We start from the raw sequence: 47,883 nt of genomic DNA, 5'->3' as shown, positions 1-47,883 counted from the left end.
CCCACCCCACCCCCGAACAAAAGATTCGAACGTCTATACGAATCATTCCACGGGCACACATGGTGAGCAAGTCATACCTGTGAGTAATTGTGGAGGCTCTCGCCAGGCGTGAATTGCCAATTCGGGTAGGGCGTAGCACTTTAAGCGAATAGCCGTGATTGTGGCCGGTAGAGGGCTGCGTGGCTCCGGCTTATGAGCGCTCCAGCACCCTGGTCAACCGCTGTTCCAGCTGTGACCGAACGTCCGGCCACTCCGTCGCGATGATCGAGTAAACCGCGCTGTCGCGGAGCCGGCCCTCCTCTCCCGGCGCCCACGACTGCGACCAGTTCCGCAGCACCCCTTCGAACCGTGCGCCCGCTTTTTCGATCGCGGCGCGAGACCGCTGGTTGCGTGCGTCCGTCTTCAGATCGACACGTGCCACGTCCCAGTTCTCGAAGGCGTTGCCGAACAACAGCAGCTTGGCTTCGGCGTTCAGTCCGGTGCCCTGAGCCGACGTGGCCAGCCATGTGAACCCGACCTCGACGGCGCACAGGCGGTCCTCCGCCGGCCACATCCGCGGATCCCAGTAGGACGTGGCCCCGACCGCGCGCCCCGTCGACTTGGCCACCTGCGCGTACGGGGCGAGCCGTCCCGTCGCGGCACGGGCGAGTTGCGCGTCTATGTACTGGGCGACCTCATCGGCCCTGGGCACCCAGGTGAACCCGTACGACTGTCGATCCTCCTCCGCCGCCACGGCCAGGTCCGGCGCATGACGATGGTCCAGGGGCTCCAGGCGCACGAGCGCACCTTCCAGGACCGGCGCCTCCAGCTTGAAACTCATCCGCCCCGCCTTCCACACGAAATGGGCACGGCGCCATGAAACCCGCAGGGCGGCCGCCCGCGCGATCCATTTTGGAGAGCGACGTCGGCGGATATCGGTGATCCCGGCGACGCTACGGTGTCCGCGTGCCTCTTCCTGCTCCGCTGGACCGGTCATGAAATTACACGTGGGCTGCGCGATGTGGACGCACGCGCCGTGGCAGGGGCGTCTGCTGCCCCATCCGCTTCCCCCAGGGGAGCGCCTGCGGGCCTATGCCACCTGGTGCAACGCGGTGGAGGGGAACACGACGTTCTACGCGATCCCCGCGAGAAGCGCCGTGGAGTCGTGGGCGCGGCAGACCGCCCCGGACTTCCGTCTCGTGGTGAAGCTGCCCAGGTCGATCACGCATGAGCGGCGGCTGAACGGCGCGGACGAGGAACTGCGTACGTTCCTGGACGCCATCGAGCCGCTCGGGCCGCGGGCCCACGCGCTCTGGATCCAACTGCCGGGCTCGTTCGGTCCGGCCGATCTCGGCGGGCTGGCGGGATTCCTCCGCCGGCTCCCCCGCACGTACAGGTACGCCGTCGAAGTGCGCCACCGCGCGTTCTTCGACGACAGGCGATCCGAAGGACTTCTCGAAAGGGTCCTCGCCGGGGTCGGGGCGGAGTGGATTCCGTTCGACACCGTCACCCTCTTCCGGAGTCCGCCGACCAGCGACGCCGAACGTGACGCGTGGGGGAAGAAACCGCGTGTGCCACGCCGGACGGCCGCGCTCACCGACCGCCCGATCGTCCGCTATCTCGGCAGGGACGCCACCGAGCACACGGTCGAAGGATGGCGGCCCTGGGTCGGCACGGTCACAGAATGGCTGCGGGAGGGCCGCTCGCCGACGGTGTTCATCCACACGCCCGACAACGCCGACGCGCTGACGCTCGCCCGTCGTTTCCATGACGAGGTGCGGGCGCGTCTGCCCGAGGTCGACCCTCTGCCCGAGCCCATTCCGGCCGAGCCGCCGACCCTCTTCTGATCGTCGGCACGGATGCGCCCGGGGCCCGAATTCGCCGCGGGTCAGGCTCCCGCGGCGGACATGCCGCCGTCGACGGTGAAGACGGCTCCGCTGGTGTAGGCGGAGCGGTCGGAGGCGAGGAAGGCGATGAGGTCGGCGATCTCGCGCGGGTCCGCCGCCCGGCCGAGCGGGTAGCCGGCCATGAGGTCGGCGTACGCGTTCTTCTCGCCCGAGCGCTTTTCGAGGAGGGTGAGGATCCGCTCTGTCGCCACCGGTCCGGGGTTCACGCCGACCACGCGGATGCCGTCGTGCAGGCTGCGCCCGCCCAGGGCCCTGGTGAACGCCATGAGGGCCGCGTTGCCGGAACTGCCGGCGATGTAGTTGGAGTCGACCCGCTCTCCGGCGTTGCCGATGTTATTGATGATCACCCCGCGTCCGCGGGCCTTCATCCGCGCGTAGACGAGGCGCGTGAGATCGACGTAGCCGAAGACCTTGAGGTCCCAGCCGTGCCGCCACGCCTTCCCGTCGATGATGTCGAGGGACCCGCCGGGGATGTCGCCCGCGTTGTTGACCAGGATGTCGAGATCCGGCACGTCACCGGCCAGGCGCTCGAGATCCTCCGGCCGCCGCAGGTCGACCGGATGCACGGACACGTCGACGGAATGGGCGGCACGCAGACGGCGCGAGAGGTCGTCGAGCGCGGACTCGTTGCGGGCCGCGAGGTGCAGGTCGCAGCCCTCCTCGGCCAGCGCTTCCGCGGTCGCGGCGCCGATGCCCTTCGAGGAGCCGGTGATGAGCGCGCGTCTGCCGCGCAGATTCAGATCCATCGCATCCCCCGTGTGTGCGACGTTCGAGCAGTTGACGAAACCATAGGTTCCGTCAAAGCTTTGCCGGAACTCATGGTTTCGTCAAATGGTAGGGTCGGCACGTGTCGCCCGAACTCGCTCGTGAGCCTGTCGCGCCCCGTCCTCACACGGGACGCCGGCGCAATCCCGCGGTGCGCCAGGCCGTGCTGGACCGCGCCGCGGAACTGCTCGCCGGTCCGGACGGCATGGCGGTCTCGATCGACGCCATCGCCCAGGCCGCGGGCGTCAGCAAGCACACGATCTATCGATGGTGGCCGTCCAAGGGCGCGGTGCTGCTGGAGGCGACGGTCGAGCGCGCTCAGAAAGAGGTGACCGTCCCCGACACCGGCGCACTCACCACGGACCTCGAGGCCTTCCTCGCGGACACCTTCCGTGCGGTGGACGAGGTGGCTCCCCTGCTGCGCGGCCTCATGGCCGAAGCCATGCGGGACACCGTGGCCGCCGACGGAATGCGCGAATTCATCTCCGCCCGGAGAAACGAACTCCGCGGCCTCCTTGTCCGAGGTCTGGACCGCGGGGAACTGCCGGCCGAAACCGACCTGGAAATGACGATCGACCAGATCTACGGGCTGATGTGGTACCGGATTCTGATCGCCCGCTCCCCGGTGACCGCCGACGTGGCGACCCGGCTGGCCCGGGCGGTCACCAGGCCTGGGGCGCCCGGGTGAGGCGTGGACACCTCAGTTCTCTATCGGCCGTTTGAACCAGAGCACGACCGGAGAGTGGTCGGGATACGCGGCGCTCACCATTTCCCAGCCGCCCCTGCCCAGCTCCGCGATGAAACGGCTGCGGGCGCCGTAGCGGACCGAAGGTGCCGGGCCGGCACCCGAACGGCACCGGCCCGACGTGATCGGTTCCCGACTCGGGTCAGCGCACGTCGACGTAGTCCTTGATGCTGTGGGCGTTGACGTACGTCGAGCTGAAAGTCTCCCAGGTCGCGCTCCAGCTGCCGTCCTTCACCGCAACGAACTTCTTGCTGAACTGGCCCTTGGAATTGATGACGGTGTTTCCCATGTACTTGGCGGTCTTGCTCCCCTTGGCCTGGAAGTAGAAGTCGACCCGGCGCTTGGTCATATGGACGAACCTGCTGCCGGAAAGCTTCTGCAGCGTGCCCTTCACGGTGATGGCGCGGCCCTTGCGAACCGGCTCCGGTGAGGCGTTGAAGCCGGTGATCCGGGTCTCGACGCGGGAATGGTGGACGACTCTGCTGTAGGCCGCCAGGAAGTCGGTCTGGGCGGGGAAATACAGCCGCCAGTAGCCCTTGGGATGAGGGACCGGCACTTTCGGCAGAAAGCCGCCCATTTTACTGGGCGTGATCGAGCCGACGGTCTTCCAGCCGGTCTTGCCGTTGCTCGACTGCTGGAGATAGACCTTGCGGCTCGGCGGCTGCTTGATGCCGCTGGTGGAAAAGCTGCCCTCGATCTCCAATTGGGAGAATCTGTTGAGCCTGCTGTAGCACAGGCAGAGAAACACCTTGTTGACGACGTCGACTTTGACCGTCGCCTTGGCCGGGGCGAGGAAGGGACTCGGCTCGTAGTCCATGGTCGCGTACGAGGTGGTCTCTACGGTCCAGGGTCCGTCGTCGCTGATGAGGTTGGGGAGGGTGACGCTGAAACGGCCGTCTGAGCGCGACTTGCTCTTCGTGTGGAAGTCGTACTCCACGGAGACGCCGGGGGCGGGCTTCCAGGTCGCACCGTCGAGGAATTCGACCACCCCGCGAATCGTGAGCTTCGTCCCGTAGTTGAACCGCTGGGTCGGCTTGTCCAACCTGATCCGGGTCTTGTTGACCGTGGAGGGCACGGTGACCGAATTGAAGGTGACGAAATTCCCGCTCGCCACGTCGGGGTCGTACGCCTTGACGCTGATGGTCATGGGCTTACCCGGATTGAGCGGCATCGCGGTGAGCCGGTAACTCCCGTCGGCCTCGGTGGTCGTGTATCCCGCCATGGAGCCGTCGATCCACAGCCAAACGCCCGCTGACTGGTGCGGCCCCTCGATTCCGGTGGTGGGGTCGGTCCGGAGGAGCCTGCCGGTCGCGGTCACCCGCGGGTGCAGGAAGTCGAGCTTGGACGGAGTGACCTTCTGATCGACGGCTCGGATCGTCCGGCTGTAGACGACGCCGGTCGCCCGTGCCGAGGCCGGCGCGGGGACGGCCGTCGTCGACGCGTCGGAGGCGAGGGCCGCTGAAGGCGCGACCAGTATGGAGGCGGACAGCGCCGCCGTCAGCACCGCGGAGAGGGGGGTGGTGCTTCTCACTGACTTTTGATCTCCATGAAGGGGTGAAAGGGCGATGCGGACGCGAGGGTTCCACCGGGTCAGGGGCACGCTCATCGGGTCCGTGCGGTTGGACGCGCCAGAACGATCTAGAGATTACCCGTCGAGACCGTCATTTCGGCAACCAGGTATTAGAGCCATTAAGAATGTGAGAATTCCGGACGAAAAAGAACAATCGCCTCCTGTTCCTCCGGGGCTACCCGCCGGGGACAGTGAGGCCGGTCTCGTAGGCCGCGATCACCGCCTGCACCCGATCGCGCAGCCCGAGCTTGGTGAGGACGTTGCTGACGTGCGTCTTGACCGTGTGCTCGCTGAGCACCATCTCGACGGCGATCTCCGCGTTGGACAGGCCGCGCGCGATCATCCGGAGTGTCTCCTGCTCGCGCGCCGTCAGTACGGCGAGCCGTTCCGTGGACGGTGCGAAGGGGCGGGCGACGGTCCTGGAGGTGAACTCGGCGATCAGCTTTCTGGTGACCGACGGGGCGAGGAGTGAGTCTCCCGCCGCCACCACCCGCACCGCGTGGACGAGATCGTCACGACGTACGTCCTTGAGCAGGAACCCGCTCGCGCCCGCACGCAAGGCGTCGTAGACGTAGTCGTCCAGGTCGAAGGTCGTCAACATGACCACTCGGCAGTCGGTCTCCGCGGACACGATGCCGGCGGCCTCGATTCCGTCCATCGTGGGCATGCGGATGTCGAGGAGCAGCACGTCAGGCCGGTGTTCGCGGACCGCGGCGACGGCCTCGGCCCCGTCGCCCGCCTCGGCGACCACCTCGATGTCGGCCTGGGCGTCGAGGATCATGCTGAACCCGGCGCGCACCAGCTCCTGGTCGTCGGCGACCACCACCCTCACGGTCATGCCGGCACCGATTCCGCGAGCGGGAGCCGTACGAGCACCTGGAAGCCCGGCCCGTCGGAGCGGGGACCCACGGTCGCCGAGCCGCCCAGGGCGCTCGCGCGCTCCTGGATGCCGATCAGGCCGTTCCCGCCGGAGGGGAAGGACGTGTCCGAACCCCGGCCGTCGTCGGTAATGCTGATCATGAGTGTGTCGTCCTGCCAGATGAGCCGGATGTCGGCGCGGGTGGCGCCGGCGTGCTTGACGATGTTCGTGAGGGCTTCCTGCGCCACCCGGTAGGCGGCCACCTCGATGTCGGGGAGCAACGGCCTCGGCTCACCGGACGAGGAGAAGACCACGTCGAGCCCGGTGCCTGCGACCTGGTCGGACAGCCCGGCGAGGTCGTCGAGGGTCGGCTGCGGTGCTCGCGGGCCCGTGTCCTCCTTGAGCGCGCTCAGCATGCGGCGGAGCTGGACCATGGCGTCCCTGCCCGCTGCGGCGATCGCGTCGAACGCAGCCTCCGCGCGGGCGGGATCGTTCCTGACCACGACGGGGCCCGCCTCGGCCTGCACCACCATGAGGCTGACCGCGTGGGCGAGGATGTCGTGCATGTCCCGGGCGATCCGGGCCCGCTCGCGCTCGGCCGACCGCTCGGCCTCGGCCCGGCGTTCGTGTTCCAGTTGGACGGCTCGCTCCTCCAGCGCCGCGGCGTACGCGCGGGAGGCGGCGGAGGCGCGGCCGACGGCGTACGCGGCGACGAACAGCACGATGCCGCGCAGCGCGGTGTCCGAGGAGCCGACCAGAAGCAGGCCGCCGCCAGTGGTGACGACCAGGACGACCACGCGGCGCACTGGTGGCGAGTAGGCCGCGACGGTGTAGAGCGCGATGAGACCGCCGTACCAGATCGGTTGTGCGGCGACCTGGTCCGCCAGGTCGTAGAGGGAGGTCGCGATGACGCTGGCGAGCAGCGCGGTCACCGGCGCCCGGCGTCTCCAGACGATCGGTACGGCGGAGGCGACCACCACCACGTAGCCCCACCGGTCCCATGGTCCGCCGGAGGGATTCGACCGGGACAGGAGCGGCCACATCTGCACGACCAGCACCAGTACGGCGAGCGCCGCGTCCACCCCCAGCGGGGGGAGGGAACGCAACCGGCTGTGCGCCGGGGCGAGAAACGGCAAAGCGGACACGAGGCTCAATTTTCCCCCTCTTCCGGACCATTCAGTACGCGGAGCCGGCGAAAACGCCGACGGGGCGGCCCGGGGACGGGCCGCCCAAAAGGTGTTCGTCACGCGGCGACGGGAGCGGGCCCGGCGGTGCGGGAGACCAGGCCGGCGAGCGGGATGAACGCGACGAGCAGGAAGAGGGCGCCGAGCGGCATGAGGTCCTTGTCGAGGTTCGGCACGACGCAGTCGAGCAGGACCAGGACCGACGTCCAGGCCTTGACGCGACGCTGGACGGCGAGCTGGGTGGCGAGCGCGAACTGGCCGATGAAGAAGAAGACCGGGACGACGGTGTAGACCGCGAACAGGACGCCGGGAACGGCTTGGATGCGTTCGAAATGGACGCCCATGGCGGCGTGGTCGGCCGAGAGGAAGCCGACGATCATGTCGATGACGAACTGTGCGCTGAGCGACAGGATGCCGACGATCCCGATCGTGGCGCTCACTGTGGACAAGGTGTTGCTTCCAGCCATCCGACGCATGTGCACGAAGGTCACGACGAACATGGTCAGGGCGCCCAGGAAGGCGAGGTGACCGGTGGTCCAGGCGAGGCCGGGGCCCCGGCTGCCGTCCAGCCCGTCGAGAATCCGGATCACTCCGTAGGCCATGGTGAGCAGGGGTGCTGCGACGAACGCGATTCTGGGGTTCATTCTGGGGACTCCCTCAGCGGTTTCCTTAACGCCTCAATGGTGGATTTCTCCAGCTCAAAGGGCATCGCCGAAGAGAGCCATTTCGCCGCTCCCTCTCAGGAGGGGGGTCCGTCTCCCGCGCATCGGTGGGGTCCCCCGTACGCGGGAGTCGCCGTACGGAAGCCGTACGGAAGCCGTACGGAAGAGGACACGGAAAACGAGAGGAACCACGGAAAACACGGAGACACGGAAAACACGGAGACACGGAAAACACGGAGGGCGGGCGTCGTCGACGCCCGCCCTCCTTTTCACCGCTCCGTCGTGTCAGCCGGCGGTGCCGTCGGTCTTGGGGCCGCCGGTCGCCTGACCGCCGTTGGGTCCGCCGGGACCGCCGCCGGGACCGCCGGGCTTGCCGTCCGGATTCTCGGGACCGCCCTCGTGCTCCGGCTCCTCGTTCCTGGGCGCGCAACTGTTGCCGCAGCCGCCGAAGCGTGCGGTGTTCACCGGGGTGAAGTCCGTGGCCTTGATGCCCTTCAGGGCATCGATCATGGTGTACTTCCAGATCCGGCCGGAGATGTCCGCACCGAACACCGAGCCGTACGTGGTGCCGCCGATGGTCACGTTGTTCAGCTTGTGGGTGGCCGCTCCGCGGGGGTCGCCCAGGCTCACCGCGCCGGCGAGGTCGGGGGTGAATCCGGCGAACCACGCGGTCGAGGAGTCGTCACTGGTGCCGGTCTTGCCGGCGGCGTCGCGGCCGATGCCGCCGACGGCGCTCATGGTGCCCGAAGGGCCGAAGACTCCCGTGAGGATGTTCGCGGCGGCGTCGGCGACCTCGGGGTCCAGTTCCCGCTTGCACTTCGGCTTGTACGTCGTGGTCTTGCCGTTGCGGTCGGTGATCGCGGTGACGGCCTGGGGCGGGCAGTACATGCCGCGCGCGCCGATGGTCGCGTAGGCGGTGGCGAGGGTCACCGGGTCCATCTCGTTGATGCCGAGCGTGAAGGTCTCGTACTCCTGCAGCGGCTGGCCGTCGGCGCGCTTGATGCCCAGCGACTTGGCGGTCTTGACCACGTTGCACAGGCCGACCCGCTGCTCAAGCGACACGAAGAACGTGTTGACCGACTCCCAGGTGCCGGTCTGCAGGGTCTTGAACCCGCCCGACCCCTCGTCGTTGGTGACGGTGTGGGTCGGGTCGCCGATGCTCTCGCCCTTGCAGTTCTTGAAGGCGGCGTAGCCGGGCGCGGTGTAGCCCGCGGGGCTCTGGATCCCGTCATTGAGCTTCCAGCCCTGCTTGAGCGCGGTGAGCAGCGTGAACACCTTGAAGGTCGATCCGGCCTGGAAGCCCGTGCCGCCGCCGTGGGCGACGTTGGCCACCACGTTGTAGGAGATCTGCTTCTTGCGCTTGTTGGTGCCGTACTTCCGGCTGGCGGCCATGGCCTTGATCTGGCCGGTCCCCGGCTCGACGAGTGCTTCGGACGCGACCGGGTTGTCGGTGGCGTAGACGCGGTCCTTGATCGCCTTGTCCGCCGCGGCCTGCATCTTCGGGTCGAGCGTGGTCTTGATGGTCAGGCCGCCGCGCTTGAGGAACTGGTCGCGGGTGTCGGCCGTCTTGCCGAAGGCGGCGAACGCGGGGTTGGTGAGGATGTCGGCGCGCACGTACATGCAGAAGTAGGGGTACTTGCTGGACTCGCATCCGCCGGGGAGCGGGGTGTCCTTGTACCCGAGCGGCTTCTTCTTGGCCGCCGCGGCCTGCTGCGGGGTGATCTTCTTGAGCTCGGCCATCCGGTCGAGCACGGTGTTGCGCCGCGCCAGCAGCCGGTCCTGGCTCTTCTTCCCGGCCGAGGGGTCGGTGCTGTTGGGCTGCTGTACGGCTCCCGCCAGCGTCGCCGCCTGGGTCAGGTTCAGCTTGGACGCCGACACTCCGAAGAACCGCTTGGCCGCGGCCTCGATCCCGTTGGCCCCCGCGCCGAAGTAGGCGATGTTGAGGTACTTCTCCAGGATCTGGTCCTTGGTGTACTTCCGCTCCATGCCCATCGCGTACCGGAGTTCGCTGAGCTTGCGACCGTAGCTCGGCTGGAGGGCCTCCTCCTGCTCCTCCTTGGTCGTGGCCTTGTTGAGCATCACCTGCTTGACGTACTGCTGGGTGATGCTGGAGCCCCCCTGGCTCACGCCACCCGCGATCACGTTCTTCGACAGGGCGCGGACCGTTCCCTCGATGTCGATCGGCCCGTGCTGGTAGTAGCGGTAGTCCTCGATCGAGATGATCGCCGTCTTCATGACGTCGGCCACATGGTCGAGCGAGACGCTCACCCGGTACTGGTCGTAGAACTGGGCGATCTGGTGACCGTTCGCGTCCACCACGGTCGACTTCTCGGGCAGCGGAGGTTCCACGAGATCGGCCGGATTGATGTCCAGGTCGTTCGACGCGGTCACGATCCCGACGCCGATGCCGCCCACCGCCGGCAACGAGATCCCCGCCACCAGGGCGCCCCCGGCGACCCCGAGTGCCAGGAGCAACGCGACGCCTCGACCTACCTCTGTCCGAAATATCCCCCGTGTTGGCATACACGCCAGGTTATTAGCCCCAAGTGAGTCGTGTGGCTGTCATGGAACGGAAAAGCAGGATCAGATTCGGCCATATCGAGATCGACTTCCGGACCGCGACTGGTCACTCGTCCGATACCGGACGGACATTCGTCTCCGTAGCTTTCCAGTCCCGAGCACCTCGCTGACATGGACGGACGGGATGGCTGTGCAACTCATGGAGGGCCTCGACACCGCGGTGGAGTTGGTGTCGGTCACCAAGCTCTATCCCCACGGAGTCACCGCGCTCGACGACGTGACGATCGGTTTCCGCCATGGCACCTTCACCGCCGTGATGGGGCCGTCCGGGTCGGGCAAGTCGACGCTGCTGCAGTGCGCCGCGGGACTGGACAAGGCGTCCTCGGGCCGGGTCACGGTCGGCGGCACGGACCTGACGTCGCTGAGCGAGCGGAAGCTGACGCTGCTGCGGCGCAACCGGATCGGGTTCGTGTTCCAGGCGTTCAACCTCCTGCCCTCGTTGACGGCGGCGCAGAACGTGGGACTGCCGATGCGTCTCGCCGGGCGCCGTCCCGATCACGACGTGGTCCGGCACAGTCTGGCCGCTGTGGGGCTGGAGGACCGGGCGGACCACCGTCCGGCCGAACTGTCCGGCGGACAACAGCAGCGGGTGGCCATCGCCCGTGCGCTGGTGACCCGGCCCGCCGTGCTGTTCGGCGACGAGCCGACGGGCGCCCTGGACACCAACACCAGCCGCGACGTGTTGCGACTGCTGCGCTCCCTCGTCGACAGGCACGCGCAGACGGTCGTGATGGTCACCCACGATCCCGCGGCCGCGGCGTACGCCGACCGTGTGGTGTTCCTGGCCGACGGCCGGATCTGCGGGGAACTCGCCGACCCGACCGCTGAGGTCGTGGCCTCCCGGATGCTGGCCCTGGAGGAGTCGTGCTGACCATCGCGCTGACCACTCTGCGCACCCGCCTCACGTCGTTCGTCGGCACGTTCGTCGCCCTCGCGCTCGGCGCGGGGCTGATCGCCGCGATGGGCCAGGTCCTGGACACGACCGTCGGGTCGCCCGACCGGGGCCCGCAGCGGTACGCGGCGGCGCCCGTCGTGGTGGTGGCCGACGACCGGCTCGTCGTCGACACCTGGCGTGGGCCGCAGAGCGCGCCGCTGGCCGAGCCGCGCGGCGTGCCCGCGGACCTCGCCGCCACCCTGCCCGGAGCGGTCGTGGACCGGGTCTTCCCCGCCCGGCTCTCCGGTGGCCCCGCCTCCGTCGGACGGCCCTGGTCCGCCGCGCGTACGGTGCCGCAGCGGCTCCTCGCCGGCCGGGCCCCCGCAGCCGACCAGGAGATCGCGGTGAGCGCCGGGGCCGGAGTCGGGGACCGGGTCCAGGTGGTCACCGCCGATGGCGCCGAGCCGTACACGGTGGTGGGGGTCACGGACGCGGGACCGCAGGCGACGGTGTTCTTCACCGACGCCCGGGCCGCGCGGCTCTCGCCGCGGATCGACGCGCTCGCCCTGTGGCGGCCGGCCCAGGAGGTGCGCGCCGCCGTCGCGGACAGGGCGGTGGTGCTCACCGGGAATGATCGTGCCCGAGTGGACCCCACCCGCGAAGGCGACGAGCGGGCCCGCAACAACGCCGCCACGATCGTCGGCATCGCGGCCGGGTTCGCCGTGTTCATCGCCGTCTTCGTGGTCTCCTCGACGTTCGCGTTCGCGGTGGCGCAGCGGCGGCGGGAGTTCGCCCTGCTGCGCACGGTCGGCGCTACCCGCCGTCAGGTGCGCCGCATGGTGTACGGCGAGGCGGGTTTCGTGGCGGTGGCCGCGTCGGCGCTGGGGGCGGTGGCGGGGCCCTTCGCCTCCGGCCCGATCCTGGACTGGCTGACCGCTTCGGGGATGGCGCCCGCGTGGCTGACACCGAGCCACGCGGTCTGGCCGTCGGTCGTCGCGTTCACGACCGGCGTGGCGGTCGCGATGCTGGGAGTGGCGGTGGCCGCCCGCAGGGCGGGGAGCGTCCACCCGGCCGAGGCGATGCGTGAGACGGTCGTCGAGGCACGGGCGATGACCTGGGGCCGGTGGATCGTGGGAGGCGGACTGTTCGGCGCCGCACTGGTCGGCATGGGTGTGACGGCGGTCGCCGACCCCTCCGGGGCGTCCAACGACAAGTCGTTCATGCCGATCGTGATGCTTCTCGTCGCCGGTGTCGGGCTGCTCGCCCCGGCCGTGGTCCGACCGGTCACCCGCCTGCTGGCCGGGCCGCTCGCGCGCCTGCGCGGCGCGGGCGGCACCCTGGTGCCCGCCGCCGCTGCCGCCTCCACCCGGCAGACCGCCGCGACGGCGGCCCCCGTGCTGATCGCCGTGGGCCTGGCGGCCGCGCTGCTCGGCGCCGCCGCGATGACGGACGACGCGAAGACGGCCATGGAGTCCGCACCTGTCCGGGCCGACTACGTGGTGCTCCCCACCGGCGCGGCGGGCCTGGACAGGCAGCTTGTGCGGCGCCTTCGCGCGATCCCCGGTGTGGACGTCGCCCCCGTGGCTCCCACCAGCGTCTACACCCTCGAGGGTGCCACCGCGCTCATCCGGCGGCCCACCGAGGCCGTCGACCCGGCCACGCTCGCGACCACGCTGGACCCGCCGGTGGCCGGGGGATCGCTCACGGGCCTGAACGACGGCACCATCGTGGTCTCCGAGACGTGGGAGCGGAGGCTCGGTGAGACGGTGAAGTTGTGGCAGGCGGACGGCAGCGAGGTCTCCCTCACGGTGGTGGGACTGCTCGGAGCCGGCGCGCAGGCGGACTCCTACATCACACCGGCGCACGCCTTCTCCGCGCCCGTGACCACGGCCTATGTGAAGCTGCGGCCCGGCGCGTCCCGGACGACCGTTCAGGCGATGCTGGAGCAGGCCACCGCGGGGCACAACGCACGGGCGCTCACCAAGGCGCGATGGGCGGATGAGGGCGGCGACCGCCGCGGCTCAGCCAGCCGACTCGGGCTGCTGGCGGTCCTCGGCATCATCCTCGCCTACACCGCGATCGCGCTGGTCAACACGTTGCTGATGGCGGCGTCCGACCATGCGGCGGAACGGGGGGCGCTGCGCCTACTCGGCGCCACGCGCGCCCAGGTGGTGCGCTACGTCATCGGAGAGGCGTTGCTGGTCGTGACCATCGGGGTGATCCTGGCCGGTGGCGTGGCCGCGGTCAGTCTGGGCGGTCTGTGGGTGTCACTGGTCCAGATCGCCGGGCCCCTCGCCATCAGCCTGCCCTGGCCGGCGGTCGGCGCGGTGACGGGAGGATGCGTCGTCCTCGCCGTGCTCGCGTCGGTCACACCCGTTCTGACACGCGCCCGGGGAGACCTGATCTAGGCCGACATGACCTGGGAGACGCCTCAGTACTCGCCTCAGTACTCGCCCAGGTCCAGCCGCGCGAGCTCGATCCTGGAGGCGACGCCGAGCTTGGGGAAGGCCCGGTACAGGTGGTAGCTCACGGTTTTCGGGCTGACGAAGAGCCGGGCGCCGATCTCCTTGTTGGTCAGGCCCGTGACGGCCAGCCGTACGATCTGCAGTTCCTGCGGGGACAGGTCGGCGAGCCGGTCGGGCGCGGCGGACGGCGCCGTGGCCTCGCCCGCGGCGCGCAACTCGGCGCCCGCCCGCTCGGCCCACGGGCGCGCGCCGAGCCGGTGGAAGATCTCCAGAGCGGACCGCAGGTGGGCGCGGGCCTCCCGCTTACGGCGCTCACGGCGCAGCCATTCGCCGTACAGCAGCTCGGTTCTCGCGCGTTCCATGGGCCGTTCGCCCGGCCCATGGAGGCGCAGGGCGGCCGTGAAATGTTCCTCGCCGCCCTCCACCAGGGCTCGGCAACGCAGCAGCACCGCGTCGGACCAGTCCCGCCGGGCGGCGGCAGCCCACTCCGCGAACCTCGCCAGGGGCTCCTTCGCACGGTCGGGACTGCCGGCTCGGACGGCCGCCTCGACCTGGTCGGCCGCGAAGTGTACCGCCTGGATCTGGTGGCGCACCGGCCCGGCCAGCACGTCGTCGAGACGGTCCACGGCCTCCACGTTGCGTCCCCGGCTCAGATCGAGCATGGCCGCCGCCCACTGCGCCCAGGCCAGGCCGTTGGCGATCCCCGTCGCGGCGTAGTGCTCGGCGCACAGCCCGGCCAGCTCCGCGCAGCGGACGTCGTCCCCTTCCACCGCGGCCACCCAGGCGAGGATGCCCTCCAGGTATCCGGTCCGGTGAGGCTGACCGATGTCCGTGGCGATGCGCAGCCCTTCGGACGCGTCGGCGAGCGCGCTCCTGAACCGGCCCTGGTAGAGCTCGGCGGAGGCGAGCGTGACGTAGGCGACCGGCAGGAAGCCGGCCACGCCCCCGGTCCTGCACTCCTCGACGACACCGGCGGAGATCTCCCGCTGCGCGGCGAAGTCGCCGACGAGTCCGGCCACGAACGCGCCGTTGATCCGCAACCCGTACGAGCCCTGCCTGATCCGACGGGCGTCCTCCACCAGCGGGCGCATGCCCGACAGCGCTCCGGCCGGGCCCAGGTTGAGCGAGTCCGACGCCGCGGCGACCGCGTTGACGGCGGTGTCCAGGCCGTCCTCCGGCCGCAGCCGCAGCGCGCGCAGCCGTACGGCGGCCTCTCCCAGGCGCTCGGGGTCACTGAGCTGCCACGCGTTGCGGCCCGCGTCGACCAGCATGAGGCCGGCGGTCACCGGATCCAGGTCGGCGACCTGCTGTGCCCCCCACACCAGGAGGTCGTGCGCGGTGTGGACCGAGCCGCGTTCGAAGGCGACCCTGGCCCGTAACTCGGCGAGCCTGGCGACTGATCGTGGATCGTCCGCGTATCGGCCGGCACGCTCGGCGAGCCCCTGTGCCCGTTCGGGTGATCCTGCGTCGGCCGCCGCGACGGCGGCCGCCGTCAGCCGTTCGGCCAGGAGGGACCGGTCGGCGGTCAACTCGGCGGCCCGTTCCAGCGCGGTCGCGGCAGCGGCGTGACCGTTCCGCTCCCTGGCGCGTTCCGCACTCTTCTCCAGCGCGGTGGCGGCCCGCTCGTCCGGGCCGAGGGCCACCGCGGCCAGGTGCCAGGCCTGCTGATCTTCCTGGCCGTCCAGCGCCTCGGCGAGCGCGCCGTGTACGGCGAAACGCTGGTCGAAGGTGCCCGAGTGGAAGGCGGCGGCACGCATCAGAGGATGGACGAAGCTCACCGTGGCCCCGGTGAGCGAGAGGAAACCGGCATGTTCCGCGACGCCCAGCGCCTCGGCCCCGATGCCGAGCGCGGCCCCCGCACGCAGCAGCACGCCGAGGTCGCCGGCGGTCTCGGCCGCGGCGAGCAGGATCATCAGCCGGGCACCGTGCGGAAGACCGGCGAGGCGTGCCCCGTACGCCTCCTGGATCCTGCCGGGCAGCGGGAGCGGGCTGTGGGCGTCGGCCGTACGAGGCAACTCGATCAGGGCCAGGGGGTTGCCGCCGCTCTCATCGAGGATCCGTGCCCTGAACCCCTCGGGCAGGTCGGGCGCGCGTTCCGACAGGAGGGCGGCGGCCGCCTCGGCGTCCAGCGGATCGAGACGCGACGACGGCAGCCCTGGCGACCGGAAGCCGTCCCGTGCGGCGAAGACCAGCGCGATCCCCTCGGCGTCAAGGCGCCTGGCCGCGAACAGCAGGGCGTCCGCCGACGGCCGGTCCAGCCAGTGGGCATCGTCCACCAGACACACGATCGGGCCTTGTTCCGCCGTCTCCGCCAGGAGGGAGAGCGTCGCGAGGCCGATGAGGAAGCGGTCCTCGCCGGCCGCCCCGGAGAGCCCGAGCGCCCCCTTCAAGGCGTTGGCCTGTGGTTCGGGGAGCGCGGAGACGGAGGCGAGCACGGGCCGGAGCAACTGGTGCAGTGCGGCGAACGGCAGCTCCGCCTCGGTCTCCACACCGGTGCTGCGCAGGATGCGCAACCCGGAGGCCCGCGCGGCGGCGTATCCGAGGAGGGCGGTCTTGCCGATACCCGGATCGCCGTAGACGACGAGGACCCCGCTGCGTCCCGCGCGTGCGCCGTCGAGCAGGTCGTCGATGACGCGCTGATCGTCGTTCCGGCCTTGAAGCATGACCAGCCAATGTAGCGACCGTGCCGGGGCGGGCCGGTCGGCCGGGTCAGTCCGAGTTCGAGTTCACATCCTCGTCCGCCGCGAGGATGCTCAGCAGGGACAGGGACTCCTCGGCCGCGCTGCCGGGGTCGGCGTGGCAGACGAAGAGCAGCACGCCCGGGCTGCTCTGGACGGACAACGTGTCGTGCCGGAGGTCGACGTCGCCGATCTCGTGGTGGCGCATGTGCTTGTACTCGTCCACGTGCACGTCCCGGTTCGACCACATCCGGCGGAACTCCCTGCTCTCCGAGGAGAGCTCGTCCACCAGGTCGTGGAGGGCGGGTGCGTCGTCGTCCTCTTCGGCCGCCGCGCGCAGGTGGGCCACCTTCGAGCGGGCCTCCCGCTCCCAGTTGGGGAAGAACTCGCGGGCGCCGGGAGCGAGGAACGCGTGCCGCATCAGGTTGTCGGTGTGATCCATGCCCTTGAACAGCACACGGGCCATGCTGTTGGCGGCCAGGACGTCCAACTGGTGGTTCACCGCGAAGACCGGCGCGTGGTACCAGTTCTCCACGGTCTTCTGCAGTTTCTGGGAGATCTGGACCTGTCCCGCCGGGTGGGCGACGCGGTACAGGTGGTCGGTGGAATCGGAGTCGAGGTCGTAGACGCGTGCCAGGGCGTTCAGCACGTCGTCGGGTGGGCGGGATTCCAGCCCCTGCTCCAGACGGGTGTAGTAGACCGGGTCGAGGCCGGCCATGAGGGCCACCTCTTCGCATCGCAACATGCGCCGGTGGCCGCGCAGCCGCATCAGTGCGTCCAGCGGCGCCGTGTTGCGGAGGGCACGAAGCAAGTCAGCTAGTACTTCCACTCCGTCACGTTATGGCCTGATTGTCCTATTTACTATGGGTGCGTGACACCTAGGATTCCGAGACGTGATCGGACCGGAGATGGGCGCGGCGCCGGGGACCGGGCTCCCGGGGCGCGCCCGGGCGTCCCCGGTCAGTCGACGAGCGCCTGATAGACCAACTGCCGCAACTGCGGCCGAATCGGGTGGGCGTTCGAGGGTGTGAGCTGGGTGAGGAAGACGACCGTCACCTGCTCCGCCGGGTCCACCCAGAAGGTCGTGCTCGCCGCGCCGCCCCAGTTGTACTCGCCCTCCGAGGCCAGGGCCTTGTGCTTCGCGGCGTCCTGCACCACGGCGAAGCCGAGTCCGAAGCCGACGCCGGCATAGGAGACCTCGGCGAAGACCGGCCGGCCGAACTGCTCGAGATCGGCGCCGCCGGGCAGGTGGTTGCGGGTCATGTACGCGACCGTGCGCGGGCTGAGCAGCCGTACGCCGTCCAGTTCGCCGCCGCGCGACAGCATCTGGGTGAACCGGTGGTAGTCGGCGGCGCTGGAGATCAGCCCGCCCCCGCCCGACAGCGCCCTGGGCTGTCGCAAGGCGGAGTCGCCCATGTCGAGGAGGGTCGCCCGTCCGTTCGGGTCGGCCGTGTAGAGCGAGGCCATCCGGTCGGCCTTGTCGGCGGAGATGGAGAATCCGGTGTCGGTCATCGCCAGCGGGTCGAAGATCCGTTCGGCCAGGAACCGGTCGAGCGACTGTCCCGACACCACCTCGACCACCCGGCCGAGCACGTCGGTGGCGACGGAGTAGTTCCACTGCGAGCCGGGCTCGAAGAGCAGGGGCAGCGCCGCCCATCGGTCCACGACCTCGGCGAGGTCGAGGTCCCCCGGGAGGCCCCGGTTGAAGCCGGCGTTGCGGTAGATCTCGTCGACGACGCTGACGTGCTGGAAGCCGTAGACCAGTCCGGCGGTGTGGGTGAGGAGGTGCCACAGCCGTACCGGCTCGGTGGCGGGGCGGGTGACCGGCCTGACCGCCATGCCCTTCTCGTAGACCCGCATGTCGGCGAACGAGGGGATGAAGCGGCTGATCGGGTCGGTCAGCTCGAGGGCGCCCTCCTCGTAGAGCATCATGGCCGCGACCGAAGTGATCGGCTTCGACATCGAATAGATCCGGAAGAGGGTGTCGGTCTCGACCGGCGCCCCGGAGGCCATGTCGCGGGTTCCGTACGTGGACAGGTGTGCGATCTCGCCGCGCCGGGCGACCAGCACGAGCCAGCCGGGAAGCCGTCCGTCGTCGACGTAGGACGCGAAGTGCGCGTCGATGCGCCGGAGGCGGCCGCTGTCGAAGCCGACCTCCTCGGGATCGCAGGTGACCTTCAGCTCGCCCATGCCGCTCCCTCGCAGTCGGAGCCGGAAAATAGAACATGATTCTAGTCATCGGGACCGAATTCCGCGAGAGAGCGATTCGCGGCCGATGTCGCGAGGGATCGCGCGGGGTCATGCCGGAGACTGGACGGTCCCGGTCCGGGAGGCCTGCTCGATCGCGTCGACGAGGCGGTGCCGTACAAGGGCGTGGTCGAAGCCGGGGACGGTGTCGGTGCCCTCGCGCAGATCCCTGGCCAGGAACGCGTAGGTCTGCGCCACGTTCTGCGGGAGCGCGGCCAGGGCGCGGGGGACGGGATCGAAGTAGTGAGCCGGCACGGTGATCTCGGCGATCCCGACGTCGGTGCCCCGGCCGCCTTCCAGCTTCACGTCCGCCACCTGCAGGTTCCCGTTGGCTCCCGGCGCGGTCAGGATGAGGTCGCCGTCGGTGCCGTTGATCTCCCAGCGCAGGTTGTCGCCCCGCGAGAAGCCGCCGCGGTAGAAGAAGGAAAGGGCCGCGCCGCTGTCCAGCGTCCCCATGACGGACAGCTGGTCGGCTGTGGTCACCGGGATCGTGGTCCCCTCGTCCACCACCCGGACCTCCGTGCGGCCGTTGACGAGGTTGGCCGAGACGCCGGCGAAGTCCCCCAGCGCGAAGTTCACCGCCTCGAGGGCGTGCATGCCCGCCGCGGTGAGGAGTGTCGCTCCGGCGGCGGCGTCGAAGATGTAGGCGTGGGCGCGGTCGGTCTCCGGCCCCCAGGACAGACCCGACCCGACCATCGTCGTGCCGAGCACCCGGCCGACGTAACCGTTGGCGACCAGATCGCGGACATAACGGATTACGGGGGAGAAGCGGGCCTGCAGCCCGATCACCGTGCGCACGCCCGCGGCCCGGGCCCGCTCGGTCAGCTCGGCCGCCTCACGGAGGTCCACGCCCAGCGGCCATTCGCTGTAGACCATCTTCCCGGCCTCCAGCGCCGCCGAGACCAGCGCGTGGTGGTGGGTGACTTTCACCGCGACCACGACCAGGTCGACATCCGGATGTGCGATCAGGTCCCTGTGGTCGTCGTACGCCACCGGGACGTCGAACTCCTTGGCGGCGAGTTCGGCCGACTCCCGGCGCGAGGTGCTGATCGCGCGCAGTTCGTAGTCGGAAAGGGCCTTGAGCGCGGGGACGTGGCTGATGGAGGCCCATCCGCCGACGCTTGCTCCGATGATGCCGACGCCGATCTTCTTCATGTGCTTTCCCCCATGATTGAACCGGCCGCGGGGTGCGGCCGAATGTTGCGATATGTGCTGAAAGTGCAGAAACTCCGCAGGTACGGCAGGCGGGCGGCCGCGGAGGCCGTCAGCTAAAAATCTTGAACGATCGTTACAGATTCGGGGCGTGAAAAACTCAGTCGAGGCAGCCCAGGGCCACCTCCGTGATGTTCGTCAGGGTTCCCCGATCGGTGATGATCGCGCCCATGACCCGCAGCCCGTGGACCGTCGTCAGCAGGAACCGGGCCAGGTCCCTCGCGTCGCGGACGCTCGTCAGCTCGCCGCTCGCCTGGCCCTTTGTGATCAGCTCGGTCAGCGCGTCGTCCAGTGACGCGGTCGTCGCCCGTACGCGCCCGGCGACCTCGGGATCGTGCGGCAGCCGCTCCGTCGTGGCGCTGACGATGAGGCACGACTGGCGGGTGCCGTCACGCACGATCTCGTCCACCACGCCGAGCAGCACGGCGCGAATCAGCTCGCGTGCGGGGGCACCGCTGTCGAGCAGTTCGATCAGGGGCATTGCGTACTGCTCGCGGTAGCGGTCCATGACCGCCAGGTACAGGCCCTCCTTGCTGCCGAACGCCGCGTACAGCGACCCGCGTCCGATTCCCGTGGCGTCGACCAGGTCCTGCACCGAGGTGCCCTCGTACCCCTTGTGTCGGAACGCGGACATGGCCGCCTCCAGTGCGGCCTCGGTGTCGAACTCCCTGACGCGTGCCATGCAGGGAACGCTACGGCTATCTGGAACGTACGGTCAAGTTTCCGTGGCGACGCTCACACCGGGACGATGCGGCGGTGACGACTTAGGCTCGCGGACGGACGGCAAAACGGAAGCAGTCGACCCGGGAGGCCCTGTCATGGCCAAGCTGATCTACGCGGCGATCACGTCACTCGACGGCTACGTGGCGGACGAGAACGGCAAGTTCGACTGGGCGGAGCCGGACGAGGAGGTCCACGCCTTCGTCAACGACCTCGAGCGGCCGACCGGCACCTACCTCTACGGACGTCGCATGTACGAGGTGATGGCCGGCTGGGAGACCATGCACACCCTCCCCGGCCAGTCGCCCGTGACCCTGGACTTCGCCGCGATATGGCAGGCGGCCGACAAGGTCGTGTACTCCCGGACGCTGGAGGCGGCGCCGACCGCCAGGACGCGGATCGAGCGGGCCTTCGACGCCGAGGCGGTCCGCCGGATGAAGGAGTCGGCGGAGCGGGACATCTCCGTGGGCGGTCCCGAGCTCGCCGCCCACGCGATCAGGGCCGGGCTGGTCGACGAGTGCCACCTGTTCCTGACGCCTGTCGTCGTGGGAGGCGGGAACCCGGCTCTCCCCGGCGGCGTCCGCGTGAAGCTCGACCTGCTGGGCGAACGCCGCTTCGGCAACGGCGTCGTCCACCTTCACTACCGCACCCGGGCTTAGGTCGTGTCTGACGAATCAAGCCCTGCTACGCGCGGCCCGGACGGCGCCTCGCCGGCCCAGGCGGCCAGCAGGCGCAGGGCCTGCTCGGAGGAGGAGCCCGGCTCCGCGGTGTGGATCCCGAGGACCTGGTCGGGGTCGCCGTCGGACCGGAAGGTCTCGTAGTCCAGGGTGAGGTCGCCGACCAGGGGGTGGTGGTAGTCCTTGGCGCCGTAGGTGCGACGGTGGACGTCGTGGTCGGCCCACCAGCGCCGGAAGTCCCTGTCACGGAGGGAGAGCTCGCCGACGAGTTCGGCGAGCCGGGCGTCGTCGGGGTGCCGTCCGGCGTACAGGTGCAGGCCGGCGACGGTGCCGCGGGCGGCGGACTCCCAGTCGACGTACAGCCCGCGGGCGGCCTCGTCGAGGAACATGAACCGGACCATGTTCCGCTCCCGGTACGGGAGGGCGTCGAAGTCGGTGTACAGGGCCCGGGCCATTTTGTTGGCCGCCAGGACGTCATTGCGGCAGCCCAGGATCAGCGCGGGGGTCTCGCTCAGCAGGTCGAGCACGCGGTACAGCCCCGGCCGTACCCGCTGCGGCGGCATCGGGCGGCTCCTGCCGCGGGTGGGCCTGGCCACGTCGGAGAGGTGACTGCGTTCTGTGTCGTTCAGGCGCAGCGCCCGGGCGAGGGCGTCCAGCACGGTTTGTGACACGTTGACGCTGCGGCCGCGTTCCAGGCGCACGTAGTAGTCCACGCTCACCCCGGCGAGCTGGGCGACCTCCTCCCTGCGCAGACCCGGCACCCGGCGAATGCCCGGCTGCACCGGTAGCCCCGCTTCCTCGGGTGTGATCCGGGCCCGGCGTGAGCGCAGGAACTCCCGGAGTTCCGCATTGGCCCCGGCGCCGGAGGAGGGGTCGCTCATGTCATTCAGCGTATGACCGGGGTGAGGTGACGGGGAGGTCCGTGAGGGGGCCTGCCGGACCCCCGGTAGGCCGGACCCCGGGTGGAGACGTGCCTGTCTTCCTGCACGGGCGGGGGTTGTGCCGGTGGTGTGCTGAAGAAACGCCACCTGCCACTGTTTCGCGAGGTCAGGTGCGCGGATCCGGGCGCGTCCGCCGTCGGCTCTCCACGCCGCGGCATGACAGAGAGGCAGTCCCATGACCGAACCGACACGTATCACCACGCCGTTCACGGGCCGATCCACGGCGGCCGAGGTGGTGGAGGGCCTGGACCTCACCGGCCGCCGTGCCATCGTGACCGGTGCCTCATCAGGCATCGGCATCGAGACCGCCAGGGCGCTCGCGGGCGCGGGTGCGGAGGTGACCCTGGCGGTGCGCGGGGTCGGCACCGGCGAGGAGGTCGCCGCGGACATCAGGGCGACCACCGGGAACGATCACATCCTGGTCGCTCCGCTGGACCTCGCCGACCAGGCGTCCGTCGCGGCCTTCGTCGCCGCGTGGGACGGCCCCCTGCACATCCTCGTCAACAACGCCGGCGTGATGATGACGACCGAGGCGCGTACGCCGGAGGGCTGGGAGTTGCAGTTCGCGACCAACCATCTCGGGCACTTCGCGCTCTCCACCGGGCTGCACCCTGCGCTCGTGGCGGCCGGGCGGGCCCGGGTCGTCTCGCTCAGCTCGGTCGGTCATCTGCGGGCCGGGGTGGACTTCGACGACATCCACTTCATGCGGCGCGCCTACGACTCGATGATCGCGTACGGCCAGTCCAAGACGGCCAACGCCCTGTTCGCGGTCGAGGCGAACAAGCGGTGGGCCGCGGACGGCATCACGGTCAACGCCGCGCACCCGGGGGCTATCCTGACGAATCTGACCCGGCACATGAGCCGGGAGGCGCTCGAACGCTCGAAGGCCGCCGGCTATGTGTTCAAGACGCCCCAGCAGGGGGCCGCCACGTCCGCACTGCTCGCGACCTGGCCGCCGCTCGAAGGTGTGGGCGGCCGGTACTTCGAGGACTGCAACGAGGCGGAGCCTCCCGTGCCCGGTGAGTTCCGGGGCGTAGCCGCGCACGCTCTCGACCCCGAGGCGGCGGCGCGACTGTGGCAGGTGTCCCTCGACATGCTCGCCGCGTCATCACGCGGCTGACTCGGAATTACGGCAGCAGTCGATAACTCGCCATTCTCGCCGAGTCCGACAGAATTTCCTTCTATATTCCACACGATTAAGACAAGCGGCCCGGGCCGCTTGGGGGCGAGCGTCCGGCTCCGCTCTCAAAGCGGCCCGGGATATTAAGTTGATCTTCCCTGTATTCGCCGCGCATCCGAAGTCACGGAACGTGCCCGGCAGGGAGTCGCCGACCGCTGCCCGAGTGCGCCCGGCAGTGGGAGACATGCGTTCGACCAGCACTTCCCTCACATCGGAGCCGTCCGTGTCGTGACCTTTCCGGCGGCACCCCGTAGCGGCCGGGTGTGAGGTGGCAATCCTCCATGATCAGTTTCGTCGGTATTCGTATCCGTTCTCCGCTTCTGTTGCTTGAAGTCCCTGTGTGCCATGGGCATAGTGGACCAACCACAGGCGTATCAGTCGTGGTATGCAACCTCGGGGACGGTCACAGATCACGGCCGCGACGGCGCACCACCATGCGCGGAATTGGACATGATGGATGAGCTCGCCCTCCCCGATCCGCTCGAAGCTCCTCAGGATCCTGCTGCTTCCGCTCGTCTCGATGATCGCCCTGTGGGGTTTCATCGCCTACTCGAGCGTCGCGGAGATCGTGGACGTCTCCCGGACGCAGGACCGCTGGGAGAGCATCGGGTCGCCGGTGCTGCAGCTGATCGTCGAGTTGCAGCGGGAACGTCAGCTCTCCGCCGCGGCGCCCCACGGCACGGCCGACGATGAGGCGCTGGCGGAGCAGCGCCGGGTCACCGACGAAAAGGTGGAACGGCTGCGCGAGGTGATCGAGTCGATCGCCCCCAAGGGCGAGGGGGCCGAGACCCCGGCGACGGTCCGGGACCTGGTCACCGCCGTCGACGGGGTGCAGTACCTTCGCGATTCCGCCGACGACGGCAGGCTCTCCCCTCCCTTGAAGATCATCGAGGGGTACAACAGCCTGATCAGCACGGCCAACCAGAACTTCAGTGATCATGACGCGCTGAGCGACGTGTCGTCCTACCGGGCGGTGCGCGGCATGTCCGCCTACAGCGCCACCGCCGAGTACCTCGGCCGGGAGCACGCCGTGCTCACCAGCACGATCGTGCACGGCGACATGACCCCGACCGATCGGGCCTCGTTCGTCGCCGCGATGACCAGCCGCAGGCTCGTCTTCGCCAACGCCGACCGCGACATGGGTCCCGACCTGCGGGTGCACTTCCAGACTCTCGTGAACGGCAACGCCTACAAGCGGCTTGTGGACGTGGAGGACCGGCTCTTCGTGTGGGACACCGACGGCGCGCCGCCGGTGGACCCCGCCGAGTGGAAGAGCGACGCGGAGACGGTGCTCAACGCGATCAACCAGGACACCCTGCGAGAGCTCGACCGCGCCGCGGCCGAGAGCGAGGCACAGAAGATCGGCGCGTACTGGCGCATCGGGCTGGTGCTGATCCTCGGGCTGCTCGCCGTCCTCGCGTCGCTCGCGCTGTCCTACCGATTCGGCCGGTCCATGATCTCGGAGCTGAGGCGGCTGCAGGGATCGGCCGTCGAGCTCGCCGAGGAACGCCTGCCGCGCCTGGTCGAACGGTTGCGCAGGGGAGACGACGTGGATCCCGCGTCGGAGGCGCCCGACCTCGCGCCCGCGGACACCGCCGAGGTCGACCGGGTCGTGCACGCGTTCTCCGCCGTACGGCGGACCGCCGTGGAGGCTGCCGTCGGCCAGGCGACCCTCCGCAAGGGCGTCGGCCAGGTCTTCCTCAACCTCGCCCGGCGCAACCAGGCCCTCCTGCACCGCCAGCTCAATCTCCTCGACACCATGGAGCGCCGGGTCGAGGAGCCCGAGGTCCTGGAGGACCTCTTCAAGCTCGACCATCTGACCACGCGCATGAGACGGCACGCGGAGAACCTGATCATCTTGTCCGACTCGGCCCCCGCCCGCATCTGGCGCGACCCGGTGCCGCTCTTCGACGTGGTGCGGGCCGCCGTGCTCGAGGTCGAGGACTACACCCGCGTCGTCGTCGCCCCCATGCCGCACGCGCCGCTGCTCGTCGGCGCCGCGGTGACCGACGTGATCCACCTGGTCGCCGAGCTGGCGGAGAACGCCGCCGTCTTCTCGCCGCCCGACACCACCGTCCACATCAGGAGCAGCGTGGCGGCCAACGGCTTCGCCCTGGAGGTCGAGGACCGGGGGCTCGGACTGAGCCGGGCCACCCTCGACGACCTCAACGCGAGGCTCGCCGACCCGCCGGAGTTCGACCTGGCCGACAGCGACCGGCTCGGCCTGTTCGTCGTCGCGAGGCTCGCGGCCAGGCACAACATCAAGATCGTGTTGCGGCCCTCGCCGTACGACGGGACCACCGCGATCGTGCTGCTGCCCATGAGCCTGCTCGTCACGGCGGAGACACCGGACGCCGAGGCCGCCTCTCCCCAGATGGCGTTGGCGGGGAAGACCCGGCTGGGCAGGTCGTTCCGCGCGCTGGGCGCCGTGTCGGCGGCCCGGTCGGGGGAGGACACGGTCGTGCGGGAACAGCCGGAGGACTCCACGCCGGCGCCCGCGTCGGGGTGGTTCTCGGCCCAGCCCGCGTCCGTACCGCCCCAGGCGTCGTCCCCAGCCTCCGCGGCCTCCGGTTCGGCTCCGGCTCCGGCGACGGGCCCGGCGACGGCGCCTCTCGTTACGCCTGCTCCCCCGTCTCCCGCCCCGGCGCGGTGGACCGTCCCCGAGCCGGGCGGCGACGACGACCTCGACGGGCTGCCCATGCGGATACCGCAGGCCAGCCTGGCTCCTCAGCTCCGCGACGCGCGACGGCAGGAGGAGGAGGTCTCCGTGCGATCTCCTGAGGAACTCGCCCAACTGATGTCGTCCATGCAACAAGGCTGGCAGCAGGGCCGCCGGCAGATGGAGCACGGACAGGACGTGTGGAACAGAAAGGACGGCACCCCCGATGGCCGACTCCAGAACTGAACTCGACTGGCTGCTCGACGATCTGACCCAGCGCATCCCCGACATCCGGCACGCCATCGTGCTGTCCGCCGACGGGCTGGCGATGGGCGGGTCCAAGGGGCTGACGCGGGAGGACGCCGAACACCTGTCCGCGATCTCCGCGGGCAGCCACAGCCTCGCACTGGGCGCCGGACGGCACTTCGGCCTCGGCGGCGTCCGGCAGACCATCATCGAGTTGGAAGGCGGCTTCCTCTTCGTCACCGCCGCCGGGCAGGGCGCCCGCCTGGCCGTGCTCGCCGCGAGCGACGCCGAGCTCGGCATGGTCACCTACGAGATGGCACTCCTGGTCAAGCGCGTCGGCGAACACCTGACCGCGCAGCCGAGGGGGGCGGCTCCAGCGCCCGCCTGGAACGGCGTGGGGTCGTGACGGCAGCGGACCCCGGGCCGCTGATCAGGCTCTTCGGGCTGACCGGGGGCCGTGCGCGCCCGGTCGGCGAGACCTTCGACCTGGTGGCCATCGTCACGACCGTGAGCACGTACGTCCAGCCGGTGGAGCACCTTCCGGAGCATCTCACCGTGTTGTCGTTGTGCCGCAGCCCGACCCCGGTGGCGGACGTGGCGGCGCACCTGAGACTGCCGCTCAACATCACCCGCGTGATCCTCGGCGACCTGCGGCGCGAGGGCCTCGTGACCATCGACCGCCCTCGGCCGGCGGCGCAGACCATCGACGAACGCATCTACAGGGAAGTGCTGCATGGGCTACGCAGCCTCTGAGCAGGCAACGGCCGGGGCCGTCTCGGCGCTGGCCATCAAGATCCTCGTCGCGGGCGGCTTCGGAGTCGGCAAGACGACCATGGTCGGCACGATCAGCGAGATCCGGCCGCTCCACACCGAGGAACTGCTGAGCGAACGAGGCGTCGGAGTCGACGACGTCTCCGGCGTGGAGTCCAAGATCACCACGACGGTGGCACTGGACTTCGGGCGGATCACGATCCGCGAGGGCCTGTGGCTCTATCTGTTCGGCACGCCGGGCCAGGACCGGTTCTGGTTCATGTGGGATGAGTTGTCCGTCGGTGCTCTCGGCGCCGTGGTGCTTGCCGACACCCGCAGGCTCCAGGAGTGCTTCCCCGCCGTCGACTACTTCGAGCAGCGCGGCATCCCGTTCGTGGTGGCGGTCAACTGCTTCGACGGCGCCCGGCGGCACGAGCCGGACAAGGTACGGCGCGCGCTCGGCCTGGGCGGGGCCACGCCCATCGTGCTGTGCGACGTGCGTGAGCGCGAGTCGGTCAAGGACGTGCTGACGACGCTGGTCACCTACGCGGTGAAGGGTGTGCCCACGGAGTGAGGCCGCCGGGCGGCGAGGGACGCCCGCGGACGGCCGGATGATCAGCTGGCGGCGGTGATTTGTCCGATCCCGCTGTGAGCCCGCCTGCCCCGAGGTGCCTATCATCGCTGGGTGACCTCGGAAAACCTGCATCTCGATCGTCAGCGGGCCGGGTCCTTCGGCTCGGTGGCGGACCAGTATGACCGTTACCGCCCGGCCTGCCCCGACGCCTTGATCGAGGATCTGGTGGCGCTGCGGCCGGAACATGTGCTCGACGTCGCCTGCGGCACCGGCAAGGTGGCCGTCCCGCTCACCAAGCGCGGGCTGTCCGTGCTCGGTGTGGAGCCGGACGAGCGGATGGCCGAGTTGGCCCGCGACCACGGCCTCCAGGTGGAGATCTCGCCGTTCGAGACCTGGGACGACGCCGGACGGCGATTCGATCTGATCACGTGTGGGAGCGCGTGGCACTGGATCGATCCGGACCGGGGCGCTCGCAAGGCGGCGGCGGTCCTGCGCCCGGGCGGCGTGATCGCCCGGTTCTGGAGCTACCACCTGCTGGAGAAGCCGGTGCTCGCCGCGTTCGACGCCGTCTACGGCCGCCTCGCGCCGGACGCGGAGGTGCACGGGCGCATTGCGGAGAAGAGCACCGAGGTGGACCCGTTCGCGGAAAGCGCTGAATTCTCCTCGGTCGAGACGCGGAAGTACCGCTGGGAGGCCACGCTGAGCGCCGACGAGTGGGTGGGGCTCGTGGCGACCTACAGCGATCATCAGCGCCTCGGATCCGAACGGCTCGCCGCGGTGCAGCGCGCGTTGCGCGAGGTGATCGAAGATCTCGGCGGAGTCATCCGGTCGCATGGCGAGACCTACGTCCTGTTCGCCCGCCGGCTCCCTGCCCCGCGGTAGCGAACTCCGCCTGAGCGGATAACCGGATGCGTTCCGGCGGGCGGGTGCGTTAGACAGGCCGCCATGAGGATGCGCCCCTACACGGACGCGGACATGCCGCGGCTCCAGGAGACCGTCGCGGCCTGGATCGCCGAGGCGGGGCGGTGCGGATACGACCACATCGGCGAACTGCCGCATCGCGTCTACGAGAACCTCCGCGGCAGGCGTCCCGTCGGAGACCTCGTGCACGTGTGGGAGGACGCCTCCGGCATCGCCGGACTGGCCGTCAACCTGCGCTTCGGCTGCGCGTTCGACGTGTTCGCCTCGCCCGCGCTCCGGGGTACCGCCGCGGAGTACGAGATGCTGCGTGTCGCCTCTGAGACGACGGCCCGCCACATGGCCGAGGACGAGCCGTACGTGCTGACCGACCTCTTCGACTGCGACACGACGCGGATCGGCCTGCTGGTACGGCTCGGCTTCGAACGGTTCCGGACGTGGGACGACGTCAACGAGCGGGGACTGGACGATCCCGTCGCGGTCCCGGCCGTTCCCGACGGCTTCGTTCTTCGCACCGCCCGGCCGGGTGACGCCGACGGCCTGGCGACGGCCCGCAACCACTCGTTCCAGGAGGACTGGACCGGGCACCTGTATCGAACGGCGGTAATGGAGAAACCGGGCTACGACCCCGAGCGGGAGATCGTGGCCGAGGCTCCTGACGGGACGATCGCGGCCTTCGCCGTGTACTGGACGGATGACCAAAACAGGTTCGGGCATTTCGAGCCGGTCGGCACGCATCGCGACTTCCAGCGCCGGGGCCTCGCCCGCGCGGTGATGTCGTACGCGATGGCGCGGATGCGCGACCGGGGGATGACGACGGTGACCGTGAACCACGACGCGGGCAACCTGGCGGCGCGCGCGTTGTACGGCTCCCTCGGCTTCGAGCGGACGCACCAGACGTACGGCTTCCGCCGCGCCAAGCCCGCGAATGCTGCGCCGAGCCGGTGAACACCGGTCGTTCCGTACCGCAGTGTGCAGAACACGTGCAGATGGCGTTCAAAGGCGGCAGAGACTGCTTAATGCGACACTGTGGCCCATAGTGTGACGTTCATCATGTTCGACTTCTTGTTGGTCCCCCTCCTGTTCCTCCCGCTCGCGGCTCCGGCGTTCCTCCTCCTCGCGGCCGGGGTGGTCGTGCACACCGCCGTCGTCACGGCACGGGGGCGGAGACCGCGGCCGGCGGCGTTGTGGGCCAGGCTCGCGGTGGTCGCGCTGTGCGTCGGGCTTGCCGTGTACGGAATGGGGCTGCTGTTCGGCGGCGTCATGTGGATGTCCCAACCCGAGGACCTGTGCCTGGTCTCAGGACTGTTGTACTCCGGGTCGCCCGAGCCGGCGAGCTTGTGGCCGCTGCACAACCCCGCCTGTGAGCACGGGGGTGTGCCAGTGGACCTCGTGCCCGGGTACGTCAACCCCGTCGTCTATGCGGCGATCGGCCTGTTCGGGGCGAGTGTGGCCGGGATGGTGGTCTCCCGGCGTCGGCTGCGCCGGACCGTCTGATCGGGCCCAGCGTTTCAGGCGGCCGAACCTCCGTCGACGACCAGGTCGTGGCCGACGGCGAAGCCCGCGTCGTCCGACGCCAGCCACAGGACGGTGGCGGTGATCTCGTCGAGCGTGCCGACCCGGCCGATCGGCAGTTGCTCCTTCACCCGGGCGTCCCGGTCGGCCGTGTTCTCGCCGGGGCGCAGGGACATCGGCGTGTCGTGCGGGCCGGGGCTGACCACGTTGATCCGGATGCCCTCGCGGATGTACTCCAGCGCCGCCGTGCGGCTCAGGGCGGTGACCGCCGCCTTGGCCGCGCCGTACGCGCCGAGGCCGGGCACCCTCCGGTGCGTCCCGATCTGGGACGCCACGTTGACGATCACTCCGGTGCCCGCACGGCGCATGGCGGCGATCTCGTGCTTCATCGACAGGAAGACGCCGGTCACGTTGCCGTCGAGCGTGCGCGTCCAGTCGTCCTCGTCGATGTCGGCGACCTTGGCCGCGGTGAAGACCCCGGCGTTGTTGATCGCGATGTCGAGCCCGCCGTGCCGCCGGACGATCTCGTCGACCATCCGGGCCGCGTCGCCTGACCGCGTCAGGTCGGCGGTGATCGCCCCGGCGTCCCCGCCTGCGGCCTCGATGAGCTTCACGGTGTCGTCAAGCGGCTCCGCGCGGCGGCCCGCGACCGTGACCAGGGCGCCCTCCCGGGCGAAGCCGAGGGCGACCGCCCGGCCGATGCCCGAGCCTCCTCCGGTGACCAGGACCACCTTGCCGGCGAACTTCATGTGGCTCCTTTTGGGAACGATCGGTCTTGATATCGAGGTCGTCACGCCAGAATGGTGAGCGCCTCGGCGGCCGCCTCACGGAGTCGTCTCGCGTCCGGGGAGCCCTTGCTCACCAGCCGCAACCCCTGGAGGAAGACGAGCAGGAATCGGGCGAGCGCGCGCGGGTCGCGGCCGGCGGGCAGGTCGCCCTCGCCGCGGGCCCTGATCAGTGCCGAGGTGAGCGCCGCCTCCAGCGCGCTCCAGTTGGTGTCGAGCAGGCGTGAGACCTCGGGGTCTCCGGGGAGCATCTCCGCCGCCGCGTTCACGATCATGCAACCGCGCCGCCGTTTGTCGCCGATCGAGTCGGCCACGTAGAACTCGACCAGTGCGCGTACGGCCGGCAGTGCGGGACCAGGCTGGGAGAGGATCTCGACGGGCGACGGATTCCTGGTCTCCAGATAGCGGTCGAGCGCCTTGAGATAGAGGTCGCGCTTGTTGCCGAAGGTCGCGTACAGGCTGGCGCGCGCTATCCCCAGGTGGTCCACCAGGTCGGCCATGGACGTCGCCTCGTAGCCGCGCTCCCAGAACAGGTCGAGTGCGGCCTGAAGCGCCGCATCGGGGTCGAACTCCTTCGTTCTCGCCATGGCCACACCGTATCAAGAACGAACGGTCTAATAAGCGGGGGGTCGGTCCGTGGCGACGCGACCCGACAGCCGCGCGTAACGCTGCCTGGCGGCCTGCGAGGTGCCGAGCCCGAGGCCGAACGCGATCTCGTGCCAGGTGAGGCCGCGTCCGCGTGCCATGAGCAGGAGCGCCGCCTCCAGTTGGTCCATCTCGCCGCGTGCCAGTGGGATGAGGGTCAGGGCCGCGGTGATGTCCGCGGTGTCCACCTCCGGCTCCGTCTCGTCGAGCCGGGCGGTTCCGCTCGCGAGAAGCGAGACGAGCCTGATGGCCTCGTGCGGCCCGAGCACATGGGGATGGACCTGCCGGGAGCGCTGGTCCTCCGTGGCCGCGTGCCGTTCGGCGATGCGGGCGAGAGCCGCGTGCACGCGGTGGGCGCGCATCTGATCGGGATCAGGCGGAGTGAAGGGATCGTGCGTCATGCCACAGAGCATGCACGAGCACTCAAATGGTTGTCAACGTTATGTTTTAAACAAAGTGTTCACATGGTCTTCAGTGACGCGCGCGCGGCCACGATGGTCTTCTCGAGCGAGTCGTGCACGACGAGGCCTGGCCTCACGTGTGAGAGCTGGACGCTCACGTCGAGACGGCGGGCGTAGGCGGGATCGGCGCCCACCACGATCGGTTTCGTGCGACCCGCCCACATGCCGAGCTCGTACAGCGCGATCGGCTGCACCGAGCGGCTGCCGGGAAACCAGAAGAGGATCGTGTCGCAAGCCGCGAGGTGCCGGAACTCCCAGCCGATCTGCTCGGCCGCCGCCTCCGGAGAGTCCTCGAACGCGGCGCGGCGCGGGTTGAGGACGGCGACCGGGAGGTCCGCCAGTCCGGCCGCGACCTCCGCCTGCCAGTCCGGGCAGTCGGTAATGCCGCCCGCGAGGAAGACGCTGCGCGTCCGGCCGTCGAATCCCTCGGGAGCCTCGACATGGATCATGTGTTCAGCCTCACCACGATGGCGCACAGGGCGGCGGGCCGCCGTACGAACGCTCAGACGAGCAGCGTGCCGAACGTGACGGCGAAGAAGGTGTCGAAGGCGCCGGCCGAGCGGTCGGTCCTGGCCAGCAGGAGGGCACCCTCCCACGCGCTGAGGATGAACCGGGCCGTGGCCTCGGGGTCGAGATCGGCGCGTACGGCTCCCGCCTGCTGAGCCTCCCGGATCGCCGAGGCGAGCGCGGTGCCCCAGGCCTCGAAGCCCGCGCGTACTGCCCCTCTGATGGCCTCGTTGTGATCGGCGATCTCCGCGCCGAAATTGCCGAGAAGGCAGCCGCGCGTGATCCCGTACCCCAGGATCTCGTCGCGGAAGAACTCGAAATGCCGCCGAATGCGAGTCAGCGGCTCCACGCCGGGATCGGCGAGATCCTGGAGCCGGCGGGTCAGGCCGTACTCCTCCAGGGCGACGATCGCCAGGGCTTCCTTGCTCTCGAAGTGGTTGTAGAACGACCCCTTCGGCACGCCGGCGCGATCGGTGATGTCCTTCACCCCGGCCGCGTTGAATCCTCGCGCGTGAAACTGCTCCAGGGCAGCCTCGACGATCTCCTTGCGCATGCTGGGTCTTGCCACCGTCGCTCCCTCGTTCCGGAACCAATATGGCCGGTCGTCTCGCCCGTCGTCAAGTCGGGAACGGGATGCGACCGGCGGCACCGGCGAGCGCTTGACACGATCTAAGACGACCGGTCATATTGAAACCGCCGGGTGCCGCCGACCATCGGGACGGCGAACGGCCTCCGGATCCATCCCATTCGAGGAGAACCATGTCCACCTACCGTGCCGTCGAAGTGACCGGATCGCGCAGGTTCGCGCTCGTGGAGCGCGAACTCACGCCGCCTGCCCCGGGCCACGTGCGGATCCGGGTCGAGAGCTGCGGTGTCTGCCACTCCGACGTCCTCGCCGTCGAAGGGCTTCGCGCCGACCCGAGCCTGCCGGTCGTCCCCGGTCACGAGCTCGTCGGGGTGATCGACGCCGTCGGCGAGGGTGTGCGGAACTGGCGGGTCGGCGAGCGGGTCGGCGTCGGATTCCTCGGCGGCCATTGCGGGGAATGTGACCGCTGCAGGCGGGGCGACTTCGTCAACTGCACCGACCAGCAGCGGGTGGGGACCGACGTCGACGGCGGTTACGCCGAGGTGGCCTACGCCAAGACCAGCGGGCTGGTGCGCGTCCCCGCGGGGATGGACTCCCACGAGGCGGGGCCGCTGCTGTGCGCGGGCCTCACGACGTTCAAGGCGTTGCAGCAGGTGGGCACCCACCCGGGAGACCTCGTCGCCATCCAGGGGATCGGGGGCCTCGGTCACCTCGGCGTCCAGTACGCCGCGAAGCTCGGCTACCGCGTCGCCGCCATCGCCCGAGGCGCGGGCAAGGCCGAGCTGGCACACCAGCTCGGCGCCGACCACTACATCGACAGCACTCAGGCCGACCCGGGCGAGGCCCTGGTCGAGCTCGGCGGCGCGGGCGCGATCATCGCGACGGCCGCAAACGGGGCGTCGATGAGCGCGCTGATCCCCGGGCTCGCGCCGCGCGGCCGGATGGTGGTCGTCGGGGTCGCGACGGATCCCATCTCCGTCAGCACCATCGACCTCACCTTCGGAACACGCACGATCAGCGGCAGCCTCACCGGCAGCTCGATCGAGAACGAGGACAACCTCGCCTTCAGCCAGCGGCACGGCATCAGGCCGATGATCGAGACCCTGCCGCTGTCGGACGCGCCCCAGGCGTACGAGCGCATGATCTCCGGCGAGGCCCGGTTCCGCGTCGTCCTGGACACCAAGGCCTGAGCGGAACCTCCGCAAGGGTCATCCCCTTCATTCGCCTCAGGCCGCGTGAGCGCGGCCAGGCGATCCCCTGTGAACCGCTCGACCGCATGAGGAGCAACCCCACAATGAGCAGGATCCTTCTCGCCAAGCTCGGCGGCGACGCCGAATCGTTCCGACTCGACGACGCGCCCGTTCCGGCTCCCGGCCCCGGCGACCTGCTCGTCGCCCTCGAGGCCGCACCGATCAATCCCGCCGACTTCCTGCTGTCCAACGGCTGGTACGCCGTGCAGCCCGAGCTCCCCTTCGCGATGGGGGCCGAGGGCGTCGGCCGGGTGATCGCGGCCGGATCGGCCGCCGACCAGGCGCTGGTGGGGCGGCGCGTGCTGGTCCTCCCCACCTACGAGCAGGGCACGTGGGCGGACAGGATCGTCGTCCCCGCCCGCAACGTGGTCACCGTCGGGGAGGCGGCCGACGCCCTTCAGCTCGCCATGCTCGGGGTCAACCCGGCGACCGCCCATCACCTGCTCAACCGGTACGTGTCGCTGAAGCCCGGCGACTGGATCGGCCTCACGCTGGCCAACTCCGCCGTCGGTCAGAACGTGATCGCCCTGGCCAGGAGGGCGGGCGTCAGAACGCTCGCCGTCGTCCGCCGGGAAGAGGCGGCCGAGCACGTGAGGAGACTCGGCGCCGACGCCGTCATCGTCGACGACGGGGAGAACCTCGGCGACAAGGTGGCCCAGGCCCTCGACGGCGCGAAGCTGCGGCTGCTCCTTGACGGGATCGGCGGCGCCGACGTCGTCGCCCAGGTGGCGCCTTCGATCGAGACCGGTGGGGCATTCGTCACCTTCTCATCCGTGACCGGTCAGCCGCCGCTCATGCCGCTCGGCGAGCTCGTCTACCGCGAGATCTCCGTCCACGGGATCTTCGTGATCAACTGGGTCTGGAACGCGCCGCGTGAGGAGATCGAGCAGGTCTACGCGGAGCTCTCCGAGCTCGTCGAGAAGGGCGTGCTCGGCGCCTCGGTCGAGGCCACCTACTCGCTCGGCCAGTACCGCGAGGCCATCGCGCACGCCCAGCGGCCCGAGCGCTCGGGCAAGGTGCTGTTCACCTTCGGCCAGGCGGGTCAGGCGGGCCAGGCGGGCACGCCCCGCTGACCGACGCCGAGGCGAGGATGCCCCGTCTGATTGCCGCCAGTGTCGATCAGGCGGGGGGAAGACACTGATCCGCATGGCAACGACCACCCCGTCGCACACGCGGATCGAACCCGGAATCCTGTACTTCGGCACCCCGGTGGTGCTGATCTCCACTCTCAACGAGGACGGATCGGCCAACCTGGCGCCGATGTCGTCCGCCTTCTGGCTCGGCTGGCGGGCCGTACTCGGCCTCGGCGCCCGCTCGAAGACCGCGCAGAACCTGCTGCGAACCCGCGAGGGCGTGCTGAACCTTCCGTCCGACTCGCTCGCGGCGGCCGTCGACAGGCTGGCGCTGACGACGGGTTCCGATCCCGTCCCGCCGTCCAAGCACAGGCGCGGCTACCGGTTCGTGGCCGACAAGTTCGCCCGCGCCGGCCTCACCCCCGTCGCCTCCGAGACGGTGGGACCCCCGAGGGTCGCGGAATGCCCGGTGAGCATGGAGGTGGTCGTCGAAGGCGTGCACGACGTGGCGCATGACGACGAGGCTCAGCGGGGCGGGATCGTGGCCATCGAGGTGCGCGTCCTGCGGGTGTACGTCCATGAGGAGATACGCATGGCGGGCACGGCCGACCGCATCGACCCCGACGCGTGGCGGCCGCTCATCATGAGCTTCCAGAAGTTGTACGGCCTGGGCCCCCAGGTGCATCCTTCGACGCTCGCGCGCATACCCGAGCACCTGTATCGGGGCCCGGACATCGAGCGGGCACGGCGGACGCCCGCCACTACAGGTTGATCAGGATGATCCCGGCCACGACGACGACGCTGGCGAGGGCCCGCTTCGACCCGAACCGTTCGCCGAGGAACACCGCACCGATGATCGCGCCGAAGATGATGCTGGTCTCCCTGAGGGCGGCGATCGGTGCGAGCGCACCCCGTGTCTGGGCCCACAACACGAGCCCGTACGCCAGCTGCGACGCCACTCCTCCGCCGAGACCGGCCGCGAGCGAGGGGCGCATCAGCCCGGGCAGCGCACGGCCGCGCCGGACCACGGCGATCAGGGGCAGCACCGGCCCCTGGAACAGGAACAACCACGACGCATAGGTGAGCACCGGCGCGTGCTGGACGCCGACGCCGTCGACGAGCGTGTAGGCGGCGATCATCACCCCGGTGGCGAAGGCGGCGGCGAGCGCGGGCAGGCGGCTTCGGTCCGGCCGCCCCCCGATGAAGACCAGGCCCATCAGCCCGATGGAGACGACCGCGACCCCGGCCGCCTCGGTCCAGGAAAGCTCCTGCCCGAGCAGGGTCGCGCTCACCACCGCCACGACCCACGGCGAGGTGCCCCGGGCGAGCGGATACGTCTGGCTGAACTGTCCGAGCTGGTAACTGGCCAGCAGGAGGAGTTGGTAGGTGACCGTGAGGATCGAGGAGATGACGATGAACGGCCAGGCGTCGGCCGGCGGTAGACCGTTGATCGCGACACCGATCACCCCGATCGCGGTGAAGGGGATCCCGATGAGGGCGAAGCCGGTCAGCCGGTCGGGCGAGCCGTGGGCGATGGCGTTCCACGTCGCGTGGAGGAGGGCCGAGCCCAGCACGACGGCCACCACTACGGAGTCGAGGCCGGAGGTCGGCGTGCCGGCGGACAGAGGCTCGATGACCGCGTGCGCGACCACGGAATGAGCGGTCACCGTGCAGGTGCTCCTTGGGGGTGGTGGAGGAACGGCTCGCTCGAAGGTGTGAACGGCGGGGCCTCGGCGGGTTCGTCCCGGCGCGATCGCTCAGGCGGCCCGGCGATGGCTGACGAGCGCGGCGTGGTGATCGGTCCCGTCCGGGCTGTCGGGGTCGGCGTGCACGGTCGCCGCGCGCAGGCGCGGGAGGGCGTGCATGAGCCGATGCTCGGTCTCGACGGCGACCGCGTGCGCCTGGAGCAGGGACAGATGGTGCCCGACGACGATGTCGACTTCGGCGCGCAACGCATGGCCGATCCAGCGTAGGCGAACCGAGCCGATTCCCAGCACGCCGTCCGTGCCCGCGATGATCTGTTCCGCCTGGTCGATCAGGTCGGGGTCGACCGCGTCCATGAGCCGCCGGTAGATCTCACGCGCCGCGTCGCGGAGCACATAGAGGATCGCGACCGTGATGAGCAGGCCGACGATCGGGTCCGCGATCGGGAGTCCGAGCGCCGTGGCGACCGCGCCGATCAGGACGGCGAGCGAGGTGAAGCCGTCGGCGCGGGCGTGCAGGCCGTCGGCGACCAGCGCGGCCGAGCCGATCTCCCGCCCCACCTTGATGCGGAACCGGGCGACCCACTCGTTCGCCACGAAGCCGACGACCGCCGCCGCCGCGACCCAGCCGAGAGCCCGTACGCCCTGGGGTTCGAGCAGTCGCATGACGGCGGCGTAGCCGGCCAGCCCGCCCGACACCGCGATGATCAGCACGATGACGATCCCAGCGAGGTCCTCGGCTCTGCCGTACCCGTAGGTGAAGCGGCGGCTGGCATGGCGGCGGCCGACGGAGAAGGCGATGGCGAGCGGGACGGCGGTCAGCGCGTCGGCGACGTTGTGCAACGAGTCGCCGAGCAGCGCCACCGAGCCCGACATCGCCACGATGACCCCCTGCACCGCCGCAGCGACGATGAGGACGGCGAACGAGACGCCGAGCACGCGGAGGCCGCGCGTGCTCGACTCGAAAGCCGCGTCGGTCTTGTCCGCGCTGTCGTGGCTGTGCGGCGTGAACGCGTGCCGCGCCGCGGACGTCATCCGGCCGAACCGGCCCCGGGCCTGGCCGGCGCCCTCGTGAGCCACCCCGTCCGCGTGCGGGTGAGCATGCCCGTGCCCATGTCCATGTGCGGGCGCATGTCCATGTCCGTGTCCGTGTCCGTGCCCGTGTGTGTTCCCGTGTGATGCGCCGGGCGGAGGCTCGCGCGGATGCTCGGACGGCGTCGACGTCGAAGGCAGGGTGTCGGACATGATGCCTCGCTTGCGGACGACATGGTTGTCCGGCGATTATATGTAGTCATGTACGCACGCGACAACGAATCAGGTGCCAACCAGTCGCAGGAGCAACCCGCGGCCGATCGGGTGAACGCCGCCGTCGACGCGTTTCGCATGCTCAGCGATGCCACCCGGCTGCGCCTGATGTGGCTGCTCTCCCATGGTGAGTACGACGTCGGCTCGCTCGCGGAGACCATCGCCGTGTCGCGGCCTCTGGTCTCCCAGCACCTCGCCAAGCTCAGGCTCGCCGGACTCGTGCACACCCGGAGGGACGGCCGCCGTGTCCTCTACCGGGCGCGCGACTCCCATGTCAGGGCGCTCATCGCGGAGGCGCTGTTCCACGCCGACCACGAGGTGAGCGGGACGCCCCGACACGACTGACGCGGCCGTACAGGCACAGCGCGGGAAGCGCCGAATTCCGGCCGTTCCCGGTACCGGGTCCGGGCCGGTCAAACTCCTGCGTCGGTCAGGGAATCGCGAACTCCCGGCGGCCTCGGTCCCGCCCTGCCCAACTCCCCCTCACGCGACCTCATGCGGAGATAGCCGCGCGCGGCCGGTGGGTAGCCCTCCCATGGACTTACCCGTCCAAAGGGGGACGAACTATGAAACGTGTCGTCATCGGCGTGGTGAGCCTGGCCGGGACCGGAGTGGTCGTGGCGCGCTGGCTGGCCGCACGGCGCCGGGGTCCTTCGCCGGTGAAGGACCCGAGGGAACGGCACAGGTGGATGGCCGTCACCATCAATTGCCGCACTGACGACGTGGCGCCCGACGGGCGTCTGCCGCGGCCGCTGGCAGACCTCGACGTCGAGGTGCGCATCGAGAAGGCGCCCGGTGACCGCGGGACTGAGCTTTACGCGCGCCCCCGCAGGCCCATGCCGGTGGGCCGTGCCGCCGTCCTGGCCAGGCTCCGCGGCGAGCACCCGCGCGAGCAGGTCAGAACGGCGCTGCGCCAGGTGAAATCCCTCATCGAGACCGGCGAGGTGCTCCGCCCTGACCCGGATCTGTCCCGGCGCCTCCCGGCCAGGGCCGGGAGGCCGATGGCCAAGGTGGTCGACATGGCGCTCGCGCGTTCCGCGGGGGAGGAGCGGCTGTGAAGGCGGTCTGCTGGCAGGGCGTCGGCGAGTTGACGGTCGAACGGGTGCCGGATCCCGGCATCCTCAACGGTCAAGACGCGATCGTCAAGGTCCTCGCGACCACGACCTGTGGTTCCGACCTCCACCTGCTGGGCGGTTACGTCTCGGCGATGCAGGCGGGCGACGTGATCGGCCACGAGTTCCTCGGCGAGATCGTCGAGACCGGACCCGACGTCCGGCGGCACAAGCCGGGCGACCGTGTCGTCGTGTGCTCGATCATCGGCTGCGGGCGTTGCTGGGCCTGCCGGCACGACCTGTGGTCCCTGTGCGAGAACAGCAACCCGACTCCCGACCTCGCGGAGGCGCTCTGGGGCGGCGCCACCGCCGGGGTCTTCGGCTTCTCGCACATGATGGGCGGCTTCCACGGCAGCCACGCGGAGTTCATCCGGGTGCCCTTCGCCGACCACAACGCGTTCCAGGTGCCCGAGGGCGTCGAGGACACCGGCGCGCTGTTCACGTCGGACGCCGCGCCCACCGGATGGATGGGCGCCGACCTCGGGGGCGTGAAACCCGGAGACGTGGTCGCCGTCTGGGGCTGCGGCGCGGTCGGCCAGATGGCGGCGCGCGCGGCGATGCTGCTCGGCGCGGAACAGGTCATCTCGATCGACCGGTTCCCCGAGCGGCTGGCGATGACCGCGCGCCACGTCGGGTCCGAGGTCGTCGACTACACGGCCACCGATGTCCTCGCCGAACTGCGGGAACGGACCGGAGGCCGAGGTCCGGACGTCTGTATCGAGGCGGTCGGGATGGAGGCGCACGCCGTCGGCGCCGACCTCGTGCACGAGCCGGCCAAGCGGCGCCCGGGGACCGAGCAGGAACGACCGTTCGCCCTGCGGGAGGCGATCCTCGCGTGCCGTCCGGGCGGGTCGGTGTTCATCCTGGGCGTCTTCGCCGGCATGGTGGACCGTTTCCCGCTCGGCGCGATGATGAACAAGGGGCTGACGGTCCGCGGGGCCCAGCAACACGGCCATCGGTACATCCCGATGCTGCTCGACCTGGTGGCCAGGGGAGAGCTGGTGACCTCCCACCTCGCGACGCACATCATGCCGCTGGACGAGGCCCCTCTCGGATACGACATGTTCAGGGACAAGAAGGACGGCTGCGTGCGGGTGGTCTTCCGCCCCGACATGTGACCCCGAAATGTGACCCCGAAATGTGACCCGGCCGTGCGGCCCGATCGGGGCAGGCTCCGGTCAACGCCCGCCGCCTTCCGTGGGGGAAGGCGGCGGGCCTCGAGGGGTTCAGCGGACGGTTGGGGCGGCCAGCCGTTCCGCCTCTTCGTGCAGGGCCTGGACGAGGATCAGCTCCAAGCGGAGCTCCTGGTCCACCAGCCCGTCGAGGACGTCCATCCGGGCCTCCTTGACACAAAAGACGCATCGATAGTCACAGGGGTTCACCAGATAAAGGCGCAGATTTCCGATATCGAGTCTCGACGGTGATCGTCGATAGAGCGGGCCGCCGCCGTAATGGCTGGTCAGTCCCGGACTAGGACGCCCGGAATTTCGCTGGTTGTGACCGATATCTCTTGGTTATCGCATTCTCACTCTGCGTTTGAATTGCAGTACCGAGAGTCAAATGGGCGAGACAACCCCTGGGGGGCCGACGCGGTAGGGCCCGGGCGGCCGCCAACGAAAAAACTCCCGGCGTGCGGAAGCGCGCGTCGGGAGCTCTGTGGCCTATGCTGGAATACTCTGTCGAAATTTCTCAGGATGTCGACACATATTCCAGGAGGAGTTTATCAAAGAGATGGAGCGACGTCAATCTCGAACCGCGCGCGCCGAGGCATTGCGAGGGGAACAGTCCTACGTCTCCATGCTCTACGAACGGCTCGACGTCGTTCGGGACCGAACGCGGGAGGCGCTTCGCGACGTCCTCGCCCGAGGGGGGTCCGGCACCCGGCAGGCGATGGTCGAGCGGGAGGTGACCGCGGACGAGCACGCACGACGCCTCTCCCAGCTGTCCGCCGTCGAGCGCGGCCTGTGCTTCGGGCGCATAGACGACGACCGCGGCGACACGCTGTACATCGGCAGGATCGGCCTGCGCGACGACGAGCACGAGTCGAAGCTGATCGACTGGAGGGCGCCGGCCGCGCGTCCGTTCTACGTCGCGACGCCGGCCGACCCGGGCGCCCTCGTACGGCGCCGCCATCTCCACCTGCGCGACCGCACGGTCACCGGCATCGACGACGAGGTCTTCGACCTGGACCGGATGAGCGAGGCCGATCGCCGCACGCTGGTGGGCGAGGCCGCCCTGATGGCCTCCCTACGGCGCGGGCGCACCGGCCGGATGGGAGAGGTCGTCGCCACCATCCAGACCGAGCAGGACCGAGTCATCCGCTCCGGCCTCCACGGGGTCCTGGTCGTCCAGGGCGGTCCGGGGACGGGCAAGACGGTGGCCGCGCTGCACCGCGCCGCCTACCTGCTCTACGCCCACCGCGCCACGCTCGAACGGCGTGGTGTGCTCGTCATCGGCCCCAACGCCATGTTCTCCCGGTACATCGGCCAGGTCCTGCCGTCGCTCGGCGAGACCGAGGTGGTGCTGTCCAGCGTGGGAGAGCTCCATTCCGGCGTGCACGCCGTCGAGGAGGACTCCGAACCTGCGGCCGTCGTCAAGGGCGGTCTGCGCATGGCGGCCGTGGTGGAGAAGGCGGTGCGCGACCGGCAGCGCGTGCCCGACGGCGACCTCGAGATGGCCGTCCCCGTGCGGACGTCGCTGCGCGACGGCGTGGAGGTCGTGGTCGAGGAGATGACGGTCCGGATGGACCACGCCTCGTGCGTCCGCGCCCGTGACCGGGCACGCACCCTCCTCCGGCCGCACAACCTCGCACGCGACGCCTTCGTCCGCCAGGTGCTCGGCGCGCTCGCGCGTGACGAGGCCACCCAACTCGACCGCCCGGTCGACGCGGAGGACCTGCGCTACGCGGCGAAGAACCTCTGGCAGTACCAGGCCGTGCGCGACGCCCTCGACGGCCTGTGGCCCGAACTCACCCCTGAGGACCTGATCCGTGAACTGCTCTCCGACGAGGACGTGCTGCGCTCGGCCGCCGGGCCGTACCTCTCCGAGGCCGAGCTCTCCGTCCTGCTGCGCGAGCGTGACGCGCCGTGGACGGTCGGGGACGTCCCGCTGCTCGACGAGGCCGCGGAGCTCCTCGGCGAGGACGACAGCCCCGCCAGGAGGCGTGAGCGGCTCGCCGAGCGGAGACGGCGGGCCGAGGAGACGTACGCCGCCGGGGTCCTGGCGATCAACGACCTCGGTGAGCTGATGGAGGCGTCGGACGTCGCCGACCGGCACCGCGACGACGGTCCTACGATCACGACGGCGGACAGGGCCGTCCGCGATCGCGACTGGGCGTACGGCCACGTCATCGTGGACGAGGCGCAGGAGTTGTCGGAGATGACCTGGCGGACCGTCATGCGCCGGGTCCCCACCCGCTCGCTGACCGTCGTCGGGGACGTCGCGCAGACCGGCTCGGCCGCGGGCGCCCGCTCATGGGGCGAGATGCTCGACCGTTACGTCGAGGGCCGCTGGCGGGAGGAGCGGCTGCTCGTGAACTACCGCACACCCGTGGAGATCATGGACGTCGCCGCGGACGTCCTGAGCGCCGTCGCGCCGGGCCAGACGCCCCCCGAGTCCGTACGGTACGGCGAGGCCGCGCCGCGCGCCGTGCCGGCCGCGCAGACCGACCTGCGCCACCTGGTGGAGTCCGAGCTCCGCGGCATCGGGGAGGGCCGCCTCGCGATCGTGACCCCCGACGCCCGCCGCGCCGAGGTCGCCGCGCTGTTCCCCGAGACCGCCGACCCGCTCGACGCCACGGTGGCGGTGCTCACGGTCGTCCAGTGCAAGGGCCTGGAGTTCGACGCGGTCGTGGTCGTCGATCCGGGGGCGATCCTGGGCCAGTCGGCCAAGGGCGGCCAGGACCTGTACGTGGCGATCACGAGGGCGACCCGGAGGCTGACCGTGGTCTACGAGGGGGAGCTGCCGGAGATGCTGCGCCGGCTCGACGGATCACCCGGGCGCCGGCTCGGGGAAGGGGATCACGCCGGCGAGGCGCGGGCCCGGAGTGAGGACCCGGCTGGATGACCTCTGCGGGACGACCCCCGCATACGAGTACGGCCGGCGCTTCGATCGGCGCCGGCCGTACCCGTCCACCTCGGTGGAGAACATCGCCGGAACCCGGCGGGGACGACGTCAGGAGATCTTGCCGGATATGTCGTCGCTCTTCCTGCCCGCCTTGTCGGCGGCCTCCTTGGCCTGTTCTCCGGTCCACTTCGAGGTGTCGGAAACGCCCTCCCGCATGTTGTCCTTCATGGTGTCCGTCCAACGCTGCGCGTTGTTGCGGTACATGATGGCGCCGACGGCGCCGATCGCCGCGCCGGTGAGCAGCGCGAGTATCGGCCATCGGCGGCGGGGTCTCGCGGGCGACACGTCGACCCGGCGGGACATCTCGGCGAGGAACGCGCTCACCATCGGCGCGAGCTGTTCCTCGACGGAATGCGAGGCCTGGTCGAGCTTGGGCGCAGCCCAGATCCTGGCGTCCTCGAGGCGATGGGCGGCCATGTCGCGAGCTGTCTCCGCCATCGGGCTCACTCTCCGGCCGGCCTTCCTGGCCTGCCCTTTCATCAGCCCGAGCCACGCCTGCGGCGCCATCGCCTCGGTGTGGCGCCTCTTCTTCATTGTCAGGGACACAATCAACCTCCCCTGTCGACGGGGCCCTGTGACGACCCCCTTCCCGTGTGATTGCGGCTCAATCCTGGGCAGGTCGGGGAGCCGTCGTGGATACCCTGTTCAACGGACAACTAACACCTGTACATAAGGGGGCGGCCTCCGATGGCTGAGAACCTCATCGCGAACCTGCGCACCAACCGCGGCACGATCCGTGTCAAGCTCTTCCCGAACCAGGCGCCCAAGACGGTCCGCAACTTCGTCGAGCTTGCCGAGGGCGGCCGCGAGTGGACCCACCCGGAGACGGGCGCGAAGACGACCGACAAGCTGTACGACGGCACGATCTTCCATCGGGTCATCAGCGGCTTCATGATCCAGGGCGGCGACCCGCTGGGCCAGGGCATCGGCGGCCCGGGCTACAGCTTCGACGACGAGATCCACGTCGACAACCAGTTCAACCGGCCGTACCTGCTGGCCATGGCCAACGCGGGCAAGCGGTTCGGCAAGGGCACCAACGGATCTCAGTTCTTCATCACCGTCTCGCCGACCCCGCACCTCAACCAGGGTCACACCATCTTCGGTGAGGTCATCGAGGGCAGCGACGTCGTGGACGCGATCGCCAAGACCCAGACCGACGGCCGTGACAGGCCCGTCGAGGACGTCGTCATCGAAGAGGTGACGATCGAGCGTTCCTGAACCGCTCCCCAGCGTCAGCGGCTTATAGGCTGGGAGCGATTGACCTGCCCCTTGAGAGGACGTCATGACCTCCCAGCCCCCGCCTTCGGAGCAGCCTCCGGTCCCACCGGGTGCCGAGGCCGTGCCCACCTGTTACCGGCATCCGGATCGCGAGACCTACGTCCGCTGCCAGCGCTGCAACAAGCCGATCTGCCCGGACTGCATGCGTGAGGCCGCCGTCGGCCACCAGTGCGTCGAGTGCGTCCGCGAGGGCAACCAGTCCGTACGGCAGGCGCAGGCCCCGATGGGCGGCGCCTATGTCGCCAAGCCGCGGGTCACCTGGGCGCTGCTGATCGCGAACGTCGTCGCCTTCGGGCTGCAGTCCCTCGTGCCCTCGTTCCAGGGCGAGTTCGCGGTGTCGGCGCTGCACATCTACGTCGGCGAGTGGTGGCGGCTGATCACCGGGGCGTTCCTGCACTCCGGAGTGATCCACATCGCGTTCAACATGTGGGCGCTCTACGTGATCGGGCCGGAACTCGAGCGGCGGCTGGGTTCCCTGCGTTTCGCGACGCTGTACCTGCTGTCCGCGATCGGGGGCTCGGTCGCGATCTACCTGTTCGGCAATGTGGCGGTCGGCGCCTCGGGCGCGATCTACGGCCTGTTCGGGGCGCTCTTCGTGGTCGCCAAGAGGATGGGGTACGACGCGCGCGGCGTCCTCATGTTGATCGGCATCAACATCGTCATGACGTTCGTGTTGCCGGGCATCAGCTGGCAGGGGCACCTGGGCGGCCTCGTGACCGGAACGCTGGTGGCCGCGGCCTTCGCCTACGCTCCGGCGAAGAACCGCGCCGCGGTCCAGTTCGGGTCCGCGGCCGCCGTCCTCGTCGTACTCATCCTGCTGGTCACCCAGATGACGCCGCTCGTCCTGTCAAGTTTTTGAGTTCGTGCTGCCCACAGGCTGTGGATAAAGCCTGTGGAAAGAATCACTCCGGGAAGTGCCGGGACGACGGCCACGCAGGCCGCGTCACGGCCTCCCGGAGGTCTGGACTCCGGGCCGTGCCGGCCGGGGCGTCGGACGGGGCTCGATCACCGCCACTTGGTGGACAGGATCACGCCGAAGATGATGAACCCGAACCCGATCAGCAGGTTCCAGTTCGACAGCGTGGACAGACCAGGCATGTCGGGGACCACGTAGTACACGGCGATCCACACGATGCCGATGAGCCAGGAGGCGACCATGACCGGCGCGAGCCAGCGCGGGCTGACCTTGACCGACTGCGTCTTCTGCGGCGCCGTGTAGACGGCCTTCTTGCGGGTCTTGGGCTTGGGCACGGAGTTCTCCTGGTGGGCACCCGCGCGGTTGTGCGGGCTTTGTCAGTAGCGTAACCGCTGTTCGGACGGAGTCCCGAGTAAGAATAGTCGGCGTGGCCGTTCCACGGCGATCCCCGCGCGCACCACCTGCCTGACCTGCGGTGATCCGGATGGTTCCACAGTGATGTGCCGTGATTGCCATAGTCTGGCGGAGTGACCATCGAGTTCTCGGTCCCGAGAGACGCATGACCGCGCCCCGCGTCCTCGTGGTGGACAATCACGACAGCTTCGTCCACACGATCGTCCAGTACCTCCGTGAGCTTGGCGCCGACTGCGACGTCCGGCCGCGTGATCATGTCACGGTCGAGGACGCCGACGGCTTCGACGGCGTCCTGATCTCCCCCGGACCGGGCACTCCCGAGGCCGCCGGGGTGAGCGTGCCCCTCGTGTCGCACTGTGCGGAGCGCGGGCTCCCGCTTCTGGGCGTCTGCCTGGGCCACCAGGCCATCGCCGTCGCGTACGGCGGCACCGTGACCCGGGCTCCCGAACTCATGCACGGCCGTACGAGCCTGATCGCCCACGACGGCAGGGGCGTCTTCGCGGACATCCCCTCACCGGTGACGATGACGCGCTATCACTCGCTGGCGGTCGTGCCCGAGACCGTGCCGGACGTCCTCGAGGTCACCGCCACCACTCCCGACGGCGTCGTCATGGGGCTGCGCCACCGGAGCGCGCCCCTCGAAGGGGTGCAGTTCCACCCGGAGTCGGTGGTGTCCGAGCACGGCCACCGGCTTCTCGGCAACTGGCTTCGAGGAATCCTGTAACGCTTTCCCGCCGCCCGGCGAACTACAGATGAGGGCCTCCGCCATTGCCCCCGAGTGGCGGAGGCCCTCTCTGTTTTCCCCGGGCCGTCTGCGTTTTCCCGGTCGTCTGCGCGGGCTCGCCCCGCTGCGTCATATCCGCTGTCGCGGGTTCCCCTGGTCGTGCGGTGCGGCTCCGTCGCCGAGCTTGCTGAGACCGTCGTTCCGTGTCGTGGCCAGGAACGGCGAGAGGGCCCGCCAGAAAACTGGCGGGCCCTCTCGCACTGAGGATCTACTGGCCGTTACCACCGGTCCCCGGGTCCGGCGTCGTCTGGCCCGGATCCGGCGTCTGCCCCGGGTCCGGCGTCTGGCCCGGGTCCGGAGTGGTCGGCGGCGGCGGCGGCGGAGCCTGCGGGGCCCCCTTGGAGACCGTGATCGTGATCGTGGTCCCCGGTGCCAGCTTGCCGCTCTGCGGCGACTGGTCGATCACGTTGCCCGCGGGCACCACGGTGCTCTCCGCGGTGACGGTCTTGACGTTGAAGCCCGCCCCCTTGAGCGTGTTCTTCGCGTCCTGCTGGGTCAGTCCGAGGACGGACGGGACCTCGGTCATCTCCTTCGGCACGTAGAGCCGCACCGTGTCGCCCTTGCCGACCTTGCTGCCGGCCTTGGGGCTGATCCTGAAGACCTGGTCCTGCGGAGTGTTGGACACCGCGGCGACGACGCTGCCCTTCAGACCGAGCTCCTCCAGTTGCGCCTGGGCGTCCTCCGGCGACTTGCCGACCAGGTCATCCGGAACCTCGATCTGCTCCTGGCCCTTGGACAGGATGATCGTGACGGAGGAGCTCGGGTCGACCTCGGTGTCGGCCTCGGGGTCGGTCTTGATCACCGAGTCCTTGGGCACGTCGTCGCTGAACTCCGCGGTCCCGTAGGTGAACGTGAGCGGGACAGCCTTCAGCGCGGCCTCGGCCGCCTCCTTCGTCTGGCCCGCGATCACCGGCACCTTGACCTTCGCGGCGGGGTCGTCGCCACCGCCGCCGAAGGTGAGCCACCCGATCCCGACGAACGCGCCGATGATCAGCAGCGGGACGACGATCCACAGGGTGGTCTTGAGCGCCC

General features: G+C 69.8%; 46 protein-coding genes (1 of these 46 cut by a window edge). 23 read left to right on the top strand and 23 right to left on the bottom strand.

The genetic code is table 11. The features are described 5' to 3' along the window. Positions 1-190: 190 nt before the first annotated feature. Positions 191-820: a GNAT family N-acetyltransferase gene (locus Pka01_RS20350; protein ID WP_203884390.1), complete on the bottom strand. Its 630-nt coding sequence runs from the start codon at positions 818-820 to the stop codon at positions 191-193. A gap of 154 nt (positions 821-974) precedes the next feature. On the opposite strand from Pka01_RS20350, the gene Pka01_RS20345 reads away from it, so the two are divergent. After that, positions 975-1,826 carry a DUF72 domain-containing protein gene (locus tag Pka01_RS20345; RefSeq protein WP_239115149.1) on the top strand — a complete coding sequence of 284 codons (852 nt, stop codon included), beginning with the start codon at positions 975-977 and terminating at the stop codon, positions 1,824-1,826. A 41-nt stretch (positions 1,827-1,867) separates the two neighbouring features. Here Pka01_RS20345 and Pka01_RS20340 read toward each other — a convergent pair whose 3' ends face one another. Continuing rightward, the gene (locus Pka01_RS20340; protein WP_203884389.1) at positions 1,868-2,632 is read right to left on the bottom strand and encodes an SDR family oxidoreductase; all 765 of its coding nucleotides are present in this window, start codon (positions 2,630-2,632) and stop codon (positions 1,868-1,870) included. A 101-nt stretch (positions 2,633-2,733) separates the two neighbouring features. Between Pka01_RS20340 and Pka01_RS20335 the strand changes: the two genes are divergently transcribed. Beyond that, positions 2,734-3,339: a TetR/AcrR family transcriptional regulator gene (locus Pka01_RS20335; protein ID WP_203884388.1), complete on the top strand. Its 606-nt coding sequence runs from the start codon at positions 2,734-2,736 to the stop codon at positions 3,337-3,339. 199 nt (positions 3,340-3,538) lie between these two features. On the opposite strand, the gene Pka01_RS20330 is transcribed toward Pka01_RS20335, so the two are convergent. From Pka01_RS20330 to Pka01_RS20310, 5 genes are all read right to left on the bottom strand, one after another. After that, entirely contained in the window at positions 3,539-4,927 is a 1,389-nt protein-coding gene (locus Pka01_RS20330; RefSeq protein WP_203884387.1) for a hypothetical protein, read from the bottom strand. Between the two features lie 214 nt (positions 4,928-5,141). Further along, complete coding sequence (locus Pka01_RS20325; RefSeq protein WP_203884386.1) at positions 5,142-5,804, bottom strand: response regulator; 663 nt, start codon at positions 5,802-5,804, stop codon at positions 5,142-5,144. Then, positions 5,801-6,970: a sensor histidine kinase gene (locus Pka01_RS20320; RefSeq protein ID WP_203884385.1), complete on the bottom strand. Its 1,170-nt coding sequence runs from the start codon at positions 6,968-6,970 to the stop codon at positions 5,801-5,803. Before Pka01_RS20320 ends, Pka01_RS20325 begins: the two co-directional genes overlap by 4 nt. Positions 6,971-7,068: 98 nt before the next feature. Continuing rightward, a complete protein-coding gene (locus tag Pka01_RS20315) occupies positions 7,069-7,653 on the bottom strand; it encodes a hypothetical protein (protein WP_203884384.1) in 585 nt (194 codons plus the stop codon). A 303-nt stretch (positions 7,654-7,956) separates the two neighbouring features. Continuing rightward, positions 7,957-10,146, bottom strand: coding sequence for a transglycosylase domain-containing protein (locus Pka01_RS20310; RefSeq protein ID WP_308442256.1), 2,190 nt, complete (start codon positions 10,144-10,146; stop codon positions 7,957-7,959). A gap of 229 nt (positions 10,147-10,375) precedes the next feature. Between Pka01_RS20310 and Pka01_RS20305 the strand changes: the two genes are divergently transcribed. Beyond that, positions 10,376-11,122: an ABC transporter ATP-binding protein gene (locus tag Pka01_RS20305; RefSeq protein ID WP_239115148.1), complete on the top strand. Its 747-nt coding sequence runs from the start codon at positions 10,376-10,378 to the stop codon at positions 11,120-11,122. Continuing rightward, positions 11,116-13,533 (top strand): ABC transporter permease, encoded by a 2,418-nt coding sequence (locus Pka01_RS20300; RefSeq protein WP_203884382.1) that lies wholly within the window; start codon positions 11,116-11,118, stop codon positions 13,531-13,533. Before Pka01_RS20305 ends, Pka01_RS20300 begins: the two co-directional genes overlap by 7 nt. 35 nt (positions 13,534-13,568) lie before the next feature. Here Pka01_RS20300 and Pka01_RS20295 read toward each other — a convergent pair whose 3' ends face one another. The 5 genes from Pka01_RS20295 to Pka01_RS20275 all read right to left on the bottom strand — a co-directional run bounded on the left by Pka01_RS20295 (position 13,569) and on the right by Pka01_RS20275 (position 20,409). Next, complete coding sequence (locus Pka01_RS20295; protein WP_203884381.1) at positions 13,569-16,253, bottom strand: helix-turn-helix transcriptional regulator; 2,685 nt, start codon at positions 16,251-16,253, stop codon at positions 13,569-13,571. Between the two features lie 46 nt (positions 16,254-16,299). Then, on the bottom strand, positions 16,300-17,097 hold the full coding sequence (locus Pka01_RS20290; RefSeq protein ID WP_203884380.1) for a helix-turn-helix transcriptional regulator: 798 nt from the start codon (positions 17,095-17,097) through the stop codon (positions 16,300-16,302). Between the two features lie 131 nt (positions 17,098-17,228). Beyond that, the gene (locus tag Pka01_RS20285) at positions 17,229-18,458 is read right to left on the bottom strand and encodes a serine hydrolase domain-containing protein (protein WP_203884379.1); all 1,230 of its coding nucleotides are present in this window, start codon (positions 18,456-18,458) and stop codon (positions 17,229-17,231) included. A 108-nt stretch (positions 18,459-18,566) separates the two neighbouring features. Next, a complete protein-coding gene (locus tag Pka01_RS20280; RefSeq protein WP_203884378.1) occupies positions 18,567-19,670 on the bottom strand; it encodes a Gfo/Idh/MocA family protein in 1,104 nt (367 codons plus the stop codon). Between the two features lie 157 nt (positions 19,671-19,827). Beyond that, positions 19,828-20,409, bottom strand: a complete 582-nt coding sequence (locus tag Pka01_RS20275; protein WP_203884377.1) for a TetR/AcrR family transcriptional regulator — start codon at positions 20,407-20,409, stop codon at positions 19,828-19,830. A 136-nt stretch (positions 20,410-20,545) separates the two neighbouring features. Here Pka01_RS20275 and Pka01_RS20270 point away from each other — a divergent pair, with 136 nt between their 5' ends. Then, positions 20,546-21,106 carry a dihydrofolate reductase family protein gene (locus Pka01_RS20270; protein WP_203884376.1) on the top strand — a complete coding sequence of 187 codons (561 nt, stop codon included), beginning with the start codon at positions 20,546-20,548 and terminating at the stop codon, positions 21,104-21,106. Here Pka01_RS20270 and Pka01_RS20265 read toward each other — a convergent pair. After that, the gene (locus tag Pka01_RS20265; RefSeq protein ID WP_203884375.1) at positions 21,103-22,005 is read right to left on the bottom strand and encodes a helix-turn-helix transcriptional regulator; all 903 of its coding nucleotides are present in this window, start codon (positions 22,003-22,005) and stop codon (positions 21,103-21,105) included. The genes Pka01_RS20270 and Pka01_RS20265 overlap by 4 nt on opposite strands. A 235-nt stretch (positions 22,006-22,240) precedes the next feature. On the opposite strand from Pka01_RS20265, the gene Pka01_RS20260 reads away from it, so the two are divergent. The 8 genes from Pka01_RS20260 to Pka01_RS20225 all read left to right on the top strand — a co-directional run bounded on the left by Pka01_RS20260 (position 22,241) and on the right by Pka01_RS20225 (position 29,889). Further along, the gene (locus Pka01_RS20260; RefSeq protein WP_203884374.1) at positions 22,241-23,185 is read left to right on the top strand and encodes an SDR family NAD(P)-dependent oxidoreductase; all 945 of its coding nucleotides are present in this window, start codon (positions 22,241-22,243) and stop codon (positions 23,183-23,185) included. A gap of 517 nt (positions 23,186-23,702) precedes the next feature. Further along, positions 23,703-26,150 carry a sensor histidine kinase gene (locus tag Pka01_RS20255; protein ID WP_203884373.1) on the top strand — a complete coding sequence of 816 codons (2,448 nt, stop codon included), beginning with the start codon at positions 23,703-23,705 and terminating at the stop codon, positions 26,148-26,150. Beyond that, positions 26,131-26,556, top strand: coding sequence for a roadblock/LC7 domain-containing protein (locus Pka01_RS20250; protein WP_203884372.1), 426 nt, complete (start codon positions 26,131-26,133; stop codon positions 26,554-26,556). Before Pka01_RS20255 ends, Pka01_RS20250 begins: the two co-directional genes overlap by 20 nt. Further along, positions 26,553-26,903, top strand: a complete 351-nt coding sequence (locus Pka01_RS20245) for a DUF742 domain-containing protein (protein ID WP_203884371.1) — start codon at positions 26,553-26,555, stop codon at positions 26,901-26,903. Before Pka01_RS20250 ends, Pka01_RS20245 begins: the two co-directional genes overlap by 4 nt. Continuing rightward, positions 26,884-27,474, top strand: coding sequence for a GTP-binding protein (locus Pka01_RS20240; RefSeq protein WP_203884370.1), 591 nt, complete (start codon positions 26,884-26,886; stop codon positions 27,472-27,474). The genes Pka01_RS20245 and Pka01_RS20240 overlap by 20 nt, the downstream gene beginning before the upstream one ends. Positions 27,475-27,585: 111 nt before the next feature. Next, on the top strand, positions 27,586-28,356 hold the full coding sequence (locus Pka01_RS20235) for a class I SAM-dependent methyltransferase (protein WP_203884369.1): 771 nt from the start codon (positions 27,586-27,588) through the stop codon (positions 28,354-28,356). 63 nt (positions 28,357-28,419) lie between these two features. After that, complete coding sequence (locus Pka01_RS20230; protein ID WP_203884368.1) at positions 28,420-29,340, top strand: GNAT family N-acetyltransferase; 921 nt, start codon at positions 28,420-28,422, stop codon at positions 29,338-29,340. A 105-nt stretch (positions 29,341-29,445) separates the two neighbouring features. Beyond that, positions 29,446-29,889 carry a hypothetical protein gene (locus tag Pka01_RS20225; protein ID WP_203884367.1) on the top strand — a complete coding sequence of 148 codons (444 nt, stop codon included), beginning with the start codon at positions 29,446-29,448 and terminating at the stop codon, positions 29,887-29,889. 14 nt (positions 29,890-29,903) lie between these two features. On the opposite strand, the gene Pka01_RS20220 is transcribed toward Pka01_RS20225, so the two are convergent. Genes Pka01_RS20220 through Pka01_RS20200 form a run of 5 tightly spaced genes read right to left on the bottom strand, consistent with a single transcriptional unit; the run spans position 29,904 to position 32,873 of the window. Continuing rightward, a complete protein-coding gene (locus tag Pka01_RS20220) occupies positions 29,904-30,656 on the bottom strand; it encodes an SDR family NAD(P)-dependent oxidoreductase (protein ID WP_203884366.1) in 753 nt (250 codons plus the stop codon). Between the two features lie 41 nt (positions 30,657-30,697). Further along, positions 30,698-31,279: a TetR/AcrR family transcriptional regulator gene (locus tag Pka01_RS20215; protein ID WP_203884365.1), complete on the bottom strand. Its 582-nt coding sequence runs from the start codon at positions 31,277-31,279 to the stop codon at positions 30,698-30,700. Between the two features lie 27 nt (positions 31,280-31,306). Beyond that, positions 31,307-31,738 carry a DNA-binding protein gene (locus Pka01_RS20210; RefSeq protein WP_203884364.1) on the bottom strand — a complete coding sequence of 144 codons (432 nt, stop codon included), beginning with the start codon at positions 31,736-31,738 and terminating at the stop codon, positions 31,307-31,309. 59 nt (positions 31,739-31,797) lie between these two features. After that, entirely contained in the window at positions 31,798-32,247 is a 450-nt protein-coding gene (locus Pka01_RS20205) for a nucleoside 2-deoxyribosyltransferase domain-containing protein (protein WP_203884363.1), read from the bottom strand. Positions 32,248-32,300: 53 nt separating this feature from the next. After that, positions 32,301-32,873 carry a TetR/AcrR family transcriptional regulator gene (locus Pka01_RS20200; protein ID WP_203884362.1) on the bottom strand — a complete coding sequence of 191 codons (573 nt, stop codon included), beginning with the start codon at positions 32,871-32,873 and terminating at the stop codon, positions 32,301-32,303. 191 nt (positions 32,874-33,064) lie between these two features. Between Pka01_RS20200 and Pka01_RS20195 the strand changes: the two genes are divergently transcribed. The 3 genes from Pka01_RS20195 (at position 33,065) to Pka01_RS20185 (ending at position 35,986) form a co-directional block, all read left to right on the top strand. Next, positions 33,065-34,081: an alcohol dehydrogenase catalytic domain-containing protein gene (locus Pka01_RS20195; protein ID WP_203884361.1), complete on the top strand. Its 1,017-nt coding sequence runs from the start codon at positions 33,065-33,067 to the stop codon at positions 34,079-34,081. A 104-nt stretch (positions 34,082-34,185) separates the two neighbouring features. After that, positions 34,186-35,214: a zinc-dependent alcohol dehydrogenase family protein gene (locus tag Pka01_RS20190; RefSeq protein WP_203884360.1), complete on the top strand. Its 1,029-nt coding sequence runs from the start codon at positions 34,186-34,188 to the stop codon at positions 35,212-35,214. Between the two features lie 73 nt (positions 35,215-35,287). Beyond that, positions 35,288-35,986, top strand: coding sequence for a flavin reductase family protein (locus Pka01_RS20185; protein WP_203884359.1), 699 nt, complete (start codon positions 35,288-35,290; stop codon positions 35,984-35,986). On the opposite strand, the gene Pka01_RS20180 is transcribed toward Pka01_RS20185, so the two are convergent. After that, positions 35,976-36,800, bottom strand: coding sequence for an EamA family transporter (locus tag Pka01_RS20180; protein WP_373318176.1), 825 nt, complete (start codon positions 36,798-36,800; stop codon positions 35,976-35,978). The genes Pka01_RS20185 and Pka01_RS20180 overlap by 11 nt on opposite strands. 171 nt (positions 36,801-36,971) lie before the next feature. After that, the gene (locus tag Pka01_RS20175; RefSeq protein WP_239115147.1) at positions 36,972-37,997 is read right to left on the bottom strand and encodes a cation diffusion facilitator family transporter; all 1,026 of its coding nucleotides are present in this window, start codon (positions 37,995-37,997) and stop codon (positions 36,972-36,974) included. 213 nt (positions 37,998-38,210) lie between these two features. On the opposite strand from Pka01_RS20175, the gene Pka01_RS20170 reads away from it, so the two are divergent. The 4 genes from Pka01_RS20170 (at position 38,211) to Pka01_RS20155 (ending at position 43,399) form a co-directional block, all read left to right on the top strand. Beyond that, on the top strand, positions 38,211-38,567 hold the full coding sequence (locus Pka01_RS20170; RefSeq protein WP_203884358.1) for an ArsR/SmtB family transcription factor: 357 nt from the start codon (positions 38,211-38,213) through the stop codon (positions 38,565-38,567). Positions 38,568-38,788: 221 nt separating this feature from the next. Continuing rightward, positions 38,789-39,280, top strand: coding sequence for a hypothetical protein (locus tag Pka01_RS20165; protein WP_203884357.1), 492 nt, complete (start codon positions 38,789-38,791; stop codon positions 39,278-39,280). Further along, entirely contained in the window at positions 39,277-40,452 is a 1,176-nt protein-coding gene (locus tag Pka01_RS20160) for a zinc-dependent alcohol dehydrogenase (RefSeq protein ID WP_203884356.1), read from the top strand. The genes Pka01_RS20165 and Pka01_RS20160 overlap by 4 nt, the downstream gene beginning before the upstream one ends. Before the next feature lie 613 nt (positions 40,453-41,065). Next, entirely contained in the window at positions 41,066-43,399 is a 2,334-nt protein-coding gene (locus Pka01_RS20155) for a HelD family protein (RefSeq protein ID WP_203884355.1), read from the top strand. Between the two features lie 108 nt (positions 43,400-43,507). Here the strand turns inward: Pka01_RS20155 and Pka01_RS20150 are convergent, their stop codons facing one another. Then, the gene (locus tag Pka01_RS20150) at positions 43,508-43,897 is read right to left on the bottom strand and encodes a YtxH domain-containing protein (protein ID WP_239115146.1); all 390 of its coding nucleotides are present in this window, start codon (positions 43,895-43,897) and stop codon (positions 43,508-43,510) included. Positions 43,898-44,146: 249 nt separating this feature from the next. Here Pka01_RS20150 and Pka01_RS20145 point away from each other — a divergent pair, with 249 nt between their 5' ends. Further along, positions 44,147-44,677 (top strand): peptidylprolyl isomerase, encoded by a 531-nt coding sequence (locus Pka01_RS20145; protein WP_203884353.1) that lies wholly within the window; start codon positions 44,147-44,149, stop codon positions 44,675-44,677. A 64-nt stretch (positions 44,678-44,741) separates the two neighbouring features. Continuing rightward, positions 44,742-45,596 (top strand): rhomboid family intramembrane serine protease, encoded by an 855-nt coding sequence (locus Pka01_RS20140; protein ID WP_203884352.1) that lies wholly within the window; start codon positions 44,742-44,744, stop codon positions 45,594-45,596. A gap of 146 nt (positions 45,597-45,742) precedes the next feature. Here the strand turns inward: Pka01_RS20140 and Pka01_RS20135 are convergent, their stop codons facing one another. Then, positions 45,743-45,988: a cell division protein CrgA gene (locus Pka01_RS20135; protein ID WP_203884351.1), complete on the bottom strand. Its 246-nt coding sequence runs from the start codon at positions 45,986-45,988 to the stop codon at positions 45,743-45,745. A 224-nt stretch (positions 45,989-46,212) separates the two neighbouring features. Here Pka01_RS20135 and Pka01_RS20130 point away from each other — a divergent pair, with 224 nt between their 5' ends. Further along, positions 46,213-46,791 (top strand): anthranilate synthase component II, encoded by a 579-nt coding sequence (locus Pka01_RS20130; protein ID WP_203884350.1) that lies wholly within the window; start codon positions 46,213-46,215, stop codon positions 46,789-46,791. A 268-nt stretch (positions 46,792-47,059) separates the two neighbouring features. On the opposite strand, the gene pknB is transcribed toward Pka01_RS20130, so the two are convergent. Beyond that, positions 47,060-47,883, bottom strand: partial view of a Stk1 family PASTA domain-containing Ser/Thr kinase gene (gene pknB, locus Pka01_RS20125; protein ID WP_203884349.1) — the 3' end only. The gene runs 1,030 nt beyond the window's last position; 824 of the gene's 1,854 nt are visible here — the last part of the coding sequence; its start codon lies beyond the right edge, outside the window; it ends in the stop codon at positions 47,060-47,062.

The organism is Planotetraspora kaengkrachanensis (genome assembly GCF_016862895.1).
Classification (GTDB): domain Bacteria; phylum Actinomycetota; class Actinomycetes; order Streptosporangiales; family Streptosporangiaceae; genus Planotetraspora; species Planotetraspora kaengkrachanensis.
The sequence above is the reverse complement of the archived record's forward strand: the minus strand, read 5'-3'. Positions and strand labels throughout refer to the sequence as shown.

What these genes read in the sequence shown, in the direction of transcription:
- Pka01_RS20350 (WP_203884390.1), bottom strand. Translation starts at nt 820, where the DNA reads ATGAGTTTCAAGCTGGAGGCGCCGGTCCTGGAAGGTGCGCTCGTGCGC.
- Pka01_RS20345 (WP_239115149.1), top strand. Translation starts at nt 975, where the DNA reads ATGAAATTACACGTGGGCTGCGCGATGTGGACGCACGCGCCGTGGCAG.
- Pka01_RS20340 (WP_203884389.1), bottom strand. Translation starts at nt 2,632, where the DNA reads ATGGATCTGAATCTGCGCGGCAGACGCGCGCTCATCACCGGCTCCTCG.
- Pka01_RS20325 (WP_203884386.1), bottom strand. Translation starts at nt 5,804, where the DNA reads ATGACCGTGAGGGTGGTGGTCGCCGACGACCAGGAGCTGGTGCGCGCC.
- Pka01_RS20315 (WP_203884384.1), bottom strand. Translation starts at nt 7,653, where the DNA reads ATGAACCCCAGAATCGCGTTCGTCGCAGCACCCCTGCTCACCATGGCC.
- Pka01_RS20305 (WP_239115148.1), top strand. Translation starts at nt 10,376, where the DNA reads ATGGCTGTGCAACTCATGGAGGGCCTCGACACCGCGGTGGAGTTGGTG.
- Pka01_RS20295 (WP_203884381.1), bottom strand. Translation starts at nt 16,253, where the DNA reads ATGCTTCAAGGCCGGAACGACGATCAGCGCGTCATCGACGACCTGCTC.
- Pka01_RS20285 (WP_203884379.1), bottom strand. Translation starts at nt 18,458, where the DNA reads ATGGGCGAGCTGAAGGTCACCTGCGATCCCGAGGAGGTCGGCTTCGAC.
- Pka01_RS20280 (WP_203884378.1), bottom strand. Translation starts at nt 19,670, where the DNA reads ATGAAGAAGATCGGCGTCGGCATCATCGGAGCAAGCGTCGGCGGATGG.
- Pka01_RS20275 (WP_203884377.1), bottom strand. Translation starts at nt 20,409, where the DNA reads ATGGCACGCGTCAGGGAGTTCGACACCGAGGCCGCACTGGAGGCGGCC.
- Pka01_RS20270 (WP_203884376.1), top strand. Translation starts at nt 20,546, where the DNA reads ATGGCCAAGCTGATCTACGCGGCGATCACGTCACTCGACGGCTACGTG.
- Pka01_RS20265 (WP_203884375.1), bottom strand. Translation starts at nt 22,005, where the DNA reads ATGAGCGACCCCTCCTCCGGCGCCGGGGCCAATGCGGAACTCCGGGAG.
- Pka01_RS20260 (WP_203884374.1), top strand. Translation starts at nt 22,241, where the DNA reads ATGACCGAACCGACACGTATCACCACGCCGTTCACGGGCCGATCCACG.
- Pka01_RS20255 (WP_203884373.1), top strand. Translation starts at nt 23,703, where the DNA reads ATGAGCTCGCCCTCCCCGATCCGCTCGAAGCTCCTCAGGATCCTGCTG.
- Pka01_RS20250 (WP_203884372.1), top strand. Translation starts at nt 26,131, where the DNA reads ATGGCCGACTCCAGAACTGAACTCGACTGGCTGCTCGACGATCTGACC.
- Pka01_RS20240 (WP_203884370.1), top strand. Translation starts at nt 26,884, where the DNA reads ATGGGCTACGCAGCCTCTGAGCAGGCAACGGCCGGGGCCGTCTCGGCG.
- Pka01_RS20230 (WP_203884368.1), top strand. Translation starts at nt 28,420, where the DNA reads ATGAGGATGCGCCCCTACACGGACGCGGACATGCCGCGGCTCCAGGAG.
- Pka01_RS20225 (WP_203884367.1), top strand. Translation starts at nt 29,446, where the DNA reads ATGTTCGACTTCTTGTTGGTCCCCCTCCTGTTCCTCCCGCTCGCGGCT.
- Pka01_RS20220 (WP_203884366.1), bottom strand. Translation starts at nt 30,656, where the DNA reads ATGAAGTTCGCCGGCAAGGTGGTCCTGGTCACCGGAGGAGGCTCGGGC.
- Pka01_RS20215 (WP_203884365.1), bottom strand. Translation starts at nt 31,279, where the DNA reads ATGGCGAGAACGAAGGAGTTCGACCCCGATGCGGCGCTTCAGGCCGCA.
- Pka01_RS20210 (WP_203884364.1), bottom strand. Translation starts at nt 31,738, where the DNA reads ATGACGCACGATCCCTTCACTCCGCCTGATCCCGATCAGATGCGCGCC.
- Pka01_RS20205 (WP_203884363.1), bottom strand. Translation starts at nt 32,247, where the DNA reads ATGATCCATGTCGAGGCTCCCGAGGGATTCGACGGCCGGACGCGCAGC.
- Pka01_RS20195 (WP_203884361.1), top strand. Translation starts at nt 33,065, where the DNA reads ATGTCCACCTACCGTGCCGTCGAAGTGACCGGATCGCGCAGGTTCGCG.
- Pka01_RS20190 (WP_203884360.1), top strand. Translation starts at nt 34,186, where the DNA reads ATGAGCAGGATCCTTCTCGCCAAGCTCGGCGGCGACGCCGAATCGTTC.
- Pka01_RS20185 (WP_203884359.1), top strand. Translation starts at nt 35,288, where the DNA reads ATGGCAACGACCACCCCGTCGCACACGCGGATCGAACCCGGAATCCTG.
- Pka01_RS20170 (WP_203884358.1), top strand. Translation starts at nt 38,211, where the DNA reads ATGTACGCACGCGACAACGAATCAGGTGCCAACCAGTCGCAGGAGCAA.
- Pka01_RS20165 (WP_203884357.1), top strand. Translation starts at nt 38,789, where the DNA reads ATGAAACGTGTCGTCATCGGCGTGGTGAGCCTGGCCGGGACCGGAGTG.
- Pka01_RS20155 (WP_203884355.1), top strand. Translation starts at nt 41,066, where the DNA reads ATGGAGCGACGTCAATCTCGAACCGCGCGCGCCGAGGCATTGCGAGGG.
- Pka01_RS20150 (WP_239115146.1), bottom strand. Translation starts at nt 43,897, where the DNA reads ATGGCGGAGACAGCTCGCGACATGGCCGCCCATCGCCTCGAGGACGCC.
- Pka01_RS20145 (WP_203884353.1), top strand. Translation starts at nt 44,147, where the DNA reads ATGGCTGAGAACCTCATCGCGAACCTGCGCACCAACCGCGGCACGATC.
- Pka01_RS20140 (WP_203884352.1), top strand. Translation starts at nt 44,742, where the DNA reads ATGACCTCCCAGCCCCCGCCTTCGGAGCAGCCTCCGGTCCCACCGGGT.
- Pka01_RS20130 (WP_203884350.1), top strand. Translation starts at nt 46,213, where the DNA reads ATGACCGCGCCCCGCGTCCTCGTGGTGGACAATCACGACAGCTTCGTC.